The organism is Escherichia sp. MOD1-EC6475, from assembly GCF_003046645.1.
GTDB lineage: Bacteria > Pseudomonadota > Gammaproteobacteria > Enterobacterales > Enterobacteriaceae > Escherichia > Escherichia ruysiae.
The window spans coordinates 1-57359 of the sequence record NZ_PZKQ01000002.1 but is presented as its reverse complement, the minus strand read 5'-3'; the positions used below and the strand labels follow the sequence as shown (position 1 = coordinate 57359).

Below are 57359 nucleotides of genomic sequence, written 5' to 3'. Positions count from 1 at the left end.
CGCTTACTCCGGTAGTTCTCGTCATCATGCGTGGCGTTACCCACTTGTCAGCAGGTAAGAAATGAAGGACTGCGGCGGCGGTTTCTGTCATATCTTGCTGTTTTAGCATGTCTTTTCCCCTTCTGGTTAACATGACATACCAATAACTCTTGTCTAAAAAGCCAGCAAGATAAAAAGTCAGTATTCACGACCACCAGCGTGTTTACTGTACTGCACCAAGTTTACAGGTACAAAAAAACCGCTCAGCGGCGGGTTTAAGTTGTGTGGCGAAGTAACCACTCTTAACAGCATATTTGATTTTTTACGATTGTAAACGGTTGATTATTCATCTCCAATAAAAATAATTGTGTGGGTATGCCCTTAACAATGGATAAGAAACATGAATAAAATGACTGTACTATTACTTAGCGCAACTATCATTTCAGGTTGTACTTCTTCCGTACCATTGATAAAGAAAACTCAATCAGGAAAACCTGAGGGGGTTTATCAAAATATGACAAAAGATAAAGTCAAAGATGCCCTTGTGAATTACTGCAATAGTAGAGGGTTGATAATTTACAACGCGGATAACAGCAGTGTTATATGTGGTAAAGAACTGGAAGGCGGCTCTGCTGTTTTTGGACAAATGTTAATCGGCAATGCCTATTCAACAACCCCGGTATCAAAAGTCAGATTTACTATCGCTCAAGTTAATAACGATACAAAAGTGTGGGCCGATATGTGGATGGAAACTCAAATGGCAATGGGGCAAGTACAACAAATGGCTATAACAGACAACGCAAGCAAAAACACTATCCAACAACGTCTTGATGAATTAAAACCTTAAGTAAATTAATTAAATAAAATGGGGAGAATAAATCGACTCCCCACACATTAAACTGATTCAATTACCCCCTCAATAAGAGGTCTTCTAACGATCCATCTCTAGCTCAATTTCTAACATCATTAACATGCCATCAACTACACCTTCAGCCTTTTGCAATAAACGCCCAACCCAGCAATCAGAACGCCCATGTTTACGGGCAAGCGCCATAAACGTCATACCACCTACATAATAATCCACTAATAAATCGTGCAAATCGCTGTTGTTCTTTTTCAGGCGAGCCATGCACCCACAAATGATCATCGCGTCATCGTCACAACATTGCGGGCGGGATTTTACTTTTGAAGGGATTAGTCCTTTAAATCCTGCAGCAATAGACGACCAGGTGACATCCTCGTGATTATTTGCCACCCATGCCCCCCAACGTTCAAGAACCATTTGAATATCACGCATCAACTTTCTCCACAAAATCAGGCCAGCACGCCAATTGCCAGCGCACGATCGATAAAACGAAATATCAGCTCCAGCTGGGAGCCATACTTCTCTTCAAATGCCACGGTATCCGCATGCAGCTCGTCGTGATGCTTTCTGCACAAAGGCAACACAAAGAGGTCATGCGCTTTTGTACCCATTCCACCCTGACCGTGACCTATCAGGTGGTGGGGATCATCAGCAGGCTTACCACAACATGCACACGGCTGTGTCTTAACCCAGCGCGTGTACTTTTCATTAACCCAGCGGCGACGTTTTGGGCGTAACATAAAAGACTCCGGCGACTCCGGATCCACTTTCAGCGCCAGCACCTTTTTCACTTTATCCTGGATGATGCTGGTGGCAGGAACCGAAGGCACAAGGTCACTTTCCCGGGTAACAGACGGCACAACAGGCTTCGGTAATCTCAGTGCCTTACGGGCTGCACTTTCCGGTAAGGCATCCGCCAGATCATTACGAATCAGCCACCAGCACAGTTCCGGCATTGTCACAACGTGACTATCATCAAAACCGAGATCCCGACGCACAACAGACAACACCCAGCGGGCACAGTTATCCGTTGCCATTGATTCCAGCCGTTCCGTGAACTGATCGCGCAGCTGGTTATCGCAGTGCCAGCACAGACGGATTGCGCCCGGAGCGTGTCGCATTGTGGTCATGTTCTCGCTGTGCCAGTCGGAATGAGGCCACTGGCAGCCTTTTTCACGAAGTAACCAGCTTTCAAGACATTCCACGCCACCAGCACGACGGATCACTGCCTCATTGCGGAACACGGCCTGAACGGCAGGATCATCCGCCAGCGGTTGTGATGCCGCCGGAACGGCACCACTGGCGAAAGATGAATAACGTTCCGGCTCAGGCTCCAGCAGGACACGCCCCTGCATAAACAGGGGCATCAGCTCTGAACCTGGTCTGAACAATACGATCCCCATACGCGGGGCAATTTCAGGGGTCAGTAGTGCTCTCACGGTCACCTCAATGAACGGTATCGAGCAGCTTTAACAGCTCAGGGAATCGGGATTCGAAGAAATGCGGCTGCGTCTCGCGCGGATTTGCGGGGCTGGTGATGTTCTTACCGAACATGCAGCCTTTCGCCGTCAGCGACCAGAATTTTTTGATGTTGTTAATCGCGGTACGGCTGTATCGTTCACGTTGTTCAACGATCCCCAGCTTCGCCATCTGGTGATATGCCTGATTAGCTGTCAGGCGGATACCATACTGCTTCAGCAGTGCACTCAGTGACAGCGTGGGGCGGCTTGAGCCATCAGGCGCGTCAGCAGGAGCATCAATGGCATAGCGCGGTGCCAGATTCGGTAAGCCAACAGCCTCCTGGAGTTTCTGACAGGCACCAAGCACTGAAGAGTTAGACAGGTTTAATTCCCGGCGCATAAAGTCCAGCAGAATCACACCAGCCTGCATCTTGTCAGCAGCCTGTCCGGATAATTTTTCCGGTGCGCTGGTTACCATGTCGAAAGTACGGATCACCTTCAGATGGAATGACGGGCTGATCCACATTGCATAGGCATACACCAGTTCCTTGCAGACATACGTTCCCCGTTCATTTCCCCCATGAATCACACTCACCGGGTCAACACCCAAATTCTGGGTGTTGGTCAATTCATGAACAAGCTCAACAGTTTGTTGGCTGGAAAGAAACTTTCCTGGCTCCTTGGTTCTGGCATTTGCACCAGATGCTACTGCTGCGCGATGCAGATCGTTCAGGCTGTAACGCCCATAAGCATCACGACGAACTTCAATACCATCAATGACCATCAGATTATTCATACTTCGTTTCTCCTCTTAATCAGGCGGCTGCACCCGCCGTTTTCTCGTACTTACTGATAGTGATCTCGACCTTCCCTTCCGGGATAACTGGTCCCCACTCCACCAGCATTCTTTTCACCTGGCTGTCGTCTTCCCACACACCCGCGTGGGTCAGGGCGTCAAACAGCGCCTTGTTATAGTTGTCCAGATCGCGGATCCGGTTATCCGGAGGAAACAACACGATCTCCACTGAAGCAGGTGCCGACGTTGGTTTTGGCAGACGACGTAACTGCTCAACTATTGCTGCACACGCCGCGCTCTGGAATTTTCGCCCCGCCGCGCTTATCAGGCTCTTACCTGCAAACGCCCCTTTGTTGGGGTGTCGCCAGTACGTGTTCACGCTGGGCGGAAAAGGCAGTATTAGCTTCATACTTTCAGGCCCCTCTCATGTAACCAGTGGGCTGCACGCAGCCTGGCGTTTTCCTCACCAGCAAGCAGTGCGCGGATAATCCCGGCCGCCTCGCTGTCGTCGTCCTTCACCGCGGTATGAAGCGTGATGCCCCGGGCCACGCCACGCTTTATCGTGATGACGCCTTTTTTCTCCAGTGCGCGAAGATGCTCCACCGCTGCATTCACTGAACGGTATCCCAGCATGGTTGCCACCTCCTGATTGGTTGGCGGAAAGCCACGTTCTTTCTGGTAAGAAATCAGCATATCCAGCACCTGCTGCTGGCATTGAGTTAACGTCGTCATGCCGCCATCTCCCTGACAAGTTTTTCTGCCTGCTGGCGAACCTGCGCCAGAAAGGCCTCACCACATGCCTCAAGTTCATCGCGCCCGATGTAGCTGATTGCCGGTCCCTTCCAGGTCTTGTCGAAAACAGCAATAGCACCAGCGAAGAACGCTCCTGTCGGCACCTGCTTCTCGTCCTTCGGGATAAACCAGGCAGGCAGTTCAAAACCAATACGCCCGCGAATAAAAGCAATATGGTCTGCATCTTCCGGCCACCACACTTCGCTGGTGGCAGCTTTGATCAGGAAAACATAGCGCCCACCCTTATCACGCATGGCACTGGCATGTTTCATGATGTAACGCATGCCGGTGATGTATTGCCCCTCATGCTGACTGGCGCGGCTGTACGGGGGATTACCAAAGGCAGCCCCTTTAAGCTCCGCAAGACGTTCTGACCAGTCATGCGCCAGCGCGTTGTCTTCCGCCGTGTAATACGCAGCACATTTGGCGTTATCACCGTCAGTGAACAGATCCAGAACAAACGGGCCAAACAGGGTGTTAATTCCCCAGAAAATGTTGTCCGGCGTGCGCCACTGATCGCCCACTTCCTTCAGTTCATGGGCTGGTTTGTTCCGCAGTTCCACCAGCGCCTGGCAATATTTATTACTCATTAAGCCCCCACGTAATTCCCTGACAGATACCACTCTTCACCCGATGCAGCGCGCTTGCTGCTTTTCCGTAAGCACCGCTCACGACGCGTCAGAAAATTGTTTCGTTCTGGCTGGGAGTGGCTTTCACGGAATGCCGCCATCCACACGGTTGCAGCACGACGGTATAAGCCCCTTGACTCCAGTTCTTCAGCCTGGCGGGTCAGGCACAAAATCACCCGGGGATCGTTAGTGCCGACATAGAAATTGCGCACAGGTCTGGTTTCACGAACTGGTTGTGGTTCCGGCTCCTGCGCTCTCTCAGTCAGGCGCGGGAAATGTCTGCGTGTATCTCCTTCACAACGGTGAGCCACACGCCCACTCTGACGTAACTTGCTTGCTGACTGCAGAACGCGCTGCCGTGAGTAACCTGCAAAAGCATCCGCAATGTCTCCGGAAGTACACCCCGGATGGGCTTCAATGAATTTCTGAACTTCATTCAAAAGACTCATGATCACCCCCTGAATCCTGCCGGGATCTGGCTGTAGTCCACGTTGTCGTAACTGGCTTTGAAGTACGGATCCTCACGTCTGGCTGCAGATACCGCAGGAACTTCCCAGGATTCTTCGAAATGACGATCCGGACCAAAGAACGTGACAGCCTGTTTCACAAATTGTGTGCCACTGTTACCCATCGCAGATACCCAGCCCGCGTAGCGTTTCACACCTTCCAGCATGGTTTCGGGGTTTACCCCCTCATTCAAACGGGCTTTCCAGGCTTTGAAGGCTGCAGATTTTGAATTGCCACCAGCACGTTTGGGATATGCCAGCCATGCCTGCTCAAACTCCGGAGAGTATTCCGGTCGGTTTGAACGAACTCGCACAGACTCATCAGCAGATGCACCAAAAGCTATTGGTTCATTGACTGATTCTTTGACTGGTTCAAAAGAGTGACTGGTTCTGGGTGAATCTCCTGCACTACCCCCTGGTGCAACTCCTGCACTACCTGGTGAATTTGCTGCACCAGATAGTGAATTATTTGCACTACCCCCTAGTGAATCTCCTGCACTATCAAGATGAAGAAGATAGATATTACTTGAGTTACCTTTTTCACCTTTCCGGGTGACTTTTTTTACCAGCCCGGACTCACAGAGGGCCGCAATATGATTCATCACAGAACGTTTGCTAATCTCGCACTGATCAGCGATATGCTGATAGCTGGGCCAGCACTCGCCCTGATCGCTGGCATTATCAGCCAGCTTAATCAGAACCAGTTTTCGCAATGGATTTCCCACTCGAATTTTCATCGCTTTAACCATCAGCTCCATACTCATGCAGCACCTCCGAGATGCTTCATGTTTTTTCCGGAGCGAAAGGCTATAAGCGGCATACTGACGCGGTAACTACGGCCCAGCGGTTCACAAATCACCTTCTGACATTCACGGTCAACCAGGCTAACACGTAGAACATGCCCTGCAGGTGTGGTGTACCACTGACCCGGACGAGGACAACGGAAAGTCTGATTGGTAAACCGTTTGAAAATATTCCGGATCATTTGCGCCCCCTTACCTCTGAAGGGTTCAGCGACAAATTTATGAGGCAGGCCAGTGCCGAAGCATCATTAATATAGTCATACAAGCTAACAGCCAGCGGAGATTCGGCTTTTGCCAACATAGGATAAAGCTGCTGCAGCCAGACCTGATGAATTGATGAAATGTAGGAATAGAGAACGCTGGCGTTATGTGCAACGTCGCTCGGTACAGCGGGCTTTGAAAGCTGTTTCTCCATCTGGTTAAAGGCATTGATGTATGCCTCTTTGAACTGGGCAGCACGTTTACCCGTGAAACCCATAGCAAGAAACGCAAAGCCGTCGCGGGTTATTTGATAGCAAGGTAGTTTTCGGCCTGATGCGTCGATGTACTCACTGAGCTGGAAATTCAGCTCAGTAAATTCGGCAGAGCATTCAAGAGACGCAATTTTTTGAATGACATTTTTGTGTTGTTTGCCGAAATAACTAGCAACAGCCAGAGAAGAAGTAACAACTTTGTCTGCAATAATGCAAAGTTCAGGTTGTACTAAGGCAGGGATCGTAGCCATGATGGCAGCCTCCGTATGCAATGGATAACTTCCACCACCGGAAACGCCAATTTCGCTGGTGGTGAACTGAGCAGGGTTGGCGTAACCGGCGCATACGGAAACCGGCGCACCTTTCGGTGCCCCCACCCAGCCCACCATAATTTGGGTATAGCTGAGTTGTAGCAACAAAAAAGACGCTAACGCGCCAATTGTCGCCGTATGCAATTCCAGGACGCCAATCCCGGCACCCGCTTTATAAGGTGCCTGAACAGTGTAACGTCCCGGAATGGCAGAATCAATGTGCTGGTGGTCCTTCACACTCAACAAAATCACGCCTGAATTTCCACAAAGGACTAAAGCACTCATGCGGGTAGTCTTTGCGAAGATAGATAACGCGATGTGTTTCTGGCTCCCAACGAATAACATGGACATAAAGCCCTCTTCCGTCACGAAACCAGCGGTTAAGTTCCTGCACAACTCGCCCCCCACAGTCAGGTAAAGTTCTCTGTGGTTACTTACAGCCAGGTGATTTGGTAATCTGCATTCATGCCGTAACAACAGGTGTTCAGCGACACTGACCACCAGCTGTTGCGACAAACGGTTATTTGCCGTTAAACTGTTCATGCGTTAGTTTCTCCACAGACACAAAACGCCACGACGCCCGGAGCTGCACACTCGCGGGCGTCACTCTTTTCTGGAGCGCAGAAGATTTTGTAGACCAGTGCTGCATGCTCCTGGAGCTTCGAAATTGACAGATACAGTTCGTCGTTAATTGCTGTCTTCTCATGCGGTTCCACTACACCGTCTTCGATTGCCGAACGAATCTGCTTTGAGTAATTCCCGATCTGTTCGATGACTTCCAGCAGGCGCTGGTTTATATCGGCGTTCTCTACTTCCTCAATTTCAGGAAGCGATACGAACACCCCACCAGCAGACTGTGCGACAGCATCCGCAATGTAGTGAGTGCCAGCCGCGCGCTGTAAAACCATTGCCCATCCCAGCGGGAAAATCTGATCGCCATCTGCACGAAGGCGGTTGAATAAAGCGTTCTCTGTTACATCCAGCCAGTCAGCAGCTTCAGCGTAACCCCCAGGCAATGCCGCGATAGTTTTTCTGACAGCTTTCACGTACCACTCAGGTTGTTTTTCCACTTTCCAATGATGCTTACCCACGGCTTACCTCCTGTTCCTGTGGTTTAAACCCATTCTGGTTTTGGCTAGATTGAAAACGTGCCGGATAAAGAATCTGCATTTCGCTGATTTCACCCTTAAAAAAATTGGCCAGACGTTCTGCAAGATCGATAGATGGAATTTGTTCCAGTCTTTCAATACGACTCAGCGTCGCTGGATTGACCTGAACGCCCGCAGCAACATGCTGCAAAGTAAATCCGTGCGCCTTACGCACATTCCGTAATGGTGATTGCATATAACCTCCACATATTGCGTGATGAGCATATTATTTCACGCAAATATTTTGCGCAAGTTGATTTGCTTAACGCGCAATAAAGAAATGTAATAAACGCATGAACATAGGAAATCGAGTCAGACAACTTCGCCAGGCGAAGAACATGAAAATCGCCGATCTCGCTGAAGCAATAGGAGTGGATGCGGCGAATATCTCGCGCCTCGAAACAGGTAAGCAGAAACAATTCACTGAACAAGCCCTGAGTAATATTGCCAGGAGCTTAGGTGTTGATATTGCTGATCTCTTTACCTCAGACCTCAAAAGTAATACTGTATGTAAAAACAGTATTAGTGAGGATGTTGCGCAGGTGAAGGATGTATTCCGTATTGAAATGCTGGATGTCAGTGCCAGTGCGGGAAATGGCCTTATCCAGGGCGGTGATGTCATTGATGTGATTCATGCCATTGAATACAGAACTGATAATGCTGTATCGATGTTTGGTGGACGACCAGCAAATCACATTAAAGTTATCAACGTTCGTGGGGACAGTATGTGTCCAACCATTGAGCCAGGAGATCTCATCTTCGTTGATATCAGTATCAATCAGTTTGATGGGGATGGTATATATGTATTTGGTTTTGATGATAAAATTTACGTCAAACGACTGCAAATGATACCTGATAAACTGCTGGTAATTTCTGATAATCAGATTTACCGCGAATGGGGAATTACCAGCGAAAACGAACACCGGTTTATGGTCTTTGGAAAGGTCTTAATCAGTCAGTCACAAACCCTTAAGCGACACAATTAACCCCCTACCTCAACATCAATTAGCCACCAGAAGGTGGCTTTTCATTACCCACTAAATTGCATATCTCGCAATAAAAACACTTGCATAATGCGCAACTTCATTTTATCTTTCTTTCCAGACCTACAAACAAGGTACTAACAAAATTTGGTTGTAACACGGCGTATGGCACATGCGTCGTTAGCGGTCTGGGGACGTTAAAGGGGACAATCCACTCCTTGCTCGGGCAAACAAACCAGGTAGCCGGAATGTGCAAGTCAATGATGATGCTGATAAGACGCCTAACCAGCGTGGCGGTTCGGTTTGACACCTGGGAAGAGACCAGGGTGCAACGATGAGGGCATTTATGGAACCGCGACAAAGTGTGGTGCCGTAACTGGCTAAGTGCTCTCAGCGTTGTGGTAATCCGCGAAATGGCGCGGCGGTAAGTATGGCGGGGTTACTCTTTCCCCGTTGAGGACACCGGATTGTCAGGTTGACCATACGCCTGAGTGACAACCCCACCACAACAGCCACTGCTTTGGCGGTACCAGTTTGTACACTTGCTTCCGGCTGGTACCGCTCTTTTTACAAAACAGAGAAGAGCATCACCGGACGACGGGCTCATAACCCAATCCATCCGGGCGGCAGTCACCGCAGGTGTTCTTCTCTGTTTTGTGGAGAAACCAACCGACCTTGCAGGGTCGATATGATGAGGAGCAGCAAAATGGCTAGCGAACGCAGTACTGATGTGCAGGCATTTATCGGGGAGCTGGACGGCGGCGTATTTGAAACCAAAATCGGCGCAGTTCTCAGTGAAGTCGCTTCAGGTGTGATGAACACGAAAACCAAAGGTAAGGTCTCACTCAACCTGGAAATCGAACCATTTGATGAGAACCGTGTGAAAATCAAACACAAACTCTCATATGTTCGCCCGACTAACCGCGGGAAAATTTCCGAAGAAGACACCACCGAAACGCCGATGTATGTCAATCGCGGTGGTCGCCTGACTATTCTGCAGGAAGACCAGGGACAATTACTGACTCTTGCCGGTGAACCTGACGGAAAACTCCGCGCAGCAGGTCATTAATACGTTATTAATAAGCTGATTATTTATCTCATCACTGAATATCTTTATATAGTGAGGACTTATTATGTCTCAGAACTTAGACGCAACCGCAATTAATCAAATCCATGCCCTTATTTCTGCTCAGGGTGTTAATGAAATTATCAGTAAGATTGGTGCCGATGCTGTGGCATTGCCTGAGAATTTCCGCATTCATGATCTGGAAAAATTTAATTTAAATCGCTTCCGTTTCCGTGGTGCGCTTTCCACTGCCAGCATCGATGACTTTACCCGTTATTCTAAAGATCTTGCAGATGAAGGCACCCGCTGCTTTATCGATGCTGATAATATGCGTGCCGTCAGTGTGCTTAACCTGGGTACTATTGATGAACCAGGTCACGCAGATAACACCGCCACTCTCAAACTGAAAAAGACAGCACCGTTCTCTGCCCTGTTGTCTGTGAACGGCGAGCGTAACTCCCAGAAGTCACTGGCAGAATGGATTGAAGACTGGGCCGACTACCTTGTGGGCTTTGATGCTAATGGTGACGCCATTCAGGCAACCAAAGCGGCTGCGGCGATCCGTAAAATCACAATTGAAGCGAACCAGACCGCTGATTTTGAAGATAATGACTTCAGCGGCAAACGCTCCCTGATGGAGTCTGTCGAAGCGAAGACCAAAGACATTATGCCAGTGGCATTTGAATTTAAATGCGTTCCGTTTGAAGGTCTGAAAGAACGTCCGTTTAAATTACGCCTCAGCATTATCACTGGCGATCGTCCTGTACTGGTTCTGCGCATTATTCAGCTGGAAGCAGTGCAGGAAGAAATGGCTAACGAATTTCGTGATCTGCTTGTTGAAAAATTCAAAGACAGCAAAGTAGAAACCTTTATTGGTACTTTCACCGCCTGATTTCATTACCGCAATTGCCCCTGCGGGGGCGTTTGCGGAAGCGATAATTTTAACTATTGCCGCCCCTATAAAGAACCATTAAACGATAACGTGACGTAGCTATTGATAGTAAATGAAGCACTTGCAAAATAATTGCATTGCGTATATATACGCACATGTGTTGTATTACAGCGATAATGGTAAAGCAAATGATTAACTCTGAAGCAATTGAGCAACTAATGTGGTTATGGTCCTTATTTGACATTAAATTTTTATCTATTTTTGCCGCAGGATTCACTATATATTTTGGCGTACAAAAAATATCAAAAAAGGTGACAGTGTCGTATTCAAAAAATGTAAGTAAATATATGACATGCATATATCAACCATAATCCTGACTAATAAAAGAGATAATGCAATTGCTATATCTTCAATCAATATGGAGGTTGAAGGGAAAGGGATACTACAAGTTATTAAATTTGACTCCCCTCTTCTTCTAAAGAACTATGATTCTTTAAAAGTTGAACTACCAAAATTTAGCAGCCTTTATAATAATGATGGCGTAGTTAAGTTAGATATTTCTGATAAGTTTCATTTTTATATAATCACGACATCTGGAGATGAAATCAAATGTATTTCTGAAAATAAACATGTGGCACTAAATATGAAAAACAAAATAATTCCAGACATAATAAAATTTAATGACATTGTCTTAACAAACAGAATGTCTTATATTTTTTCTATGCAAATGACAACGGAGAGAAATACTGCATAATAGATGCTTCATTGTCCATAAATGGCGACAACCCATTTCATTTTCATGTTCTTAAAGAAGATGAATTAAGAGATTTTTCTAGCATCCTTATTGGTTACGGATATCACCAACGGTTTAAAAGTTATGCATTATTTAAAATAGACAACCATCTTGCTCCTTCTTTGGTTTTAAATAAATCAATGATAGAAAATAATATTATTGAAATGAATAAGTAACTCACCGGGTGCAGCCGGTTATGATGGAGAAATGATATGAATACCTTGTTTTTACTGATGGCTGAATTCAATACCCTAAACATTGAACTCTCAGCAGTTAGTCAAAAATACTTTGGTATGAGTCCAGCCACAGCAGAAGCAAAAGCAAACGCTTGTAAGTTGCCTGTACCTACATATCGCATCGGTACATCACAAAAAGCAAAACGCTGCATCAATATTCAGGATCTTGCGGAATACATAGACAAAAGACGAGAAGAAGGACGCATCGAGTGGGAACAGGTCAGAACAGGCAAACAAAAGAGCAAAGAACATAACTAAAGAAAAAAACCGCCTTAAGGCCAATGCCGTTCACTTAAGTGGAGCGGCACTGCGTTTCGTTTCATCGGATAACGGGTTTTTGATATTTTAACCGCCCTCGTCCTTGATGGTCTGGGGCGTTTTGTTATGCCACCCCCCGCAAATTCTCCAGTCGTTTCAGGATGTTCCCTGGGGATGCCACTTTTTTGTGTTTCTCTGCCGCTTTTGTTGCCTCACGCCGTATCAGGTTGTAAGCTAGTAACATACTATAAACCTCCTGTTACGGCGGCTCAACTTTACGACTTCTCAGTACTAGGGTATTGTTCAACAGGCTGCTTTTCAGGTTTCTGAACCCGATTTCCCATCGTGAATTGGTAAAGCTCCTCCACCTCTTCACATTATCCATTCCATGGAAGCTGGTGCTTACAGCGATTTTCCCAGACTCACGCCTACCAGTCCAGTGGCCCAGTTCCAATCACCAACATGACTTTCGATCATCGTTGCGACAATTTTACCAGGCTCTGTGTTAATGATTTCCTGTTGTCGTCAACGAATATAGCCACTGTGCGGCAAGCTGGTACATTATCGATTACGACCGGGCGGTATTCCTCCATGATCACGCAGGTTTCCGGTACCTCCAGTTCACCGGTCTGCTGGCAGCGACCGTGACCGTAATAGCCGAAAAGCTCACCAAGGCGTAAACCCTCCTAAGTTTCCTTGCTTTCAAGTATGGTTTTAACTGCTCTTAATACATACTGTCGCGCGTTCTGGTGATCTTTTTATGCATTGCTATAGTGACAAAAGCTGTCAGTAACCGTTTTCAAAACATCAGTCATTATCGTTTCTCTATTTAAAGACCGATTAAAAGATTTGCGCCAGTTCCTGTGCAGTGTTTTGATGATGGAATCCATCAGGTGATCGTCATCCTCGCTTTTAACTTTCAGTTCGTTCACCAGCGATTCAGAGATTTTTTCGTCAATCTCCAGCACATCGCAGAGCAGGTAATGTTTGAATACATCAGAATTGGCGAGGACGCGGTTATTACTGACGGCATCGAGGACTTGCGTAACGATGGTAATGTACCTGCGAGTCACGGTTATAGTTGTGCTCTGAGATTCACGGAGTAGAATTCGATTTTGTACGGGCGATCACCCTCCGGGCATACCTTACCGTACTTGAAAGCAAGATGAATATCGATAGCGCGATGAATGAACTCTTCAATACCCTGTTTGATCCACGGAACGCGCATGGCGACCTGAATTGCCATGCGCAGGAAGCCGCCTTCACCATGTACGCCAGACATTTGATCTGCCCCCAGGAGAGTGTAAAGCAGATCATCATAGATAAAGCATTGCTCCTGAATGCTGATTGATTACCCACCTTTGCTGGGCATTGGTATAAGGCCGGGTGGGTGTCGCGTTCAAATATGAAATACCAACAGTTTCCCTGTTGGCACTTCAAAATCTAGGCTTAACTATGCCATTCATACCATCAATAGCTACTTGCAGTAAAGAATTACTACTCTGTTAAAGTTTAGGTATAGGGCTTTTGTGAAAGTATTTGTAAAGTAAAAACTCGGCACTTGACCGAGTTTGAGTATTTTATGGTTTAGCGTTTTTATGCATCCGGCGCACGTCTGAAGGGCAGGGCATAGAGTGCTTCCATCGTGAGATAAGGAAAGATATTTTTTGTTACCTCAAGAATTTTATCAGGACCAGATATTGGAGCCAGCATTGGGCCTATTCTGCTATCGTTATTGTCGTGGACTGCAGAAAGCCATCCAATATTATCTGTGTCATGGATTGTAGGAAGGGTGATTTTTGTATGAGCACCCAACTCAAATATAGTCTTTAATTTGTTTGGAGCTGAAACGACACCTAAACCGAAGGCATTCAATGGATATTTACGAACATTAATTCCAAATTCATGTTCACTCACACGGCTTAGCATGTATCCTTTGTTCAATGATACCACTAACTGGTCCGCGTCTGGTGAAACCCTCTCTTTTATCATTTGAGCGTAGTTTGTAGGCAGACAGTCATCATCATCATATCTAAAAGTGAAAATTTGCTCGTTAGTTGTAATATTACTTATAACAGATTTAGCTGTAGTTGCTATGTCAGCATCATCGCCCATCTCAATCAAATGGATATTTTCTTTACCTGATACAAGTTGCTTTATTTGACCTTTATATGGTTCTGGCAAATCTTCATTAATAAGCAAAATGGCATGAACGTCCGAATCTGCTTTTATCAAAGACAAATAAGTAGGTAAGCAAAAATTTGAGAAAAGCTTTAATCTCTTCTCTAATCTTTCTTTTGTGAACACGACCTGTTTTGCATCAGGCAATGACTTATCCTTGGTAGCTCTGAAAGAGCCTAAAGTTTTATTTGTTACCAAACTAAGTCTAGTTATTCCTACAAGCTTCATTCAAATAACCCCTAACATAATTAGCTATTATTTGTCAACAACGTGCTGTCATGAATACCATTTTACCAATAATTATATCGAAAACTTGCCCCTTGTGAATTTTTCGCTTAAAGATTCCCCACTAAATTATAACTTCAGCGTAAACAACATAACTTGGATGCTTGATAAAGCGATGATCACCAGAATTCAAGACGCAAGACGGATCGCGGGGGACACCATACTTGATACTAGAAATATTAACAACCAAAACACAATAACAATCGTTAACGGGGTAATAAACAGGATCATTACAAATCACATGAAGATGATTGCATGGCACGGTTGAGGCAAGCACGGTTCCTTTCCTGTATGGCTGATATATCAGTCATGATAATTGCAAAGAAAATTCCTTAAGTTTCTGAGATTCTTCCATTTTACCAATTATACGATTAGCCTCATCCTCACTTTTTCCCTCACTGATCAGCATTTCTTTCAGGTCTATAGGCTTACGGGAATAGCCTAGATCGTACCACTCTGGACAAACGCTTTCTAAATGCGTCATGTTTGCGAGATCAAATCGGTTCATATGCCCATACAGAGAATAGATTTCATCTAAAATACGGATATCTGTACGGCTCAACATCAAAGACCTCGTCTGCATCCATTTCCCTCGGCTCTGAACGCAACAACACATCACTCTATCAAGTTGACCAGTAGTAACCAATGCCTTCAGCCTTACCACGAATCAAGTTCAGCGTATTCGACATGACTGGTCCAAATTTCATAGAGTAAAGGCTATCTTCGCCGATCATCCTGCCATGCTTCAAAATCGACTTGCGGTTAGACAGATAGAGCAGCTTCATCAATTTCAGATATGCCATGCGCCCACCTCGCTTAAGAAGTAGGTGTGCAGCCATTTGAGCTACTTTTTCTTCGCAAAACATATAAGAAACCTCAAAGATAGTGAACTTTGTAATTATTATCGATACTTCATGGGTTGCTTCATCACTAACATGAGCCTCTTATGGTGTGCCCACTTGAACCTAAGCAACCAGTTACCTTTTTTATCAAGTTTATAGCTGGCTTTAATCATGATCAATTGTAATGATGAGAAAATGATGTTTCTAAGAATAAAAGGTTCCCAATAGGCTCCCACAACGTGTATAACCAATTGTTTTTCAAAAACGATACATCCTATCGAGCATCGGGGCAATGGAGAAACGGTATGCGGGATAAGCGGTTTGTGATTCTGCTGACATGGCGTTTTTTTAAGCACCTGGTGAATTTGGGGCGCTACTATAGCATAACAAATATGCGATCAGGCAATGCGGCAGCTATGACGCCCTGTTCTCGGCGTTTAAGTGAGAACTATGGTAAAGTAAGGACATTCTTAACCCCACTTTGAGGTGCCCAATGGAAAAGACCACAACGCAGGAGTTATTAGCGCAGGCTGAAAAACTCTGTGCGCAGCGTAATGTGCGCCTGACCCCGCAGCGCCTTGAAGTGTTGCGCCTGATGAGTCTGCAGGAAGGAGCAATCAGCGCCTACGATCTGCTTGATTTACTGCGTGAAGCAGAGCCGCAGGCCAAGCCGCCAACGGTTTATCGCGCGCTCGATTTTCTGCTTGAACAAGGTTTTGTGCATAAAGTTGAGTCCACCAACAGCTATGTGCTCTGTCACCTGTTCGATCAACCAACGCATACTTCAGCGATGTTTATTTGCGATCGCTGCGGCGCAGTGAAAGAAGAATGTGCGGAAGGTGTGGAGGACATCATGCATACGCTGGCGGCAAAAATGGGTTTTGCCCTGCGGCATAATGTGATTGAAGCACATGGATTATGTTCAGCATGTGTAGAAGTAGAAGCGTGTCGTCACCCTGAACAGTGCCATCATGACCACTCTATTCAGGTGAAAAAGAAACCTCGTTAAGAGGGCGTACATCCTTGTACACGTCGGGCAGGAGGGATTAATTACCAGCGGTATTCATTGCGGGTTTCCCAGTCCACGACCTCTTTCTCTGCCTGATCTTTCTGGTAACCGTAACGTTCCTGGATTTTACCCACTAACTGATCACGTTTACCTTCAATGACCGTCATATCATCATCGGTCAGTTTGCCCCATTGCTCTTTCACTTTACCTTTGAACTGTTTCCAGTTACCGCCGACTTCGTCTTTATTCATATTCAAGTCCTCATCGTTAGGTGGTGAATGAGAGTACGCTCGCTTTTCTTCTGAACGTGGGATTAAGTGTAGTCAGGAATTTGGCTTAGGATTATTTATTCAGAATATTTAACCGTCACGCTCCGGCAAACCAGGTTCCGTTGCGCCAGTGACGACGCCAGATAGCCGCCAGAGAAAGCCCGCGCAGCGCCAGAAAGACGGTTAACGCCAGCCACAAACCATGATTACCCAACCACGGCAACGTGAGGAGCGTAAGAGCAAACCCTGCTGCTGCCACCGCCATACTGTTTCGCATTTCGGCGGCGCGCGTTGCACCTATAAACATGCCGTCCAGCAGATAACACCAGACACCGACCAGCGGTAAAATGACCTGCCAGATAAGATAGCCATCGGCTAGCTGCTGAATCTGGGTTAATGACGTCAGCAACGCAATGATGTGTTCCCCTGCCAGCAAATAACTCACAGAAAACAGCAACGCTACGATCCCCGACTGACGGCACGCTGCGCGCCAGACATCCAGTAACTGGCTCCCGTCGCGCGCACCGTACGCCTGACCTGAATGCGCTTCAACCGCGTAGGCAAAACCATCCAGCGCATAGGCGGTAAAGGTGAGTAGCGTCATCAGAACCGCGTTAACGGCGATTATGTCACTCCCCAGTCGCGCGCCAAGTACCGTTATTGCACCAAAACAGAGTTGCAACAGCAGTGAGCGCAGCATGATGTCGCGGTTAAGCGCCAGCAAGCGACGGAAGTTCCCCCGCCAGGCTGTTTTCAGCATTTCGCCGGAAATACCGCGTAGTTTGAGGATTTTACGCACCATTAGCAGGCCGATCAGCAACGTCGCATATTCTGCGATGACCGTTGCCAGCGCCGCGCCCTGCACGTTCATATGCAGCCCCATCACCAGCCAGACATCCAGCACAATGTTGAGGATATTACCCACCACTAACAGGACAACCGGCGCACGGGCATATTGCACGCCGAGCAACCAGCCAAGTAATACCAGGTTTGCCAGTGACGCCGGTGCGCTTAGCCAGCGAATTTCAAGAAAGCGCCGCGCCTGTTCCAGCACGGCTTCACTGCCACCAACAATATGCAGCGCCAGATCGATAATCGGTGTACGCAATAGCGCAATTAACGCCCCAGCCCCCAGCGCCAGCAGCAACGGTTGCACCAGCGCACGGGCTAATGCCTGAGGATTTTTGGCACCATACGCCTGCGCAGTAAGCCCGGTGGTGCTCATGCGCAAAAATAGCAACAGCATAAAGAGAAAGCTGGTCGCCGTTGCGCCAACCGCCACGCCGCCCAGATAAACCGGACTGTCAAGATGACCAATGACCGCCGTATCAACCAGCCCCAGCAACGGAACGGTGATATTGGAGAAAATCATAGGTAAGGCGAGATGCCAGAGAGCTTTATCAGATGAAGTGAGGAATGCCATGCAGACAAGCCTGATGAAGAGAGATGAAAAACAAACCGCGACGCCAGGCGGCATCGCGGTATCAGAGATCTGTTACAGCCAGTCGCCGTTGCGAATAACCCCAACCGCCAGCCCTTCAATGGTGAAGCTCTGCTGACGAAGGTCAACGACAATCGGTTTAAACTCGCTGTTTTCTGGCAATAATTCGACTTTATTGCCCTGTTTTTTCAGACGTTTAACGGTAACTTCGTCATCAATACGTGCGACAACGACCTGACCATTACGTACATCCTGAGTTTTATGCACTGCCAGCAAGTCGCCATCCATAATGCCGATATCTTTCATCGACATTCCGCTGACGCGCAGCAGGAAATCGGCATTCGGCTTGAACAAGGAAGGATCGACCTGATAATGACCTTCAATATGCTGCTGCGCCAGAAGCGGTTCACCGGCAGCCACACGACCTACTAATGGCAACCCTTCTTCCTCTTCCTGCAACAGACGAATCCCACGCGATGCGCCGGAAACAATTTCAATCACGCCTTTGCGTGCCAACGCCTTCAGATGTTCTTCAGCCGCGTTTGGGGAACGGAACCCCAAACGCTGCGCGATTTCCGCACGCGTCGGCGGCATACCTGTCTGGCTGATGTGATCACGGATGAGATCAAACACCTCTTGTTGCCTGGCCGTTAACGCTTTCATTCCGCCCCCTGGGTGTATATACAGTTATGCTGTGAGTATATACAGCAAAAGGCGATTTTGGAACCATAAACTACACAATAAACCAGAGATTTATCGAATTCTGGAAGGGTTATCCAAAATGTGACCATAACAGAATGACCCAGGTTGCCACAGCGACGATAATCGCGATCAGCACCGCTGCGGACCCCATATCTTTTGCCCGCCCGGAAAGCTCGTGGTATTCAGAGCCAATACGATCAACCACCGCTTCGATGGCGCTATTGAGAATTTCCACAATCATCACCAACATAACGGAGCTAATAAGCAGTACGCGGGTAATCGCGTCCACATCCAGCCAGCAAGCGATGACCACCGCCAACAATACCGCCACGCCTTCCTGACGGAATGCCGCTTCGTTGATCCATGCAGCGCGTAAACCTTTCCAGGAATAGCCAGCGGCTTTGATAATTCGAGTGAATCCAGTGGTATTATTGGCCATTGAAAGAACCTTTTTACATTATGAGCGTCAATATCAGTGTACCGTTGAATCCGATGATTCCGGTAGCGTAGCGCCGCGCGAAACATAAGCGGATACCACAGAATTTCCCATGACTTTCTGCTATCCTTCCCGCGCATTTGCATTATTAACCAGAGGCTTTACATCGTTTATGTCCGGCTGGCCACGAATTTACTACAAATTACTGAATTTACCATTAAGCATCCTGGTAAAAAGCAAGTCTATTCCGGCAGATCCTGCCCCGGAATTGGGGCTCGATACCTCTCGTCCAATTATGTACGTTTTACCGTACAACTCAAAAGCGGATTTGCTGACGTTGCGCGCCCAGTGTCTGGCGCATGACCTGCCTGATCCATTAGAGCCGCTGGAGGTAGACGGCACGCTACTGCCGCGCTATGTGTTTATTCATGGCGGGCCGCGTGTTTTCACCTATTACACGCCGAAAGAAGAGTCTATCAAGCTGTTCCACGACTATCTCGATCTGCACCGTAGCAACCCAAATCTGGATGTGCAGATGGTGCCGGTATCGGTGATGTTTGGTCGTGCGCCAGGACGTGAAAAAGGCGAAGTAAACCCGCCACTACGTATGCTCAACGGCGTACAGAAATTTTTCGCCGTACTGTGGCTTGGTCGCGATAGCTTTGTGCGTTTCTCGCCGTCAGTTTCGCTACGCCGCATGGCTGATGAACACGGCACAGATAAAACTATCGCCCAAAAACTGGCGCGTGTGGCGCGTATGCACTTTGCCCGTCAGCGTCTTGCTGCCGTGGGTCCACGCTTGCCTGCTCGTCAGGATTTGTTCAATAAGCTGCTCGCCTCACGTGCAATTGCCAAAGCGGTAGAAGATGAAGCACGCAGCAAAAAAATCTCCCATGAAAAAGCGCAGCAGAACGCGATTGCGCTGATGGAAGAGATTGCGGCGAATTTCTCTTACGAGATGATCCGCCTGACTGACCGTATTCTGGGCTTCACCTGGAACCGGCTCTATCAGGGCATCAACGTCCATAATGCCGAACGCGTTCGCCAGCTGGCTCATGACGGTCATGAGCTGGTGTATGTGCCATGCCACCGTAGCCACATGGACTACCTGCTGCTCTCCTACGTGTTGTATCACCAGGGGCTGGTGCCACCGCATATCGCCGCCGGGATCAACCTGAACTTCTGGCCTGCCGGGCCGATTTTCCGCCGTCTGGGTGCGTTCTTTATTCGCCGTACTTTTAAAGGCAATAAACTCTACTCTACCGTCTTCCGTGAATATCTCGGCGAACTGTTCAGCCGTGGTTATTCCGTTGAGTACTTTGTGGAAGGCGGTCGTTCGCGTACAGGGCGTTTGCTTGATCCGAAAACCGGCACGCTGTCGATGACCATTCAGGCGATGCTGCGTGGCGGTACACGTCCGATTACGTTGATTCCGATCTACATCGGTTATGAGCACGTCATGGAAGTGGGTACTTACGCCAAAGAGCTGCGCGGCGCGACGAAAGAGAAAGAGAGCCTGCCGCAGATGCTGCGCGGTTTAAGCAAGCTGCGTAATCTCGGTCAGGGGTATGTCAACTTCGGTGAACCAATGCCGTTGATGACCTATCTCAACCAGCACGTGCCGGACTGGCGTGAATCTATTGACCCTATCGAAGCTGTACGCCCGGCCTGGTTAACGCCGACGGTCAATAACATTGCTGCCGATCTGATGGTGCGCATTAACAACGCAGGCGCGGCTAACGCCATGAACCTGTGCTGTACTGCGCTGCTGGCGTCACGTCAGCGTTCACTCACTCGCGAGCAATTGACTGAGCAGCTTAATTGTTATCTCGATTTGATGCGCAACGTGCCTTACTCCACGGACTCTACCGTTCCTTCAGCCAGCGCCGGTGAGCTGATTGATCACGCGCTGCAAATGAACAAGTTTGAAGTCGAGAAAGACACCATCGGCGACATTATTATCCTGCCGCGCGAGCAAGCGGTGCTGATGACCTACTATCGCAACAACATTGCGCATATGTTGGTTCTGCCTTCGCTGATGGCAGCAATTGTCACCCAGCATCGGCACATCTCCCGCGAAGTGTTGATGGAGCACGTCAATGTGCTTTACCCAATGCTAAAAGCGGAGCTGTTCCTGCGCTGGGAGCGTGACGAGTTGCCGGGCGTTATTGATGCGCTGGCGAATGAAATGCAACGCCAGGGGCTGATTACGCTGCAAGATGATGAGTTGCATATCAATCCGGCGCACTCCCGCACGCTTCAGTTGCTTGCCGCAGGTGCGCGCGAAACGCTGCAACGTTATGCGATTACTTTCTGGCTGTTGAGCGCCAACCCGTCGATCAATCGCGGTACGCTGGAGAAAGAGAGCCGCACTGTGGCACAACGTCTTTCCGTGCTGCACGGCATCAACGCGCCGGAGTTCTTCGACAAAGCGGTGTTCAGTTCTCTGGTGCTGACGCTGCGTGATGAAGGGTATATCAGCGACAGCGGCGACGCCGAACCGGCAGAAACGATGAAGGTTTATCAGTTGCTGGCGGAGTTGATTACGTCCGATGTGCGCTTAACGATTGAGAGTGCGACGCAGGGCGAAGGGTAACTGGTGAGCGTTGCCGGATGTATCCGGCCTACCATGACCTGCAAATTCAATAAATTGCGATGTGTTATGTAGGCCTGATAAGCGCAGCGCATCAGGCAGCTTTTCCCAGAAAAAAAGCCGGATGGTCATGGTCATCCGGCTTTTTTACATCATCAGAAATGCCAGTAACTCATTGCCAGCCCTAAAAACAGTACCAGGCCAACATAGTTATTATTCATAAACGCTTTAAAACAGGCTTCACGCTCGCGATTGGCAATCAGTTTTTGTTGATAAACAAACAGCGCGCCCGCGACCAGAATTGACCAGTAATATCCCCAGCCTAATCCATTTAACTCACCAATAATCGCCATCAGTACCAGTACGCCAACCTGCAAAATGCCAATAATCAATTTATCGTATTGACTAAACAGAATCGCAGTGGATTTAATGCCAATCTTCACGTCGTCGTCACGGTCAACCATCGCATACTGCGTGTCGTAAGCCACCGCCCACAGAATATTGGCGAGGAACATTAACCAGCAGCTTAACGGCACCGATTCACTCACAGCGGCAAAAGCCATTGGAATCGACCAACCAAACGCCGCCCCCAGCACTACTTGCGGTAGATGGGTGTAACGCTTCATAAACGGGTAAACCCACGCCAGCACCAGCGCGGCAATCGACAACAGAATAGTCATCGTATTCAGCGTCAGCACCAGTAAGAACGAAATTAGCACCAGCACGACAAACAGCGCGCGCGCCTCTTTCTCCGTCACCGCGCCACTGGGAAGCGGTCGGTTTGCCGTGCGCTTAACATGACCATCAAACTTACGGTCAGCATAGTCATTCACTACACAACCGGCGGCACGCATCAGCCAGACGCCAGCGACAAACACCGCCAGGATCCAGAGTTGGGGAACACCGGGTGTCGCCACCCATAGCGCCCATAAAGTTGGCCAGAGCAGCAGTAACGCACCAATTGGCTTATCCGTACGCATTAAGCGGTGAAACGCCAGCAGCTTATTTTGCGTCAGACTCCACTCCATATTTTTTTCCTCTTAGTACAACGGTGATGCTGGTAAAAACAGTTCGGTCAGCAGCAGCGGCTTACCGCTTAATCGCAGGCGGGAACGTCGCCCCCACAGTCCGGCATCACGGCCTATCTCAATAAAGTCCCGGGTTAATGTCGATGATGTGAACAGATAGCGTCCTAACGGCGTTTTACCCAATTTTTGTAACGCCAGCTCAGGGCCGCTTAACGTTGACACAGGAACGACGGTACGCCCGGCGAGCCAGGGTTCTCCATCAGCGCATAACAAAATCTCACGTAACCAGTAACGGGATTCTTTCGGCAACAGCGGTAATTCTTCGGGGATTTCATTCTGCTCGACAAACCCTTCGCGGATCATCGTCACGCTCACCGTTTTTCCCTGCTGTTCAAAACGTTTGGTCATGGAATCTTCCAGCAACAACCAGTCGAGCAGTTGCGGTTCCAGCGCAGGGATCTCTGCAAAATAGCGCAGCGCACGCAGTTGCGTTAACGCGGGGTGTGACATGCCGAACTCTCCGTTACATAACGTAAAGGCATTGTATCGCAGAAAAGCGTTAACGGGAGATGTAAAGCATATTAAGTGATCTAATACGCAACAATAACGCAACAATCACAGGAAGGAGAGAAAAAAGGTGCGCCCGAAGACGCACCAGTTGTTGCAAAATCAGCACTGTGGGGCGTAATTACCCCTTGCCTTTTACACTGCTGATAAAGGTGGAACGGGCAGATGTCGAGCCCAGGCGTTCAGCTTCATCAAGCAGTTTTAACGCCTTATCAACATCACCTTTCGCGACAGCGTTTTTAATCGCGGTATTAAAATAACTTTCCGTGTCGTTGAGCATAGGTTCACTTTTCTTCGCCGGTGCCGGTGCCGGAGCAGGTACGGCTGCGGCTGGTGCCGCCGTGTTGCCTACCGTAACCGGAGCCGGAGCGGAAGAACCAAATAGAGGCCCCACCAACACGCTGGAGCTGGAGTTGGTTTTCACTTTCAGTTTCAGCAGACCATCAGTGGTATGACGGGCAACCGGGTCTGGAATATCCGGCACCGAGTTACCGACGCCTTTGGCATAGGCTTTTGCCGGATCGAGCAGTTGCGTCGTCTGCTGGAGATCTTTTTCAGTGGTAAAGACCAGTACATAAAGTTTCTGCTGCCCCAACGCCGGTGTCAGGCGCATAACGCCTTCCAGACGATCTGCACTCATCACACCAGGTTCCTGGTAGGTGAAATAACTGCTGGGAAAGAAGGCCGATGGTGTCATGTTCTGATCAAGAATCAGCACGTTCGGTGCAAATACGCTGGTTTGTTTGTTCACTTCACTGGTCAGAGTCAGGGTCAGCTCGCCAATGTTTGCCGGGACGCTGTATGCGGCGACTGGACCGCTGATGCCAGGGACGTTCAGTTGTTGCCCGCCAGTTGCCAATTGGGTGGTCTGGGTTTTAGATTGATCGACTGGCGTCCAGGTTAATTGTTGCAGCGCGGCAGATGGAATGGCTGGCGCATCGCTGGTGTTTTGCGGCACGTAGTTAACATCGGCAAGGCTGATTCCAGGCGCGCTTGCCAGCAACCCTGCTGATAAACAGAGGGCGATGAGACTTTTATTCATTTTCATTGTTTTCACCTCAAAATCTGGAGTTCAGCGGTAGCCAGGCAATAGCGCGCTTAACCCGATAATCAGAGGGGCTTACGCCCCTTATAGATAATGACAACCTATTTTTATGCCGGATGCGGCGTAAACGCCTTATCCGGCCTACATTCGGCAGCGGTTGTAGACCTGATAAGACGCGACTGCGTCGCATCAGGCATTGGTTGCCGGATGCGGTGCAAGCACCTTATCCGGCCTACACATTGCTATTACCACCAGATTTCCATCTGGGCACCGAAGGTCCACTCATCGCTATCACCGCGACCGAAGCTACCGCCTTCGAAATTCGCCGGAACAGCTTTGCCGTAGTTCGGGTTGGAAGAAGAGCTACCGTTGTAGTCATAACCCCATTTCTCATCCCACTTGGCGTAGGTTGCGAAGACACGAATAGCCGGGCGTGACCAGATGCTGTCGCCAGCCTGCCATTGTTGTGCGAGGGTGATTTTGTACTGATTGTTCTTGTCGCCAGTACGCTGGGATTCGACGTTGTCGTAGCCCACTTCCAGCAAGGTACTCATGATAGGCGTCCACTTGTACATTGGACGAATACCGACGGTCCACCATTTGGTGCCGTTGTCGTTATCCCAGTTGATATCCTGGTACATACCCACGTACATCATGTCCCAGTTGTCGCCCATGGAGATCGCACCGTGATCGAGGATACGCAGCAGGTGACCGTTATTGTTGATATTGTAGGCAAATTTTTCGTTATCAAACGCAACGCCAGAACCCTGCGACAGACCTTTACCCTGCGAGGTCATCGAGTCAGTAGCGTACTGAACAACAAACTTGTTGAAGCCTTTCAGGATGCTCTGGGTATGCTCGGCAGTGAACATCCAGCCATCTTTCGATGCGCCATCAACCAGACGATAGTTATCACGCAGGTTAGCGCGACCGTAGTCGACACCCAGCTCTAAGGTGCCACCAGGGTTAATTTCCATCTGCGCTAAACGCACGTCGAAGACGTCGTTCGCAGTCTCATTGGTATAGTCATAGATATTGTTGCTGGCGAAAGAAGAAGAACCGCCCGCTTCAGAAGAACGCGTTGCTGCCAGAGAAAGTTTACCGAAGCCAACGTCGATGTTTTCCAGACCGGCACCAGGACCAGAAATATCCCAGTAGTAGAAGTCGATCATATGAACGTCATGACGCTGATAGAAACGCTTACCGGCCCAAATGGTGGCACCAGGCAGCCATTCAATCAGGTTTTTCCCCTGCACGTTCGCTTCACGGAAGGCCGGATCGGTGGCTTCCCAGTCATTCTGTTGTGCTACGGAATAGGCCACGTTAGTGTCGAAATAGAAGCTCTTATCGCCCTCTTTCCACACTTCCTGACCCAATTTTAATTCAGCATAAGTTTCACATTCGTTGCCAAGACGGTATTTACTTTGAGCGCCAGTGGTCTGGAAACACTGTTGTTCACCGCCGCTCCCTGTCCAGCCGATCCCGGAACGAGCGTAACCGTGGAAATCCACAGCCATTGCCTGAGCAGACATTACGCCTGCTGCGACGGCAACCGCCAGAGGAAGTTTGCGCAGAGTAATCATCATTCTATCTCCTGAGTCATTGCTTTTCTTTTTTCACATCGCCTGTCACAGGCTTTGTGTCTTTTTTAAGGGTGCTTAAACGCCCGGCTCCTGATGCAGTCGACGACATGCAGTGCCATCCTCACGGAACAGATGGCAACGCTCTGGCGGCAGGCCGATAGCGAATGTGGCACCTTCTTCTACCAACACCACGTCAGACTGGCGGTACACCAGGTTTTGACGAATGGAAGGGATCTGGATATGAATTTGCGTTTCGTTGCCGAGCTGCTCGACCACCTGAACTTCACCCTCAAGGATGACGTCGGCGATATCGCTTGGCAGTAAATGTTCTGGGCGAATGCCCAGCGACATGTTGGCGCCGACCTGAACGTTATGGCTTTCAACCGGCAGCCAGACCTGCTGGAGGTTTGGCATCGGCAGCTCAACCTGGACTTGATCGATTGCAACGGCAGTTACTTTCACCGGCAAAAAGTTCATCTTCGGTGAACCGATAAAACCGGCGACAAAGCGGTCGGCCGGATAGTGATACAACTCAAGCGGCTTCCCGACCTGCGCCACGCGACCGGCGTCCAGCACCACGATTTTGTCGGCCAACGTCATCGCTTCGACCTGATCGTGGGTGACGTAAATCATCGTGCGCCCCAGGCGTTTATGCAGACGGGAAATTTCGATACGCATCTGTACACGCAGCGCGGCGTCAAGGTTAGAAAGCGGTTCATCGAGTAAAAACACGCTTGGCTCGGCCACCAGCGTACGACCAATCGCCACACGTTGACGCTGTCCGCCGGAGAGCGCCTTCGGTTTGCGATCCAGCAAATGCGCCAGTTGCAGCACTTCCGCCACCTGGTTAACACGCTGGTTGATGACCTCTTTCTTCGCGCCTGCCAGTTTCAGGCCAAAAGACATATTTTCTGCCACAGACAGATGGGGATAGAGCGCATAGGACTGGAACACCATGCCGACGCCGCGTTCTGCTGGCGGGGTGTCATTCATTCGTTTTTCATCGATGAACAGGTCGCCGCTGGTGATCGTCTCAAGACCGGCAATCATGCGCAGTAAAGTAGATTTACCGCAGCCAGATGGTCCGACAAACACCACGAACTCACCTTCGTGGATGTCGAGGTTGATATCTTTCGATACCACCACATCCCCCCAGGCCTTCGTTACATTTTGTAGCTGTACGCTCGCCATGCCCTTCTCCCTTCGTTACAACCTGTCATCGACAGCAACATTCATGATGCAGTGACTATGCGTCATCGGAAGATGGCTTAAATCCTCCACCCCCTGGCTTTTTTATGGGGGAGGAGGCGGGAGGATGAGAAGATGGGGTCTGCATACTAATCCGAGGGAAAGTAAGGAAATTCGTGATATTGCTTGCAAAAAACATGGCAATTTTGTGTGCGCCTTCCCGCAATACTGCTGTTTCTGCGATGTAGATCACATAAAACGAAGGTGGGGCGTAGGGGCAAGGAGGATGGAAAGAGGTTGCCGTATAAAGAAACTAGAGTCCGTTCAGGCGTTTTCACAAGCACTTCACCAACAAGGACCAGAGATTATGAAAATAAAAACAGGTGCACGCATCCTCGCATTATCTGTTTTGACGACGATGATGTTTTCCGCCTCGGCTCTCGCCAAAATCGAAGAAGGTAAACTGGTAATCTGGATCAACGGCGATAAAGGCTACAACGGCCTCGCAGAAGTGGGTAAGAAATTCGAGAAAGATACCGGAATTAAAGTCACCGTTGAGCACCCAGATAAGCTGGAAGAGAAATTCCCTCAGGTTGCGGCCACTGGCGATGGTCCGGACATTATTTTCTGGGCGCACGACCGCTTTGGTGGCTATGCCCAATCTGGCCTGTTGGCTGAAATCTCCCCAGACAAAGCGTTACAGGACAAGCTGTATCCGTTTACCTGGGATGCTGTACGTTATAACGGCAAACTGATTGCTTATCCGATAGCCGTTGAAGCGTTATCGCTGATTTATAACAAAGACCTGCTGCCGAACCCGCCAAAAACCTGGGAAGAAATCCCGGCGCTGGATAAAGAACTGAAAGCGAAAGGTAAGAGCGCGCTGATGTTCAACCTGCAAGAACCGTACTTCACCTGGCCGCTGATTGCTGCCGACGGTGGTTATGCGTTCAAGTATGAAAACGACAAATACAATGTGAAAGACGTTGGTGTGGATAATGCTGGCGCGAAAGCAGGTCTGACCTTCCTGGTTGATCTGGTTAAAAACAAACACATGAATGCGGATACTGATTACTCCATCGCAGAGGCGGCCTTTAACAAAGGTGAAACGGCGATGACCATCAACGGTCCGTGGGCATGGTCCAACATTGACACCAGCAAAGTGAACTACGGTGTGACGCTGCTGCCGACCTTCAAGGGACAACCTTCCAAACCGTTCGTTGGCGTTCTGAGTGCAGGCATTAACGCTGCCAGCCCGAACAAAGAACTGGCGAAAGAGTTCCTCGAAAACTACCTGCTGACTGACGAAGGGCTGGAAGCGGTAAATAAAGATAAACCGCTGGGCGCCGTGGCGCTGAAGTCTTACCAGGATCAGCTGGCGAAAGATCAACGCATTGCCGCCACTATGGATAACGCCAAGAACGGTGAAATCATGCCGAACATCCCGCAGATGTCCGCCTTCTGGTATGCCGTGCGTACCGCAGTGATCAACGCCGCCAGCGGTCGTCAGACTGTTGATGCCGCGCTGAAAGATGCACAGGGTCGTATCACCAAGTAATGCTGCTAAATGCCGGATGCGGCGTGAACGCCTTATCCGGCCTACGAAACCGAAACATATGTAGGCCTGATAAGACGCGTCAGCGTCGCATCAGGCGGTTGTTGTCGGAGCGGCGTAATGCTTCATCCGACCTGGAAAAACGAACTGTACGTAAGCCTGATAAGACGCGCCAGCGCCGCATCAGGCAGTTGTTGCCGGATGCGGTGTAATCATTTATCCGTCCAGGAATGAGGAAGAACCCCATGGATGTCATTAAAAAGAAACATTGGTGGCAAAGCGACGCACTGAAATGGTCAGTGTTAGGTCTGCTTGGCCTGCTGGTGGGTTACCTTGTTGTTTTAATGTACGCACAAGGGGAGTACCTGTTCGCCATTACCACGCTGATTTTAAGTTCTGCGGGACTGTATATTTTCGCCAACCGGAAAGCCTACGCCTGGCGCTATGTTTATCCGGGAATGGCAGGAATGGGGCTGTTCGTGCTCTTCCCTCTGGTGTGTACCATCGCCATTGCTTTTACCAACTACAGCAGCACTAACCAGCTAACTTTTGAACGCGCCCAGGAAGTTCTGTTAGATCGTTCCTGGCAAGCGGGCAAAACCTATAACTTCGGGCTTTATCCGGCAGGTGATGAGTGGCAACTGGCGCTCACCGATGGCGAAACCGGTAAGCATTATCTCTCCGACGCCTTTAAATTTGGCGGCGAGCAAAAGCTGCAACTGAAAGAAAGCGCCACACAGCCTGAAGGCGAGCGCGCAAATCTGCGCGTGATTACCCAAAATCGTCAGGCACTGAGCAACATTACCGCTATCCTCCCGGATGACAACAAAGTGATGATGAGCTCCCTGCGCCAGTTCTCTGGCACACAACCGCTCTACACACTGGGCGATGACGGTACGCTGACCAATAACCAGAGTGGCGTAAAATATCGTCCGAATGACCAGATCGGCTTTTACCAGTCCATCACCGCCGATGGCAACTGGGGCGACGACAAACTCAGCCCCGGTTACACCGTGACTACCGGCTGGAAAAACTTTACCCGCGTCTTCACCGACGAAGGCATTCAGAAACCGTTCCTCGCGATTTTCGTCTGGACCGTGATGTTCTCACTGATCACTGTCTTTTTAACGGTTGCAGTCGGCATGGTGCTGGCCTGTCTGGTGCAATGGGAAGCGTTGCGCGGCAAAGCTATCTACCGCGTACTGCTGATTCTGCCCTACGCGGTGCCATCGTTTATTTCCATTTTGATTTTCAAAGGATTGTTCAACCAGAGCTTTGGTGAAATCAACATGATGCTGAGCGCGCTGTTTGGCGTGAAGCCCGCCTGGTTCAGCGACCCGACTACCGCACGGACGATGCTGATTATCGTCAACACCTGGCTAGGTTATCCGTACATGATGATCCTCTGCATGGGCTTGCTGAAAGCGATTCCTGACGATCTGTATGAAGCCTCAGCGATGGATGGCGCAGGTCCATTCCAGAACTTCTTTAAAATCACGCTGCCGCTGCTGATCAAGCCGCTGACGCCGCTGATGATCGCCAGCTTCGCCTTTAACTTTAACAACTTCGTGCTGATCCAACTGTTGACCAACGGTGGCCCGGATCGCCTTGGCACCACCACGCCAGCCGGTTATACCGACCTGCTCGTTAACTACACCTACCGTATCGCCTTTGAAGGCGGCGGAGGTCAGGACTTCGGTCTGGCGGCAGCAATTGCCACGCTGATCTTCCTGCTGGTAGGCGCGCTGGCGATAGTGAACCTGAAAGCCACGCGAATGAAGTTTGATTAAGGGAGATAACAAAAATGGCAATGGTCCAACCGAAATCACAAAAAGCACGTTTGTTTATTACTCACCTGCTACTGCTACTTTTTATCGCGGCGATTATGTTCCCGCTGCTGATGGTCGTCGCAATCTCGCTGCGCCAGGGGAACTTCGCGACAGGCAGCCTGATCCCGGAACAAATCTCGTGGGATCACTGGAAACTGGCGTTAGGCTTTAGCGTTGAACAGGCCGATGGTCGCATTACGCCACCGCCATTCCCGGTACTGCTGTGGCTGTGGAACTCGGTAAAGGTCGCCGGGATTTCCGCGATTGGTATCGTGGCGCTCTCCACCACCTGCGCCTACGCCTTCGCCCGTATGCGCTTCCCTGGCAAAGCGACGCTGCTGAAAGGAATGCTGATTTTCCAGATGTTCCCGGCGGTACTCTCACTGGTGGCGTTGTATGCGTTGTTTGACCGTCTGGGTGAGTACATTCCGTTTATCGGTCTGAATACCCACGGCGGCGTTATCTTTGCTTACCTGGGCGGGATTGCGCTGCACGTCTGGACGATTAAAGGTTATTTCGAAACGATCGACGGCTCGCTGGAAGAAGCGGCGGCGCTGGACGGTGCGACACCGTGGCAGGCCTTCCGCCTCGTACTGCTGCCGCTGTCAGTACCGATTCTGGCGGTGGTGTTCATCCTGTCGTTTATCGCTGCCATTACTGAAGTTCCGGTCGCGTCGTTGTTACTGCGTGACGTGAACAGCTACACCCTGGCCGTGGGAATGCAGCAATACCTCAACCCGCAAAACTACCTGTGGGGCGATTTTGCCGCCGCTGCCGTAATGTCTGCATTACCGATCACCATCGTCTTCTTGCTGGCTCAACGCTGGCTGGTCAACGGCCTGACGGCAGGTGGTGTGAAAGGTTAAAGATGTTGTTCTGCCAATGTTATGCCGCTGCACCCTCAACTTACGTTATCCCAACTTGTGACTGTTATTCGGCGCTCCACGGAGCGCCTTTTTTTACTCCCGCTTCAGCCGTTTCGAATTACACAACCACAGGGTGATCACCAGTAGCAGGATCGCTGCCGAGTAGATCAACACATCCAGCGGCGATTTATGATCGACGATGATCAAGCGCACAATGGCGGTGATCCCGATATAGACAAAGTAACGCAAGGGAAAGTGAAAACCGGACTGGAAGTACTTCACAATCAGGGCGATAAATTCGAAATAGAGAAAGTAAACCACCAGCCCTTCCACCAGCTCATATTTGCTGGTTTGTTCTGGCGCGAACAGCACATCAGCCAGATGCACCGTTTCTTTGCCGAGGAAGACAACCAGAATCAGGCCGAGGCACAACAGGCCAAGATTGAGTACGGTCTGCAAAATGGTGGAGATAAACTCCACGCGCGGACGAGATAACGACGTCATAACAGCCCTCCAACTCAGTGGCGAGCTTCCTGTATAACGCAAAAATGTGACGGGGATCTATATTTTTTGTGTATGTTTTGTTCAACCTGGTGTTAGGACGCCCCCACCAACATCGGATGTGCCTACCCGTAGGCTGGATAAGCCGCGCCTGGCGGCGCATCCGGCAAGACAAACCGCACCATAGCCTGTACTGCAAAAATCACCCATTCAGGTGATTCCCAGCCACCAGCAATACGCGAAAAATCGACAATGTTCCTCTGGAACAAATGAAACGTAACCTGATAAAGGTGGTAAAAATGAAGCCTTATTTTGCTGCTTTGATGTTATCAGTCTCTGTTCTTCCTGCTTATGCTGGTCCGCTCGGTACTGCTGATAAAGCCGACCTACCGCAAAGCAATGTCTCCAGCCCAATGATGGCCCAGTCGCTCAGGCAACCAGACCTGCAACCGATATCGACGGACAGGAAGACAGAATGTTTTCGCCTTTACACACCAGATCGCAAACCGGGGGTGAACTGCGTTCCTGATGGCTCAACAGGTCATTAAGAATGAGGGTGCCAGAGATTGCGAAAACTGGCACCTTTCCCATGACTTAGCGGAAATTCACGCTTCGGTCGCTGGTCATATCATACAACTGGAACTTACGCCCAAGTTGCTGACCACCGTCACGCGTCAGCGGCGTCCAGCCAATTGCCGCACGGCTGCGTGTCGGGCCAGACGAGAAGAGATCCAACGGTACAGAGACATACACGCCTTTGGTGAAGTCCCCTTCGCCGTACTCCTCTTTCGAAACATTCGTGATCGTGGCATAGCCACCCACCACCACGCCGCTATCAAAGCGTTTGGCGATCTCCAGCGTGCCGCCTTTATCGCCTGCCAGATACTGCCCGACGCTGGCTTTCACTAACACATCCTGAGCGAAAGATGGCGTCCAGTATGCGGTCAGATGTCCGGTTTTCACGCTGTAGTCGGTGAATTTCATCATATCTTTTGCACTACGCCAGTCGCGCTGTTTAACGTAGTTGGCGTCCAGACCAAACGCCCAATTGCTATCCAGCGGACGATACAACACCTCTGCCCCCGCGCCGCCAAACATGGTTTCGAGATAACCACCGTAGACCTGACCATAGAAGCCGTTGCCCAGATGCTGGAAGTAGTTGGCTTGCAGGTTATTCACATAGACATCGTTCTGCACATACTCGCGCACATGGGTACGAACGCGCGGTAAGTGCGAGTCCTGCGGTGGATTGGTGTAGTTAAACTTGTCGTAATTGTTGGCAAGGTTAGCAAACAGGCTGCCGGTGGTGAGCAGATGGTCCGTCAGCCACAAATCCGCCGTTCCCATCACGCCCAGTTGGTACATGTAAAAGTTTTCCGGGCCACCGACTGACTGGTTCAGCACAGGATCGATATGGAAATCAAAGCGCGATTTGTCGATATACCAGCCCTGCTCGGTGGACTGCGGAACCACCGGCTCGACGCGTTTTTGCGCCAGCTTCGTTTCATGCCCAAGCGGCTCGCCGGCGAGATGGTTTTTCAGGCTGGCGACATCGGTTTCCGTCATCACCTGCGGCATGTTAAGGCGATTTTCCGTGATACGGATCGTTTTGATCCCATCCGGCAGATCGTTCATCACGATCCGATTAGCGCGAATGATCCCTTCGCGCGAATCACGATATTTCACCTGCTCGCCGGTAACATACAGCGTATCGCCTTTCGCCTGGATCTGCGGATCGGCCAGTCCGGCGTTATATTTCAACAGTGTTAGCTGATTCGCCACCACCGAATGCTGCAAAATGGCATCCTGTGGCTGCGGTTGATATTGCGGGCGGGCGTTATCGTTGTACGAAGGACGTAGATCGTTAAAGTTGGTGCGCAGCGTAACGCCAAACATAAAGGTGTTGCCACGTTCATAGCTAAGGTTAACGTCGGCCCAATCGGTAACGCGATAAATCGCCCCGACGTTAAACTTACTTTTTTGCTCCAGCTTCCCGGCAAAATCCTGCTGATAATTATTGCCTTCATACTCCAGTTTCAGGCGCAGCGGCTGCCAGGGGGTCTGGTATTCCACGCCGCCAAACAGTGAGGCTGGGCCGTGGAACATCTGGCTGCCGTCGATAGATCCCGCCTGTTTGTAGCTGTTATCGCGATAGCAATATTTATCACTGGCTGAACAGAGCGGATTTTTCACATTACCGCTGGTGCCCAGATATCCCCAGCCCAGGCCGAGTGTAAAATCGAACGGCCCCCAGGCTTTGCTGGCGACCAGATATTCCGCATCAAACAGCCCCGTACCGCCGATATCCCGCGCACCAACCGCCACTTGCGGCAGCCAGTAACTCTCTTCCCACAAACGCAGTTTGAGATCGAAGGCTTTATCTTTATACGTTTGATCGCCAGAGAACGCTTCGACGCTGCTGTACTGCCGGGTGCGCACGTCAGTGTAGCGCAGCGTTGTTTCCAGCCATGGGAAGAGTTGCACTGAAGCAGAGTAATAACGGTACTGATCGTTATCACGATAGTTCAAACTCAACTCCCCTTCCCGCGCCATACGGGCGGTAGGCGTTTGTAACAGACCGACGCCGCCGAAGTCCGATTGCGATGGGCCAATAGGCGCAGGATACGTTTCGCCGTAGCAGGCCGTGCTAATGCCCAGCGCCAGTAAGCTAAGCAGATGTCTTTTTTTCATTATTGTGGTATCCGCTGCGTCAGAGTCTGAAGAATGTCGGCGTTCAGGGCATCAGGCGTCTTACTCCAGGCGGAGTCCGCCAGGCCAACATAAATAATGCTGCCGGGCATCGGCTCTACGTGACGCTTGTTCCAGTAAGCCACCGGCGCTTTTTGCGTGCGTCCATCCGGATAAACGACCCACGCGTAGCTGCGATCTGCACCGCTAAGCAGGTTCTGACCGGAGAGATAGCTCGCCACGTCGCGACCTGGAGTGAATGGCTGCTTGCCAGGACGGCTGATAAGCCCGAACAACGTGACCGTGGACGGCGCGGAACCCACCCACAGCGTGTAATTACCCTGCAACGGCGGGTTGCCGCGTTCGGCAACGCGGACGATATCGGGATCAAGATTGATTTTTTGCCTGCCCGTCACTTTCAACGCCTGAATTTGCTGGCGTAAGGCGTTGATCGCGGCTGCATCGTCGGCGCTGGAATCTGCGGCCTGTTCTGCCAGCCGCGTCAACAACGCCTGCTGCTGCCGCAATGCTGCCGCCGTTGCCCGCTCTTCGCTAATCACCGCACCAGGCCACCAGCTGTTTGCCAGCCGTGGTTGGCCTACCAGATCGATTAAATGCTCTGCGCCCGTCAGCGTTTTGGCCTCACTGCTGCCATTGCTGAACACCTTGACGGTTCCCGCCGCGAAGACTGATGACGCCCCCGCACTCAAAAGCAACGCGACAATAGTTTGTTTAATCATTGTTTTGCCGCCTTGATGAGAGTGGTTTTCACCGGGAAGTAATCCGCGCCGAGATACTGTTCCGACTGGCGAATTTGCCCTTCGCTGTCGATCCAGTAGCGGTTATGCCATCGCGCCTGGTCGGTGGAGACTTCTTCGTCCAGCACGCGAACCGGGGTTTCATCGCTGCCGACTTTGACGGTATCGGTGCCAGCCCATTTGAAGACCGAGCGTGCGGTGGCGTAGCGCACCTGCTGGTACTCGGTCCAGCCCATCGTGCGCGTCCAGGTTGCGCCATCAACGATTTGTGCAGGTTTGATCAGCGGATCGGCAGCAAGGTTATTCACCTCAATCAGGTTGTCGCCGCCGAGCAGAGTCTTCACCAGACGGCCATGTTGGGTAACGAGAGTGGCCTGATCCTGAGTGACCCATTTTTGTTGTCCGTTTTCAGCGAAGGCCAGCACCACAAATAACTGCGGCCCGCCATTAAGCTGCATGTACTGGCTGGCGTAGGGCATATTTTGAATATCATCGTCAGTCAGCTGTACGCCTGGCGTGCCGAACAGACTGTCCCACAGTGAATTGCCCAGCTCTTTAGTCGTGGCTGAACACGCCTGTAATAACAGGCAGATAAGAATGAGTGCAGGTCGCTTCACGACTCTTCTCCAGAGGGGGCAGAATAACCACACCGGAGTGTGGTTATGGTAAATCCCTTCATACTTCAAGCCACAGATGCAATGACTCGAATTATTTTGGGGATACATACGTTATTACTGGGTACTGGTGGTCGTGGTTGTGGTGGTCCCGGTATTAGAACCATCGCCGCCACCGGTTGCCGCGAGCGCGACACCCACCGCCGAGCTTACGGTGCTGACGCTGGTCGCGGAGGAACTACCCGCCGAAACCGACGTTGCTGCCGACCCTGCCGCTTCGCCCACCTGTACAGGTGCAGCCCACGCAGAAGTCGCCGCAAGCGCAGATATGGCAAAAATGCCATACAGAACTTTTTTCATAACAATTTCCCTTCATTGAATGAATGGAGATTTACCCAAAAACATTTCGGGCGGAATCGAGTATACACAACTAAAGCATGTGGATTACGGCGTGGGGAATTAGTTATGGGGTTTTAGGATAATTGGAATGAATAGCAAATATAAGCTTCGACTTATATTTAAATAACACTAAAAATCATAAGCTTAAAATAAAAACAAAAGCAATTGATCTGCGTATTTTCCGAAATTAATCACGATTAAAAATATATTTTAGGATTAACCTCACGGTATGATTTCCGTTAAATCACAGACAAGGGGATTTATCTGATAAAAAAATGCCGACATAACGTCGGCATTGTTATTAAGGTTTTTAAATTAACCGCGCCACGCTTTATAGCGGTTAATCAGACCATTGGTCGAGCTATCGTGGCTGCTGATTTCTTTGTCATCTTTCAGCTCCGGCAGAATGCGGTTAGCCAGCTGTTTACCCAGCTCCACGCCCCACTGGTCAAAGGTGAAGATGTTCAGGATCACGCCCTGAGTAAAGATTTTGTGCTCATACAGCGCAATCAACGCCCCCAGGCTGAACGGGGTGATTTCGCGCAGCAGGATGGAGTTGGTCGGACGGTTACCTTCGAACACTTTAAACGGCACTACATAGTCGAGCGTCGCCGGATCTTTACCCTGATCGCGATATTCCTGCTCTACCACTTCGCGGGATTTACCAAACGCCAGCGCTTCGGTCTGGGCGAAGAAGTTAGACAGCAGTTTCTGGTGGTGATCAGAGAGCGGGTTATGGGTGATAGCTGGCGCGATGAAATCGCATGGCACCATTTTGGTTCCCTGGTGGATCAGCTGGTAGAACGCGTGCTGACCGTTAGTACCTGGCTCACCCCAGATAATCGGGCCAGTCTGGTAATCCACGACGTTACCGTTACGGTCAACGTATTTGCCGTTGGATTCCATATTGCCCTGCTGGAAGTACGCCGCAAAACGGTGCATATACTGGTCATACGGCAGAATCGCTTCAGTTTCCGCGCCAAAGAAATTGTTGTACCAGATGCCAATCAGCGCCAGCAATACAGGCAAGTTTTTCTCTGCTGGAGTAGTGGAGAAATGCTTGTCCATGGCATGTGCGCCGGAAAGCAGTTCAACGAAGTTATCAAAGCCGATGGAGAGAACAATCGACAGGCCAATCGCTGACCACAAAGAGTAACGACCGCCGACCCAGTCCCAGAACTCGAACATGTTGGCGGTATCAATACCAAACTCGCCAACGGCTTTCGCATTGGTGGAAAGCGCCGCAAAGTGTTTCGCAACGTGCTTCTCATCACCTGCCGCTTTCAGGAACCAGTCACGTGCGCTATGGGCATTGGTCATGGTTTCCTGAGTGGTGAAGGTTTTAGACGCCACCAGGAACAGCGTCGTTTCCGGGTTCACTTTTTTCAGCACTTCTGCGATGTGAGTTCCGTCAACGTTAGAAACAAAGTGCATGTTCAGGTGATTTTTGTACGGACGCAGTGCCTCAGTCACCATGTACGGGCCGAGGTCAGAACCGCCGATCCCGATGTTCACCACGTCGGTGATTGCTTTGCCGGTATAACCCTTCCACTCACCGGAAATAATCGCTTGCGAGAAGGTTTTCATCTTCTCCAGCACCGCGTTGACTTCCGGCATTACGTCTTTGCCATCAACCAGAATCGGCGTATTGCTACGGTTACGCAGTGCCACGTGCAGCACGGCACGGTTTTCGGTGCGGTTGATCTTCTCGCCAGAGAACATCGACTTAATCGCGCCCGCCAGATCGCACTCTTTCGCCAGATCCTGCAATTTCGCCAGCGTTTCTTCGGTGATGCGGTTTTTGGAGTAATCCACCAGCATCTGATCGTCGAAGGTTGCGGAGAACTTAGAAAAACGATCGCCATCTTTAGCAAAAAGATCGGCGATCGTAACGTCTTTCATTTCATCGAAGTGTTTCTGTAGTGCCTGCCAGGCAGCGGTCTGCGTTGGATTGATGTTTTTCATTAGCAATACTCTTCTGATATTGAGAATTGTGACTGTGGAAGATTGTAGCGCCAGTCACAGAAAAATGTGATGGTTTTAGTGCCGTTAGCTCAGCTAACTACTGAAGAGGATAAAAAGTATAGACGTTATAAGCACAATTTCTGACCACGCCCGCTGCATGAATAATCCGCATAATCCCAGCGTTGACACACTCCCCTACACCTTTTATTTATAAATACGGTCTGCGCCTGCACCGGTTTCTATTTTGCCTTTGTGCCAAGGTCGCTTCTTTCATTCCCTGACACGAGGTTGTTATGCCCGATATTGTTGTCTCCAAATTTGGTGGTACTAGCGTGGCTGATTTCGACGCCATGAACCGCAGCGCCGACATTGTGCTTTCTGATGTGAATGTTCGTTTGGTTGTGCTTTCTGCTTCTGCGGGGATTACCAATCTGTTGGTTGCACTGGCTGAAGGTCTGGAACCGGTTGAGCGTTTCGAAAAACTCGATGCTATTCGCAATATTCAGTTCGCCATTCTGGAGCGTCTGCGTTACCCGAACGTCATCCGTGAAGAGATTGAACGTTTGTTGGAGAACATTACTGTTCTGGCCGAAGCGGCGGCACTGGCAACATCTCCGGCACTGACGGATGAACTGGTCAGCCACGGCGAACTGATGTCTACTCTGCTGTTTGTTGAAATCCTGCGCGAACGCGATGTCCAGGCGCAGTGGTTTGATGTGCGTAAAGTGATGCGCACCAACGACCGTTTTGGTCGTGCGGAGCCAGATGTTGTTGCACTGGCGGAACTGGCTGCGTTGCATCTGACTCCACGGCTCAGTGAAGGTTTAGTCATCACCCAGGGCTTTATTGGTAGCGAAAGTAAAGGGCGTACAACAACACTTGGACGTGGCGGCAGCGATTATACGGCAGCCTTGTTGGCGGAAGCCTTACACGCATCTCGCGTTGATATCTGGACTGACGTCCCTGGCATCTACACTACCGATCCACGCGTGGTGCCGGCAGCAAAACGCATTGATAGAATCGCTTTTGAAGAGGCCGCTGAAATGGCGACCTTTGGCGCGAAAGTGCTGCATCCAGCGACGTTGCTGCCCGCAGTGCGCAGCGATATTCCGGTATTTGTCGGTTCCAACAAAGACCCACGTGCTGGCGGTACGTTGGTGTGTAATAAAACCGAAAATCCACCGCTGTTCCGTGCACTGGCTCTGCGCCGTAAACAAACGCTATTAACCCTGCACAGCCTGAATATGCTGCATTCCCGTGGCTTCCTCGCGGAAGTTTTCGGTATCCTCGCGCGGCATAATATTTCGGTGGATTTAATTACTACGTCCGAAGTGAGCGTGGCATTAACTCTTGATACTACTGGTTCAACTTCTACCGGCGATACATTGTTGACGCAATCACTGCTGATGGAGCTTTCAGCACTGTGCCGTGTAGAAGTGGAAGAAGGCCTGGCACTGGTGGCGCTGATTGGTAACGACCTGTCCAAAGCCTGCGGCGTCGGCAAAGAAGTATTTGGTGTGCTGGAACCGTTCAACATCCGCATGATTTGCTACGGCGCGTCCAGCAATAACCTGTGCTTCCTGGTGCCAGGTGCTGATGCAGAGCAGGTAGTGCAGAAATTGCATAGTAATTTGTTTGAGTAAAAACAGCGCGGCCCGGATGAAGTGCCCGGGGCCGTATTTATTTCCCCATTACCGTTTGATACAACAAACCATCCAGTTCCCTGACATCTCCCTCTCGACTATCCGGTAAAATCGGAGGAATTTCCCCACGTGCCAGTTCCACACGAATAAACGCATGTAGCAATGGACGGCGCGGACCATATTCCGCTTCTCCTGCGCGCTGTTTACGTTCCAGCAATTCGTCTATTTCTGCGCGTAACGGCGCATCAAGTTCGCTTCCCGCCAGTAACTCAGCAAAGCGCATTGGCGGCACACCTTTACCCGATTCGACCCAGCGCACAGCCAATAGCGGGCGCAGTACATAAAAGTATTTTTTCAGCCGAACTTCGTCGCCCTGCAAATAACCGCGAAAGTTTTTCCGCGCCATCGAATAATAATGCCAGCGCGCACGTAGCGGAGAAAACCACTTTGGCACCATTGCCTTTAGCGCCGTTATAGTTTCTTCGTCTTGCTGATAGACCACCGGTGAGTCCAGCCATTCAATCAGCGTCGGGTTCGCGCCTTTCAATAATCCCAGCGCCTTACGCCACTCCCAGCCTGAAACATCCAACTCGTCGTCGATGGGCAGTTCGATAACATCGCGCGGCGACTCCACCCGCAGATACCATTCCAGCGGATGAACATACAAAAAACGCACATCATAATCGCTGTCTGGCGAAGCAAATCCCCAGCCGCGACTCCCTGATTCGCAGGCGTACAGCACTTTCACACCATACCGCCGTTCAATTTCCTTTAACTGCTGCGATACCCGTTCACGCATCGCAGCACTGACTCCATTTAAGGACATTTTCCTCATCCTTTGATATTGACTAACCCGTGCAGAACCTGGTTAAGACCACCAAATACAGAGATGTAATCGATCCACTCAGCCACTCTCTCCAGCGTTTCCAGCTCTTTTAAGCGCAACGCCACCGAGTTGTTTTCCATGACTTTGGCGGTGTTCAGCAACGAACGCGTGGCGGCGGTTTCTTCACGCCGACGAATCACATTTGCCTGCGCGGATTTCTCCGCTTCAACCAGTTGCGCAAGAATATGTCAGTATCGCATCTCAGCCTTTAATAGCCCCTTTGCGCCGTGGCTGCAATACCGTGTTCATCACATCCGTTTGTATCTGGACTTGCTGCGTATTCATCCGTATCAGCGCCAAATCTGGTGTGCCAACGGGGTTAAATCCCCTGTATCATTCAGTATCAACGCGAAAGTTTTTTGCTAAAAGTGTGCCAAAAGTGAAATTTCGCACTTAATTAATTGAATGATAAAGATTTAATTAAATTAGATAACTTGCCGGATAATAATTTTCGTTAAATTTTTATCTGCATTTATCACTAATTATCGAGAGAGATAAATATTTAAGAGACGGCAAAATGAATATTATCAGTTCTGCTCGCAAATGAATTCCCGTACACTGAACCCTCTGGCTCACTGAGGGCACCATCATGGCACTCCCCCGTATTACACAAAAAGAAATGACCGAGCGTGAACAGCGCGAATTAAAGACGCTGCTGGATCGAGCGCGTATTGCGCATGGTCGCGTGTTGACCAATGCCGAAACCAATAGCATTAAAAAAGAGTACATTGATAAGCTGATGGTTGAGCGTGAGGCTGAAGCGAAAAAAGCCCGCCAGTTGAAGAAAAAGCAGGCTTATAAACCGGACCCCGAATCGTCATTCAGTTGGTCGGCAAATACCTCGACGCGCGGCAAACGCTGATTAGCGCCCTTTTTTCTTCCGCCCCGGCGAGGTGAAACGTTTACCATTTGACGCCGGGCGACTACCTTTTTCCGCCGTTTTTTCCATCTTCACCACCGGGCGCTTGATACCCGCCGTTTTCGGTTTGGTCTTCGCTTTGGGTTTTGCCTCGGAAGAGGAATTTTCAATGAGCTTAAAGAGGTCGATTAACTCATCATCAGTTAAATCGCGCCACTCCCCCAGCGGAATGCCGCTTAAGCTGACGTTCATAATCCGTGTACGTTCCAGCTTCTTCACTTCGTAGCCAAAGTGCTCGCACATGCGACGAATCTGTCGGTTCAGCCCCTGCACCAGGGTAATGCGAAAGACAAATGGCGCTTCTTTTTTGACTTTGCATTTTTTGGTCACCGTCCCGAGGATCGGCACACCTGCGCCCATGCCACGAATAAATTCATCGGTAATCGGTTTATCCACCGTCACCAGATACTCTTTCTCATGGTCATTACCCGCACGGAGGATCTTATTCACCAGATCGCCGTGATTGGTGAGGAAAATCAGCCCCTGGGAGTCTTTATCAAGGCGACCAATCGGGAAGACGCGTTTACTGTGGTTAACGAAATCGACAATGTTGTCACGCTCACCATCTTCGGTGGTACTGACAATCCCCACTGGCTTATTCAGGGCGATAAGCACTAAATCTTCGGCTTCCCGAGGCTCAATCAACTGACCGTTTACTTTCACAACGTCGCCGGGTTTCACCTGATCGCCAATGGTGGCACGCTTGCCATTAAGGAACACATTGCCTTGCTCGATATAGCGATCCGCTTCGCGGCGTGAGCAAATTCCGCTTTCGCTGATGTATTTATTTAAACGGACTGATGAGTCGGGCAGCATAAATTCTCCTGTAAAACGCGGAATATACCGTACCTCTTCCTCCCAAAAAACAGGATTTATGCGGGATGCGATAAGTTACGCGTCTGCATTAATAGCCGTTTAATAGAAAATCGATAGCATCACGCAGTACGATTCGCTGTTGACTAACGTTCTCCCAACTCTTTTAGCGGTATTCCTGTCATCATGTGTGCCATTACCATGTGATCCAGGCCTGCAATTGAAACCACCGGACAAACTTTTACCGGCGATCAAGCCTGACCGCCGGAGCAACAATGGTATGCTTTAATACATTGGCGGCAGGATGCTGGAGATTGATGAGATAAGGATAAACGTGCCGCCCACTCCCCAGGTTCTCATAAGCACAATATTGATCCATTAGAATGACCTTTGGTAATCGCTAAATGAACCGTTCTCATCCACCCACTGATTAACCGCGTCGACAGATTCTTTGTTTTCTCGCAACCAGGTTTCTCTCTGATTCTGATGGATTTTTTCCAGTAACGCTTCGGTTAATACCGCCGAGAGATTGAGTTTGAGTTTACGAGCTTCTTCCAGAATCTCTGGTGGCAGCGAGGCATTAACAGATTTTTTCACCTTCGATATTGTGCGCATAATTCCCTCCATCATGATGCGCATACTCTGTCTAAAAGTAGCGTAATTAGCGAGCATTTTTCCTCCAGTTCCCTTAGAAATTTGTCGAAAAATACATCTACTACGAATACCTGTCACGCCTGATCATTCAAACTTGCGAGGCGCTTTCCAGAAGCAATACGCGACATCGTGAGCCATGTCAGTAAGCAGTTAAAATCACAGTGGTAGCATGGCTCCCGTGATTTCTTACTAACCGGAGAAGTAATGGAACTGCTTTTATTGAGTAACTCGACGCTGCCGGGAAAAGCCTGGCTGGAACATGCGCTGCCGCTGATTGCTGAACAGTTGCAGGGGCGCCGTTCAGCGGTGTTTATTCCTTTCGCTGGCGTAACGCAAACCTGGGATGATTACACCGCCAAAACGGCTGCGGTTCTCGCTCCGCTGGGTGTTTCTGTCACCGGTATTCATAGCGTTGCCGATCCTGTTGCCGCAATTGAAAATGCGGAAATCGTGATTGTTGGCGGTGGCAACACTTTCCAGTTACTGAAGGAATGCCGTGTGCGCGGTCTGCTGGCACCAATTGTTGACGTGGTGAAACGCGGCGCGCTGTACATTGGCTGGAGTGCAGGAGCTAACCTTGCTTGCCCAACCATTCGTACCACCAACGATATGCCAATTGTCGATCCACAAGGTTTCGATGCGCTGAATCTGTTCCCGCTGCAAATCAACCCGCACTTCACCAACGCGCTGCCGGAAGGCCATAAAGGTGAAACGCGCGAGCAGCGTATTCGCGAACTGCTGGTGGTCGCGCCAGAGTTGACGATTATTGGTCTGCCGGAAGGTAACTGGATCACGGTGAGTAAAGGTCACGCTACGCTGGGCGGCCCGAATACCACCTATGTGTTTAAGGCTGGTGAAGAAGCGGTTCCGCTGGAAGCTGGGCACCGTTTTTAAGTGAATTGCCGGGGGGCAGCACCGCCCGGCATCCCATGCACAATATTAATACTCGTCCCGTCCCTCATCTTCATCTGGTTGTTCCAGCACACTGTAAGCCACCGAACAAAACAGCGAGTTCAGACGCTGCATATCTCCCAGCAAGCCTAAATGTAGCGAACTGGTTTCAATACTCTGCACGTTCTGCTGATGCAGGCGATCTACGTGAGCGTGGGAATAACGGCGATTAAGAATGCGAAAACGATGCTTGCTGCGGCGTAAACGACGGGCGCTGGTGACATCTCCAGAGAAGAAAACCGACATTGCCAGTTTTAAATTACTGAGCAATTGCTCATAGAGCGCATCCAGTTCCTTCAACCCATCAATCGAAAATGCCCGCCGCGCTGCCAGCGATTTGTCAGCAATTTCACTACCCATACGCTCTACAATATCGGAAGCCTGTTCCAGATTGAGCGCCATTTCAATGATTTCCGCCCAGCGTCGAGACTCTTCTTCTGCCAGCTCCTCTTTTGGCATCCGCGCAAGGTAAAGTTTAATCGCGGTATACAACACGTTGATATCATCCGCCAGCTTGCGCAGCTCTTTCTCTTCACGAGGCGCGCCGTGCATCACTTTATTCAGCCCTTCCATCATCTGTTCCATAGCGTCACCGATGCGCAATGTTTCGCGGGCCGCATTGGCCAGAGCAAGCGTTGGTGTATCCAGCGCGCTAACGTCCAGATGTTTCGGTTTCAGATGGGCATCCAGTTCCGGTTCATCGCGAATAATCGTTTTGCAAAACCGTGCCATCGGGTCAACAAATGGCAGCATGACCAGGCAGCGTACAAGGTTGTAGAAGACATGGAAATAGATCACCAGTTCCGCTTTTGGCAATGACAACTTCCCCATTGTCTCTGCCAGCAAATGAACAAACGGCAGGATAATCAGGCTACCCACCAGCTTAAACAGCAGGCTACCCAGCGCGACACGGCGGGCTGCGGCATTGGCGGCACTGTTGTTGAGCATCGCCAGCAGGCCGGAACCGAGGTTAGCACCAATCACCAGACACAGTGCCACGGGGAATGAGATAATGCCTGCGGCGGTCAGAGTCGCGGTCAGCAGTACAGCAGCAAGGCTGGAGTAGCTGATAATGGCGAACATCGCGCCAATCAGCGCATCCAGCAAAATATCGCCAGTCAGCGAGGCAAAGATCACCTGAACGCCGTTAGCCTGGGTGATCGGCGTTACTGCCTGCACAATCAACTCCAGTGCCAGCAAAATCAGCCCAAGACCGATACCGACACGCCCCAGTTGCCCGGCGCGCGACTGTTTGCGTCCGAGGAAAAAAATCACGCCGATAAAAATAAGTAACGGTGACAGCCAGGATAAATCGAAGGTAAGAATACGCGCCATTAGCGCCGTCCCGACATCTGCCCCCAGCACAATCACCAGAGCCGGTGCGAGGGCAACCAGATCCTGAGCGACAAACGAGGTCACCAGCATGGTGGTAGCATTACTGCTCTGTACCAGTGCGGTAACGCCTATTCCCGCGCAAAAGGCGAGCGGCTTCTTTTCGACGCTCCGGCTAAGAACAGTACGCAGCCTTGCGCCGAAGACGCGCATCACGCCTGTGCGAACAATATGTGTCCCCCAGACCAGCAGGGCGACGGCAGAAAGCAGGTGAAGCAGTGTTAACACGAGTTCAGGTTCTCCTTATCGTTATATGCTCCTGAAACAGATACCGAAGGGGGCGAGCTTCGCTTTTCCGGTCTGATATAAGACCAGTATAAGTGTTTCATATTAATAAAGAGACAGGGCACTCATTGAGCGCCCTGTTTGTTGTAAGGAAAAGTGACAGATTTGTGAATCAGTCCGCGTCATACCCCAGATTCGGCGCCAGCCAGCGTTCAACATCTGACACGCTCATTCCTTTACGGCGAGCATAGTCTTCCACCTGGTCGCGCTGAATTTGCGCCACGGCGTAATACTTGCTATCCGGGTGGCTGAAATACCAACCTGAAACCGACGCTCCTGGCCACATCGCGAAAGATTCCGTGAGTTTCATGCCGGTGTGTTTTTCCACTTCCAGCAGCTCCCAGATGGTGGCTTTTTCCGTATGTTCCGGGCAGGCCGGGTAGCCGGGCGCCGGGCGGATACCCTGATAGTTTTCGCGGATCAGCTCTTCATTGCTGAGGTTCTCGTTCGGCGCATAACCCCAGTAAACTTTACGTACCCGCTCATGGAGATACTCTGCAAAGGCTTCCGCCAGACGGTCGGCAAGGGCTTTCACCATGATTTTGTTGTAATCATCGTGCTGCGCTTCGAATGCATCAGCCAGCGCGTCTTCTTCCAGCCCGCCAGTCACGGCAAATGCGCCGATGTAATCCGCCTTGCCGGAGAGCTTCGGTGCCACGAAATCAGCAAGACAATAGTTGGCGAAGCCGGTTTTTTCCGTCTGTTGGCGTAGATGGTGGCTGACGTTGATCACATGGGTGCGCGTTTCGTCGCGGTAGATTTCAATGTCATCGCCCACACGGTTTGCCGGGAACAGACCAACCACACCGCGTGGATTCAGTGTTTTCTCGGCGCTTAATTTATCCAGCATGTCATTGGCGTCTTTAAACAGGCGTTTCGCCTCAACGCCTACCACTTCATCTTCCAGAATGCGCGGATACTTCCCGGCCAGCGACCAGGTCATAAAGAACGGCGTCCAGTCGATGTAATTACGCAGCGTTTCGATGCTGGCTTCGACTTCCTGCACGCCGAGACGGTGCGCCACCGGCGGCGTGTAAGCCTGCCAGTCAAAAGCGAAGTCGTTATCACGCGCCGATTCCAGCGTGACCGGCGGTGTACGCGGTTTCTTGCGCCCGTGCTGAATACGCACGGTTTCGTACTCTTTGCGGGTACGAGCGACAAAATCGTCACGCTGAGTGTCGGAAAGCAGCGCCGCCACAACGCCAACGGTGCGCGAGGCGTTTTGTACATACACCGTCGGGCCACTGTAGTTCTGCTCTATTTTCACCGCCGTGTGCGCTTTTGAGGTGGTCGCACCGCCAATCAATAGCGGAATGGTGAAGCCCTGACGCTCCATCTCTTTCGCCACGTTAACCATTTCGTCCAGCGACGGCGTGATCAGCCCCGAAAGGCCAATCAAATCGGCATTCACTTCTTTGGCGGTGCGGAGAATTTTTTCCGCAGGCACCATAACGCCGAGATCGACAATTTCGTAGTTATTACATTGCAGCACTACGCCAACGATATTTTTACCGATATCGTGCACATCGCCCTTCACGGTGGCGATCACCATCTTGCCGTTGGTTTTGCCCTGCTCTTTGCTGGCTTCGATAAACGGTTCGAGATATGCCACCGCCTGCTTCATAACGCGCGCCGATTTCACTACCTGCGGCAGGAACATTTTCCCTTCGCCAAACAGATCGCCGACCACGTTCATGCCGTCCATCAGCGGCCCTTCAATCACTTCAATCGGGCGCGTAGCCTGCAGGCGGGCTTCTTCGGTGTCCTGTTCGATAAACTCGGTAATGCCTTTAACCAGCGAGTACTCCAGGCGTTTTTTCACATCCCACGAGCGCCACTCTGCCTGCTGGGCGTTAGCGGTGTCGTCTGTTTTACTACCGCGATATTTCTCGGCAAGCTCCAGTAAACGCTCGGTGCCATCGTCGCGACGATTGAGGATCACATCTTCCACCGCATCGCGCAGTTCAGCGGGCAGGTCGTCGTAAATCGCCAGTTGCCCGGCGTTGACGATCCCCATATCCATGCCATTGCGAATAGCGTAGTAGAGGAACACCGCGTGAATGGCTTCGCGCACCGGATCGTTGCCACGGAACGAGAAAGAAACGTTAGATACGCCGCCGGAAATCAGCGCGTGCGGCAGTTCGCGTTTGATGTCTTCACACGCGCCAATAAAGTCCTGCGCGTAGTTGTTGTGCTCTTCAATACCAGTTGCGACCGCGAAGATGTTCGGGTCAAAAATGATATCTTCCGGCGGGAAACCAACCTCTTCGGTGAGGATTTTGTACGCCCGACGGCAAATCTCGATTTTCCGCGCGCGGGTATCGGCCTGGCCCTGTTCGTCAAAGGCCATAACCACCACTGCCGCACCGTAACGACGCAACAGTTTTGCGTGATGGATAAAGGCATCGACCCCCTCTTTCATCGAGATGGAGTTAACAATGCCTTTGCCCTGAATACACTTCAGCCCTTTTTCAATGACGTCCCATTTTGAAGAGTCGATCATAATCGGCACGCGGGCAATATCCGGTTCACCCGCAATCAGGCTGAGGAAACGCACCATCGCCGCTTCGGCGTCGAGCATTCCTTCATCCATATTGATATCGATAATCTGCGCGCCGTTTTCCACCTGCTGACGCGCCACATCCAGCGCCTCGCTGTATTTCTCTTCTTTGATCAGGCGTTTGAATTTGGCAGAACCGGTGACGTTAGTCCGCTCGCCGACGTTCACAAACAGGCTATCGTCGCCAATATTCAGCGGCTCCAGGCCGGATAAACGGCAGGCTATGGGGATCTCAGGCAATTTGCGCGGCGCTAATCCTTCCACTGCACGGCTCATAGCCGCAATATGTTGTGGCGTGGTGCCGCAGCAACCGCCGACGATATTCAGGAAGCCCGCTTCCGCCCATTCGCGAATCTGTTTTGCCATCGTGTCGGCGTCGAGATCGTATTCACCAAAGGCGTTAGGCAGCCCGGCATTCGGGTGAGCGGTGACGTAGCATTCTGCTATTCGCGACAGCTCCTGCACATACTGGCGCAGTTCATCGGGCCCCAGCGCACAGTTGAGGCCGAAAGTCAGGGCTTCGGCATGGCGCAGAGAGTTGTAAAACGCTTCGGTAGTTTGCCCGGAGAGCGTGCGGCCGGAGGCGTCGGTGATGGTGCCGGAGATCATAATCGGCAATTCCACGCCCAGGGCTTCAAACTCCGTTTTCACCGCAAAGACCGCCGCTTTAGCGTTGAGGGTGTCGAAGACGGTTTCAATCAGAATCAGGTCTACACCGCCTTCCACCAGTGCTTTAGTGGATTCGCGATAGGCTGCCACCAGCTGATCAAAGGTAATGTTACGGAATGCCGGGTCGTTTACGTCCGGAGAAATAGATGCCGTGCGGTTGGTTGGGCCGAGAACACCAGCAACGTAGCGCGGTTTCTCTGGCGTGCGGGCGCTCCATTCGTCGGCACAGGCACGCGCCAGTTTCGCCGCCGCAAAGTTGATTTCCGCTGACAGGGATTCCATCTGGTAATCCGCCATCGCAATGGTCGTGGAGTTGAAGGTGTTGGTTTCGATGATATCCGCGCCCGCTTCAAAGTAAGCGTTGTGGATAGCAGCAATCACGTCCGGTTTACTGAGCACCAGCAGGTCATTGTTGCCTTTGAGATCGCACGGCCAGTCGGCAAAGCGTTCACCACGAAAATCGGCTTCGTTCAGTCGATAACTCTGGATCATGGTGCCCATTCCGCCGTCCAGCACCAGAATACGTTCATTTAACTGCGCACGCAGTTGTTCCACTTTGCTGCTCACACTTGCTCCCGACACGCTCAACCCAGATTTAATAAAAATTCAACAAACCATACTGGCATAAACGCATCTGTGGTAAAAGCGACCACTACGCAACATGAGATTTGTTCAACATTAACTCATCGGATCAGTGCAGCAGCTATTGCATTAGTTAACAATAAAAATGAAAATGATTTCCACGATACAGAAAAAGGAGGCTGTCATGGTCGCACCCATTCCCGCAAAACGCGGCAGAAAACCCGCCGTTGCCACCGCACCTGCGACCGGACAGGTTCAGTCTTTAACGCGTGGCCTGAAATTACTGGAGTGGATTGCCGAATCCAATGGCAGCGTAGCGTTAACCGAACTGGCGCAACAAGCCGGATTACCCAACTCTACCACCCACCGACTGCTAACCACGATGCAACAGCAGGGCTTCGTCCGTCAGGTTGGCGAACTGGGTCACTGGGCGATCGGCGCACATGCCTTTATGGTCGGTAGCAGCTTTCTCCAGAGCCGTAATTTGTTAGCCATTGTCCATCCTATTCTGCGCAACCTGATGGAAGAGTCTGGCGAAACGGTCAATATGGCGGTGCTGGATCAAAGCGATCACGAAGCGATTATTATCGACCAGGTACAGTGTACGCATCTGATGCGTATGTCCGCTCCTATCGGCGGTAAATTACCGATGCACGCTTCCGGTGCCGGTAAAGCCTTTTTAGCCCAACTGAGCGAAGAACAGGTGACGAAACTGCTGCATCGTAAAGGTTTACATGCCTATACCCACGCAACGCTGGTTTCTCCTGTGCATTTAAAAGAAGACCTCGCACAAACGCGCAAACGAGGTTATTCATTTGACGATGAGGAACATGCGCTGGGACTTCGTTGTCTCGCGGCGTGTATTTTCGATGAGCATCGCGAACCGTTTGCCGCAATTTCGATTTCCGGGCCGATTTCACGTATTACCGATGACCGCGTAACCGAGTTTGGCGCAATGGTGATTAAAGCGGCGAAGGAAGTCACGCTGGCGTATGGTGGAATGCGGTAACTTTTCGCCTCCGATTTATACAAACCGCACGCTAAACCGCTGCCTGCGCCGATACGCATAGACATCTTCCACATGCCCTTCACGGATACGGTTTTGTAGCGCGCGCCAGTAGTCGGCGCGGAACAGGTCAGCGTGCATTTCTTCAAACAGCGGGCCAATGCGCGGGTCGGCGCATAGCCAGTGACGGAACTCTTCCGGGAAAACATCGCCGGGCGAGACGCTGTACCAGGGTTCGCTGGCGAGCTCGTCTTCCGGGTAGCGCGGTGGCGGTATGTCGCGGAAATTCACTTCCGTCATGTAGCAAATTTCATCGTAATCATAAAACACCACGCGCCCGTGACGAGTGACGCCAAAGTTTTTAAACAGCATATCGCCGGGGAAGATATTGGCGGCGGCGAGCTGGCGAATGGCGTTGCCATACTCTTCAATAGCGTCGCGCAGTTGCTGGCCCTCAACCTGTTCCAGCCAGATATTGAGCGGCACCATTCGCCGTTCGATATAGAGATGGCGAAGTACAATCTGTTCGCCGAGATCGGTAATTTTTTCCGGCGCTTCCTGGAGCAGTAATTCCATTAATGCCGGGGAAATATGCCGCTTCTCCAGTACAAAGTTTTCAAACTCCTGGGTATCTGCCATTCGCCCTACACGATCGTGCTCCTTAACCAGTTGATAGCAAGCGCGAACATGAGCGGCAGACATCTCTTTCTGCGGCGCGAACTTATCTTTGATCACTTTGAATACCCGATCAAAGCCCGGCAGCGTGAACACCAGCATCACCATTCCACGAATGCCCGGCGCTTCAATAAACTGTTCATTACAGCCCTGTAGATAAACGAGATATTCGCGGTAACTTTCGGTTTTAGCGTGTTTCTGGCAGCCGATAGCCATATACAGTTCTGCGGTGGTTTTGCCCGGCAGAATTTCCCGTAACCACTCGACCAGCGCAGCTGGCAGCGGCGCGTAAACCATAAAATAGGATCGCGCAAAGCCAAAGACGATGCTCGCTTCGGAGGTCGTCGTCAGGCAGGTATCAATAAATAACTCGCCATTGTCCGTCTGATGGATCGGCAGCAAAAAGGGCAACGTGCCGGAAGGCGTGATCAGTTTGCCCACCAGCCAGGCGGCTTTATTGCGGTAAAACAATTCGTTCGCCACCTGTAAATGACTTTCGGCGAGGTTGTCTGTCCCCAGCGTTTCCGTCAGATGGCGAACGATGTAATGAATGTCACGGCTTTTATTCTGCCAGCGCAGACGCAACGGCAGGTCGCTGATAACGCGCATCAGTAGAGATTCCCAGCCGTGATCGGGGTGAAAGTCTTTCGCCAGCGGGCGCGGAATGGTACGAAAACGGCGCTCTGGCTGGGAGCTAAAGATAAAAAGCCGCTCGGGAGTAAGCGAGCGGTGGTCAAATAACCGGCAGTATACGGAGTTGAAAAAACTCTCCGCAATCTCGAAGCGCGGGTAATCCGGCAACAGCCGGGTGTAATGTTCTTTGACGTGTAGTAAAAATGCGGCATCCGTGCTTTGACCGTTGGTAATGCAGCGCAGTTGCTCCACTACCAGCCCCACGTGATGATCATAAAGATGGATACGGTCTTTCATCGCCTGCTGGACAGCGTGCCAGTCGGCTTGTTCGAAACGCTGCTGCGCCCCGGAAGTCACTTCGAGAAATCGACCATACTGAGCGTCGAAACCTTGCAAAATGGTTTGTGCAATCAGTAATTCCAGGCCACGCGGCATCGCCTCTCCTTAATTCGCCCCTCGCCTTACGGAAAGGGGCGTTGGTTATTAGAACTGCGATTCTTCGGTGGAGCCGGTCAGCGCGGTAACTGACGACGTGCCGCCCTGAATAATGGTCGTCACTTTATCGAAGTAACCCGTACCCACTTCCTGCTGATGAGAAACGAAGGTATAGCCATCTTTCGCAGCAGCAAATTCTGGCTGTTGCACTTTCTCAACATAATGCTTCATACCCTCGCCCTGTGCATAGGCGTTTGCCAGGTCGAACATGTTAAACCACATGCTGTGGATCCCCGCCAGGGTGATGAACTGGAATTTGTAGCCCATATCCGACAGCTGCTGCTGGAAGCTGGCAATAGTTTTGTCGTCGAGGTTTTTCTGCCAGTTGAACGATGGCGAGCAGTTATAAGCCAGCAGTTTGCCCGGGTATTTCGCGTGGATAGCTTCCGCAAAGCGACGTGCCAGTTCCAGATCCGGTGTAGAAGTTTCACACCAGACCAGGTCGGCATACGGCGCATACGCCAGGCCACGGCTGATCGCTTGTTCAATGCCTGCGTGAGTACGGAAGAAGCCTTCGCTGGTACGCTCGCCGGTAATAAATTCGCTGTCATACGGATCGCAATCAGAGGTGATCAGGTCTGCTGCATCGGCATCGGTACGTGCAACCAGCAGAGTTGGAACGCCCGTCACGTCGGCTGCCAAACGCGCTGCGACCAGTTTCTGGATCGCTTCCTGAGTTGGCACCAGCACTTTGCCGCCCATGTGACCACATTTCTTCACGGACGCGAGCTGATCTTCGAAGTGAACTGCCGCTGCACCGGCTTCAATCATCGCTTTCATCAGTTCAAAGGCATTCAAAACACCGCCAAAACCGGCTTCCGCATCGGCGACGATCGGCAGGAAGTAATCGACATAACGCGGATCGCCCGGTTCAATACCAGCAGACCACTGGATCTGATCGGCACGACGGAAGGTGTTGTTGATCCGTTCCACCACGGCTGGCACCGAGTTTGCCGGGTAGAGAGACTGATCCGGATACATGCTGGCCGCGAGGTTAGCGTCTGCCGCGACCTGCCAGCCAGACAAGTAAACCGCTTCAATACCCGCTTTCGCCTGTTGCAGTGCCTGACCGCCAGTCAGTGCACCGAGGCTGTTGATGTAGCCTTTTTTCGATTCACCATGCAGCAGGCGCCACATTTTCGCCGCGCCCAGCTGCGCCAGCGTACATTCCGGATTGACCGAACCGCGTAATTTCACCACATCTTCCGCGCTGTACGGGCGAGTAATGCCTTCCCAACGCGGTTGAGTCCACTCTTTCTGTAATTCTTCAATTTGTTGTGTACGGGTTTTCATGTGCAGATGCTCCATAGTTATGTGGTGGTTTACGCTAACAGGCGGTAGCCTGGCAGGGTCAGGAAATCAATTAGTTCATCGGATGTGGTGATCTGTTCCATCAGGCGTGCGGCGTCGTCAAAACGCCCCTGGGAGAAACGTTCTTCGCCCAGTTCGCTGGCAATGACTTTCATCTCTTCGCCCAGCATCTGACGGAACAAGGCTTTGGTCACCGGTTTGCCATTACTCAACGTTTTTTGATGATGGATCCACTGCCAGATGGAGGTACGGGAAATTTCAGCCGTCGCCGCATCTTCCATCAGGCCATAAATCGGCACACAACCGTTGCCAGAGATCCACGCTTCGATGTACTGCACAGCCACGCGAATGTTGGCACGCATACCTTCTTCGGTGCGTTCACCGTCACAAGGTGCCAGCAGCTGATCGGCAGTAATCGGCGCGTCTTGTTCGCGCATCACCTCAAGCTGATTTTTACGGGAACCGAGGATGTCGTTGAAAACCGCCATTGCCGTGTCAGCAAGGCCAGGATGGGCGATCCATGTGCCATCGTGACCGTTATTGGCTTCCAGCGATTTATCCGCTTTCACTTTGTTGAGCACCTGGTTATTGCGCTCTTCATCTTTGCTCGGAATAAACGCCGCCATGCCGCCCATCGCAAATGCGCCGCGTTTATGGCAGGTTTTGATTAACAGGCGTGAGTAGGCATTAAGGAACGGTTTGTCCATTGTCACAGCCTGGCGGTCTGGCAGGACACGGTCGGGATAATTTTTCAACGTTTTGATATAGCTGAAGATATAATCCCAGCGACCGCAGTTCAGACCAACAATATGGTCGCGCAACGCGTGAAGGATTTCGTCCATCTGGAACACGGCAGGCAGCGTTTCGATCAGCAACGTCGCCTTGATAGTGCCGCGCGGCAGATTAAAGCGATCTTCTGCATAGCTGAAAACTTCGCTCCACCATGCTGCTTCCTGCCAGGACTGGATTTTCGGCAGATAGAAATAAGGGCCGCTACCTTTTGCCAATAGAGCCTGGTAGTTGTGGAAAAAGTAGAGTGCAAAATCAAACAGGCTGCCTGGGATGGCTTCACCGCGCCAGGTGACATGTTTTTCCGGCAAGTGCAGACCGCGTACCCGACAAATCAAAACCGCCGGATTGGGTTTGAGTTGATAAATTTTGCCGGCTTCGTTGGTGTAACTGATGGTGCCGTTAACCGCATCGCGCAGATTAATTTGCCCGTCGATCACTTTGTTCCAGTCCGGAGCCAGTGAATCCTCAAAGTCAGCCATAAAGACTTTCACATTGGCGTTGAGCGCGTTGATCACCATCTTGCGCTCAACCGGCCCGGTAATCTCTACCCGGCGATCTTCTAAGTCCGCAGGAATCCCGCGAATTTTCCAATTACCATCACGAATGGAAGCTGTTTCCGAAATAAAATCAGGCAACGTTCCGTTATCAATATCCTGCTGTTGCTGAATGCGCGCTGCCAGAAGTTTATTGCGTTGTGGCGTAAAATGCGTCACCAGTTCAGTCAGAAATTCTACCGCTTCGGCAGTAAGAATTTGCTTCTCCTGCTCGCCATACGGCCTTGTGAAAGCCAGTTCATCGGTTGTTGTTGCCTGTTCAGTCATCGTGCAGCTCCTCGTCATGGATCCGAAAACTTCCCCACTGTGAACGAAGGATCGTTGTGCGCTTTTCGTTCAGCACAACTAAGACTACTCATTTAAAATGCAAAATCAAAAACAATTTCCATTTTTAATTTAAATTGAATTTAACTTACTGATAACAATAAGAATAAATTTTATTCACCTATTGAGGTGTGTTTCGGAAATAAAAAAGGCACCCGAAGGTGCTTGATTCAAGGTGCTGAAACGCTTAACGATCCTTTGCTGCAGAAGATTAATCCAGTGTTGGATTCATATGGCGTAGATCGTATGGCGTGATCTGGTAGACGTAATAGTTGAGCCAGTTAGTAAACAGCAAATTGCCGTGGCTGCGCCAGCTCGCTCGCGGTTTGTTTTGCGGGTCGTTATGCGGGAAATAGTTATACGGTACATCCGGGTTTAGCCCGGCTTCAACATCACGGAAATATTCCTGCGCCAGCGTTTGCGCATCGTATTCCGGATGCCCCGTTACAAAGGCAATACGCTTATCTTTGCTGGCAAACAGATATGCGTCCCCTTCTTCTGTCTCTGCCAGAATTTCCAGATCTGTGTAATCACGAATCAACGCTGCCGGAAAGTCAGCATAGCGCGAATGCGGTGCCAGGAATGAATCATCAAAGCCACGCGTCAGAAGCGCATGAGGATGGAGAATGTGATGCTCGTAAACGCCAGAGAGTTTGTCCGTGCGGGTTTGCTTAGGAATGCCGTAAAGAATATTGAGTGCGGCCTGAACCGCCCAACAGACAAACAGCGTTGAGGTGACGTGATCTTTCGACCACTCCAGCACCTGTTTGATCTGCGGCCAGTAAGCGACGTCATTAAACTCCACCAGACCCAGTGGCGCGCCAGTTACAATCAGACCATCGAAGTTCTGCTCCTGAATGTCTTCAAAGTTGCAGTAAAAGTTGTTCAGATGCTCTGCGGGCGTGTTGCGCGATTCGCGGGAATCGATGCGCAACAGCTGAATATCGACCTGTAAGGGTGAGTTTGAAAGCAGGCGCAGAAACTGATTTTCAGTTTCGATCTTCTTCGGCATCAGGTTAAGGATCAGAACCTTAAGCGGACGAATTTCCTGACCAGACGCGCGAGAAGTTGTCATCACAAAGACGTTTTCTTCACGCAAGAAATTGACGGCGGGCAGCTCGTCCGGCACACGAATCGGCATAACCTGATTACCTCTTTATATACGCTTATACGTTTAGACATCCAGATAGCTGAAGATAACCAGAAAATTTGCCAATGTCGAGCCTGCATGTTGAAGGTGAGAAAGTTTCAAGGAAAAGATTGCGTTAGGATATAAGCACCAATAAAAGGAGAGAAAATGGTTATTAGTATTCGCCGCTCACGGCATGAGGAAGGGGAAGAGTTGGTTGCGATTTGGTGTCGTTCTGTCGATGCCACCCATGATTTTTTATCAGCAGAGTATCGGGCTGAACTGGAAGAGCTGGTACGTTCGTTTCTGCCGGAAGCGCCATTGTGGGTCGCGGTTAATGAGCGGGATCGGCCGGTTGGGTTTATGTTTCTAAGCGGGCAGCATATGGATGCGCTGTTTATCGATCCTTATGTGCGTGGCGCTGGCGTGGGTCGAATGCTGGTGGAGCATGCGCTCTCAATGGCACCGGAACTGACAACCAACGTTAATGAGCAAAATACGCAGGCGGTTGGGTTCTATAAGAAGATGGGGTTTAAGGTTACAGGACGCTCTGAGGTGGACGATTTGGGGAAACCGTATCCGTTGCTGAATCTGGCGTATGTGGGGGAATAATGCGCTGTTGCCCCCTACCGTAACCCTGCGTAGGACGGATAAGATGCCCAAGCGTCGCATCCGGCATTCTTTCTGCAGCAACGCAAAAAGGCCATCCTTCCGGATGGCCTTCTGCTTTATCTGATGCCTGGCAGTTCCCT

At 50.6% G+C, this 57359-nt stretch carries 58 protein-coding genes and 3 pseudogenes (1 of these 61 running past the window's edge); 17 read left to right on the top strand and 44 right to left on the bottom strand.

Features of this window, described 5'->3' with window-relative positions; all coding sequences use genetic code 11:
- Window positions 1-109 carry the 5' portion of a hypothetical protein gene (locus tag A7589_RS23130; protein WP_063268626.1) on the bottom strand. 95 nt of this gene lie to the left of the window's left edge, so only the first 109 of its 204 coding nucleotides appear in the window; its start codon is at window positions 107-109; its stop codon lies off the left edge, out of view.
- A 270-nt stretch (window positions 110-379) separates the two neighbouring features.
- Here A7589_RS23130 and A7589_RS00395 point away from each other — a divergent pair, with 270 nt between their 5' ends.
- Complete coding sequence (locus A7589_RS00395; protein ID WP_089591643.1) at window positions 380-826, top strand: hypothetical protein; 447 nt, start codon at window positions 380-382, stop codon at window positions 824-826.
- An 84-nt stretch (window positions 827-910) separates the two neighbouring features.
- Here A7589_RS00395 and A7589_RS00390 read toward each other — a convergent pair whose 3' ends face one another.
- From A7589_RS00390 to A7589_RS00335, 12 genes are read right to left on the bottom strand one after another with little or no spacing between them, the layout of a single operon-like run.
- Window positions 911-1276, bottom strand: a complete 366-nt coding sequence (locus A7589_RS00390) for an antiterminator Q family protein (protein WP_001204819.1) — start codon at window positions 1274-1276, stop codon at window positions 911-913.
- A 17-nt stretch (window positions 1277-1293) separates the two neighbouring features.
- Window positions 1294-2283, bottom strand: coding sequence for a DUF968 domain-containing protein (locus tag A7589_RS00385; protein ID WP_024201531.1), 990 nt, complete (start codon window positions 2281-2283; stop codon window positions 1294-1296).
- A gap of 7 nt (window positions 2284-2290) precedes the next feature.
- Window positions 2291-3100: a KilA-N domain-containing protein gene (locus tag A7589_RS00380; protein ID WP_001061444.1), complete on the bottom strand. Its 810-nt coding sequence runs from the start codon at window positions 3098-3100 to the stop codon at window positions 2291-2293.
- A 19-nt stretch (window positions 3101-3119) separates the two neighbouring features.
- Window positions 3120-3509, bottom strand: a complete 390-nt coding sequence (locus A7589_RS00375; RefSeq protein ID WP_000767113.1) for a RusA family crossover junction endodeoxyribonuclease — start codon at window positions 3507-3509, stop codon at window positions 3120-3122.
- Window positions 3506-3832 (bottom strand): LexA family protein, encoded by a 327-nt coding sequence (locus A7589_RS00370; protein ID WP_000210148.1) that lies wholly within the window; start codon window positions 3830-3832, stop codon window positions 3506-3508. Before A7589_RS00370 ends, A7589_RS00375 begins: the two co-directional genes overlap by 4 nt.
- The gene (locus tag A7589_RS00365; RefSeq protein ID WP_000066917.1) at window positions 3829-4482 is read right to left on the bottom strand and encodes a phage N-6-adenine-methyltransferase; all 654 of its coding nucleotides are present in this window, start codon (window positions 4480-4482) and stop codon (window positions 3829-3831) included. The genes A7589_RS00370 and A7589_RS00365 overlap by 4 nt, the downstream gene beginning before the upstream one ends.
- Window positions 4482-4976 (bottom strand): PerC family transcriptional regulator, encoded by a 495-nt coding sequence (locus tag A7589_RS00360; protein WP_072252179.1) that lies wholly within the window; start codon window positions 4974-4976, stop codon window positions 4482-4484. The genes A7589_RS00365 and A7589_RS00360 overlap by 1 nt, the downstream gene beginning before the upstream one ends.
- The gene (locus A7589_RS00355) at window positions 4973-5791 is read right to left on the bottom strand and encodes a helix-turn-helix domain-containing protein (RefSeq protein ID WP_049027780.1); all 819 of its coding nucleotides are present in this window, start codon (window positions 5789-5791) and stop codon (window positions 4973-4975) included. The genes A7589_RS00360 and A7589_RS00355 overlap by 4 nt, the downstream gene beginning before the upstream one ends.
- Window positions 5788-6012 (bottom strand): hypothetical protein, encoded by a 225-nt coding sequence (locus tag A7589_RS00350; RefSeq protein ID WP_000620698.1) that lies wholly within the window; start codon window positions 6010-6012, stop codon window positions 5788-5790. Before A7589_RS00350 ends, A7589_RS00355 begins: the two co-directional genes overlap by 4 nt.
- Window positions 6009-7157 carry a Rha family phage regulatory protein gene (locus A7589_RS00345; protein ID WP_049027782.1) on the bottom strand — a complete coding sequence of 383 codons (1149 nt, stop codon included), beginning with the start codon at window positions 7155-7157 and terminating at the stop codon, window positions 6009-6011. Before A7589_RS00345 ends, A7589_RS00350 begins: the two co-directional genes overlap by 4 nt.
- Window positions 7154-7705, bottom strand: coding sequence for a protein YmfL (gene ymfL, locus A7589_RS00340; RefSeq protein WP_063268627.1), 552 nt, complete (start codon window positions 7703-7705; stop codon window positions 7154-7156). Before ymfL ends, A7589_RS00345 begins: the two co-directional genes overlap by 4 nt.
- Complete coding sequence (locus A7589_RS00335) at window positions 7698-7958, bottom strand: helix-turn-helix domain-containing protein (protein ID WP_001191669.1); 261 nt, start codon at window positions 7956-7958, stop codon at window positions 7698-7700. Before A7589_RS00335 ends, ymfL begins: the two co-directional genes overlap by 8 nt.
- 97 nt (window positions 7959-8055) lie before the next feature.
- Here A7589_RS00335 and A7589_RS00325 point away from each other — a divergent pair, with 97 nt between their 5' ends.
- The 5 genes from A7589_RS00325 (at window position 8056) to A7589_RS00295 (ending at window position 11990) form a co-directional block, all read left to right on the top strand.
- Window positions 8056-8748, top strand: coding sequence for an XRE family transcriptional regulator (locus A7589_RS00325; protein WP_001345148.1), 693 nt, complete (start codon window positions 8056-8058; stop codon window positions 8746-8748).
- Window positions 8749-9451: 703 nt separating this feature from the next.
- Complete coding sequence (locus tag A7589_RS00310) at window positions 9452-9814, top strand: YfdP family phage-associated protein (protein ID WP_000135680.1); 363 nt, start codon at window positions 9452-9454, stop codon at window positions 9812-9814.
- A gap of 64 nt (window positions 9815-9878) precedes the next feature.
- Window positions 9879-10703: a YfdQ family protein gene (locus A7589_RS00305; RefSeq protein ID WP_000081280.1), complete on the top strand. Its 825-nt coding sequence runs from the start codon at window positions 9879-9881 to the stop codon at window positions 10701-10703.
- A gap of 352 nt (window positions 10704-11055) precedes the next feature.
- Window positions 11056-11457 (top strand): hypothetical protein, encoded by a 402-nt coding sequence (locus A7589_RS23120; RefSeq protein ID WP_235613302.1) that lies wholly within the window; start codon window positions 11056-11058, stop codon window positions 11455-11457.
- Window positions 11458-11708: 251 nt separating this feature from the next.
- On the top strand, window positions 11709-11990 hold the full coding sequence (locus A7589_RS00295) for a pyocin activator PrtN family protein (protein ID WP_108188678.1): 282 nt from the start codon (window positions 11709-11711) through the stop codon (window positions 11988-11990).
- A gap of 14 nt (window positions 11991-12004) precedes the next feature.
- Here the strand turns inward: A7589_RS00295 and A7589_RS00290 are convergent.
- The 5 genes and pseudogenes from A7589_RS00290 to A7589_RS23110 form a co-directional block, all read right to left on the bottom strand.
- Window positions 12005-12361, bottom strand: a pseudogene (locus A7589_RS00290) (IS4 family transposase); the annotation flags it as partial.
- A 469-nt stretch (window positions 12362-12830) separates the two neighbouring features.
- Window positions 12831-13296, bottom strand: a pseudogene (locus A7589_RS00280) (phage portal protein); the annotation flags it as partial.
- 290 nt (window positions 13297-13586) lie between these two features.
- Window positions 13587-14399 carry a glycosyltransferase gene (locus A7589_RS00275; RefSeq protein ID WP_108188677.1) on the bottom strand — a complete coding sequence of 271 codons (813 nt, stop codon included), beginning with the start codon at window positions 14397-14399 and terminating at the stop codon, window positions 13587-13589.
- Between the two features lie 364 nt (window positions 14400-14763).
- On the bottom strand, window positions 14764-15021 hold the full coding sequence (locus A7589_RS23115) for a Panacea domain-containing protein (RefSeq protein ID WP_235613301.1): 258 nt from the start codon (window positions 15019-15021) through the stop codon (window positions 14764-14766).
- A gap of 58 nt (window positions 15022-15079) precedes the next feature.
- Complete coding sequence (locus A7589_RS23110) at window positions 15080-15322, bottom strand: type II toxin-antitoxin system antitoxin SocA domain-containing protein (protein WP_235613300.1); 243 nt, start codon at window positions 15320-15322, stop codon at window positions 15080-15082.
- A 469-nt stretch (window positions 15323-15791) separates the two neighbouring features.
- On the opposite strand from A7589_RS23110, the gene zur reads away from it, so the two are divergent.
- The gene (gene zur, locus A7589_RS00260) at window positions 15792-16307 is read left to right on the top strand and encodes a zinc uptake transcriptional repressor Zur (protein WP_000416266.1); all 516 of its coding nucleotides are present in this window, start codon (window positions 15792-15794) and stop codon (window positions 16305-16307) included.
- 41 nt (window positions 16308-16348) lie between these two features.
- Here zur and A7589_RS00255 read toward each other — a convergent pair whose 3' ends face one another.
- From A7589_RS00255 to dgkA, 4 genes are all read right to left on the bottom strand, one after another.
- Window positions 16349-16558 (bottom strand): CsbD family protein, encoded by a 210-nt coding sequence (locus A7589_RS00255; protein ID WP_001030603.1) that lies wholly within the window; start codon window positions 16556-16558, stop codon window positions 16349-16351.
- Window positions 16559-16673: 115 nt separating this feature from the next.
- Entirely contained in the window at window positions 16674-17999 is a 1326-nt protein-coding gene (gene dinF / locus A7589_RS00250; RefSeq protein ID WP_000874977.1) for an MATE family efflux transporter DinF, read from the bottom strand.
- Window positions 18000-18071: 72 nt separating this feature from the next.
- Entirely contained in the window at window positions 18072-18680 is a 609-nt protein-coding gene (gene lexA, locus A7589_RS00245) for a transcriptional repressor LexA (protein WP_000646078.1), read from the bottom strand.
- A gap of 109 nt (window positions 18681-18789) precedes the next feature.
- The gene (gene dgkA / locus A7589_RS00240) at window positions 18790-19158 is read right to left on the bottom strand and encodes a diacylglycerol kinase (RefSeq protein WP_000002906.1); all 369 of its coding nucleotides are present in this window, start codon (window positions 19156-19158) and stop codon (window positions 18790-18792) included.
- Window positions 19159-19327: 169 nt separating this feature from the next.
- Between dgkA and plsB the strand changes: the two genes are divergently transcribed.
- Window positions 19328-21751 carry a glycerol-3-phosphate 1-O-acyltransferase PlsB gene (gene plsB / locus A7589_RS00235; protein WP_016159874.1) on the top strand — a complete coding sequence of 808 codons (2424 nt, stop codon included), beginning with the start codon at window positions 19328-19330 and terminating at the stop codon, window positions 21749-21751.
- Between the two features lie 152 nt (window positions 21752-21903).
- Here the strand turns inward: plsB and ubiA are convergent, their stop codons facing one another.
- The 5 genes from ubiA to malK all read right to left on the bottom strand — a co-directional run bounded on the left by ubiA (window position 21904) and on the right by malK (window position 27162).
- Entirely contained in the window at window positions 21904-22776 is an 873-nt protein-coding gene (ubiA, locus tag A7589_RS00230) for a 4-hydroxybenzoate octaprenyltransferase (protein WP_108188676.1), read from the bottom strand.
- Between the two features lie 12 nt (window positions 22777-22788).
- Window positions 22789-23286, bottom strand: a complete 498-nt coding sequence (ubiC, locus tag A7589_RS00225; RefSeq protein ID WP_000019214.1) for a chorismate lyase — start codon at window positions 23284-23286, stop codon at window positions 22789-22791.
- A gap of 178 nt (window positions 23287-23464) precedes the next feature.
- Window positions 23465-24391: a maltose operon protein MalM gene (gene malM, locus A7589_RS00215; protein WP_010355979.1), complete on the bottom strand. Its 927-nt coding sequence runs from the start codon at window positions 24389-24391 to the stop codon at window positions 23465-23467.
- A gap of 242 nt (window positions 24392-24633) precedes the next feature.
- The gene (gene lamB, locus A7589_RS00210) at window positions 24634-25974 is read right to left on the bottom strand and encodes a maltoporin LamB (protein ID WP_000973648.1); all 1341 of its coding nucleotides are present in this window, start codon (window positions 25972-25974) and stop codon (window positions 24634-24636) included.
- Window positions 25975-26046: 72 nt separating this feature from the next.
- Complete coding sequence (gene malK, locus A7589_RS00205; protein WP_000179159.1) at window positions 26047-27162, bottom strand: maltose/maltodextrin ABC transporter ATP-binding protein MalK; 1116 nt, start codon at window positions 27160-27162, stop codon at window positions 26047-26049.
- Window positions 27163-27526: 364 nt separating this feature from the next.
- On the opposite strand from malK, the gene malE reads away from it, so the two are divergent.
- From malE to malG, 3 genes are all read left to right on the top strand, one after another.
- Window positions 27527-28717: a maltose/maltodextrin ABC transporter substrate-binding protein MalE gene (gene malE / locus A7589_RS00200; RefSeq protein ID WP_000695404.1), complete on the top strand. Its 1191-nt coding sequence runs from the start codon at window positions 27527-27529 to the stop codon at window positions 28715-28717.
- Between the two features lie 242 nt (window positions 28718-28959).
- Window positions 28960-30504 (top strand): maltose ABC transporter permease MalF, encoded by a 1545-nt coding sequence (gene malF, locus A7589_RS00195; protein ID WP_010352841.1) that lies wholly within the window; start codon window positions 28960-28962, stop codon window positions 30502-30504.
- A 14-nt stretch (window positions 30505-30518) separates the two neighbouring features.
- Entirely contained in the window at window positions 30519-31409 is an 891-nt protein-coding gene (gene malG, locus A7589_RS00190) for a maltose ABC transporter permease MalG (RefSeq protein WP_001252052.1), read from the top strand.
- A 93-nt stretch (window positions 31410-31502) separates the two neighbouring features.
- On the opposite strand, the gene psiE is transcribed toward malG, so the two are convergent.
- Window positions 31503-31913, bottom strand: coding sequence for a phosphate-starvation-inducible protein PsiE (gene psiE / locus A7589_RS00185; protein WP_000202902.1), 411 nt, complete (start codon window positions 31911-31913; stop codon window positions 31503-31505).
- Between the two features lie 122 nt (window positions 31914-32035).
- The gene (locus A7589_RS22890) at window positions 32036-32179 is read right to left on the bottom strand and encodes a hypothetical protein (protein WP_000487762.1); all 144 of its coding nucleotides are present in this window, start codon (window positions 32177-32179) and stop codon (window positions 32036-32038) included.
- Between A7589_RS22890 and A7589_RS00180 the strand changes: the two genes are divergently transcribed.
- Window positions 32180-32458: a periplasmic protein gene (locus A7589_RS00180; protein ID WP_001295279.1), complete on the top strand. Its 279-nt coding sequence runs from the start codon at window positions 32180-32182 to the stop codon at window positions 32456-32458. It abuts the gene before it with no gap.
- A 46-nt stretch (window positions 32459-32504) separates the two neighbouring features.
- On the opposite strand, the gene A7589_RS00175 is transcribed toward A7589_RS00180, so the two are convergent.
- The 5 genes from A7589_RS00175 to pgi form a co-directional block, all read right to left on the bottom strand.
- Window positions 32505-34601 carry a YjbH domain-containing protein gene (locus A7589_RS00175; RefSeq protein WP_000745763.1) on the bottom strand — a complete coding sequence of 699 codons (2097 nt, stop codon included), beginning with the start codon at window positions 34599-34601 and terminating at the stop codon, window positions 32505-32507.
- On the bottom strand, window positions 34601-35338 hold the full coding sequence (locus A7589_RS00170) for a capsule biosynthesis GfcC family protein (protein ID WP_000595549.1): 738 nt from the start codon (window positions 35336-35338) through the stop codon (window positions 34601-34603). The genes A7589_RS00175 and A7589_RS00170 overlap by 1 nt, the downstream gene beginning before the upstream one ends.
- Window positions 35335-35973: a YjbF family lipoprotein gene (locus A7589_RS00165; protein ID WP_000828337.1), complete on the bottom strand. Its 639-nt coding sequence runs from the start codon at window positions 35971-35973 to the stop codon at window positions 35335-35337. Before A7589_RS00165 ends, A7589_RS00170 begins: the two co-directional genes overlap by 4 nt.
- A gap of 114 nt (window positions 35974-36087) precedes the next feature.
- Window positions 36088-36330: an exopolysaccharide production protein YjbE gene (gene yjbE / locus A7589_RS00160; RefSeq protein WP_000757333.1), complete on the bottom strand. Its 243-nt coding sequence runs from the start codon at window positions 36328-36330 to the stop codon at window positions 36088-36090.
- A gap of 354 nt (window positions 36331-36684) precedes the next feature.
- Window positions 36685-38334: a glucose-6-phosphate isomerase gene (pgi, locus tag A7589_RS00155; RefSeq protein ID WP_000789996.1), complete on the bottom strand. Its 1650-nt coding sequence runs from the start codon at window positions 38332-38334 to the stop codon at window positions 36685-36687.
- A 293-nt stretch (window positions 38335-38627) separates the two neighbouring features.
- Here pgi and lysC point away from each other — a divergent pair, with 293 nt between their 5' ends.
- A complete protein-coding gene (lysC, locus tag A7589_RS00150; RefSeq protein WP_108188674.1) occupies window positions 38628-39977 on the top strand; it encodes a lysine-sensitive aspartokinase 3 in 1350 nt (449 codons plus the stop codon).
- 37 nt (window positions 39978-40014) lie between these two features.
- On the opposite strand, the gene A7589_RS00145 is transcribed toward lysC, so the two are convergent.
- Together A7589_RS00145 and A7589_RS00140 are read right to left on the bottom strand one after the other, a co-directional pair.
- On the bottom strand, window positions 40015-40803 hold the full coding sequence (locus tag A7589_RS00145; RefSeq protein WP_000055812.1) for a nucleotidyltransferase domain-containing protein: 789 nt from the start codon (window positions 40801-40803) through the stop codon (window positions 40015-40017).
- Between the two features lie 5 nt (window positions 40804-40808).
- A pseudogene (locus tag A7589_RS00140) lies at window positions 40809-41051 on the bottom strand (slipin family protein); the annotation flags it as partial.
- Window positions 41052-41452: 401 nt separating this feature from the next.
- Between A7589_RS00140 and A7589_RS00135 the strand changes: the two are divergent.
- Entirely contained in the window at window positions 41453-41725 is a 273-nt protein-coding gene (locus A7589_RS00135) for a YjbD family protein (RefSeq protein WP_001207631.1), read from the top strand.
- Here A7589_RS00135 and rluF read toward each other — a convergent pair whose 3' ends face one another.
- Window positions 41726-42598, bottom strand: a complete 873-nt coding sequence (gene rluF, locus A7589_RS00130) for a 23S rRNA pseudouridine(2604) synthase RluF (RefSeq protein ID WP_000936366.1) — start codon at window positions 42596-42598, stop codon at window positions 41726-41728.
- A 375-nt stretch (window positions 42599-42973) separates the two neighbouring features.
- Window positions 42974-43267 (bottom strand): type II toxin-antitoxin system CcdA family antitoxin, encoded by a 294-nt coding sequence (locus A7589_RS00120; protein ID WP_000880798.1) that lies wholly within the window; start codon window positions 43265-43267, stop codon window positions 42974-42976.
- Window positions 43268-43453: 186 nt separating this feature from the next.
- On the opposite strand from A7589_RS00120, the gene pepE reads away from it, so the two are divergent.
- Window positions 43454-44143, top strand: coding sequence for a dipeptidase PepE (gene pepE / locus A7589_RS00115; protein WP_000421753.1), 690 nt, complete (start codon window positions 43454-43456; stop codon window positions 44141-44143).
- A 45-nt stretch (window positions 44144-44188) separates the two neighbouring features.
- Here pepE and A7589_RS00110 read toward each other — a convergent pair whose 3' ends face one another.
- Together A7589_RS00110 and metH are read right to left on the bottom strand one after the other, a co-directional pair.
- A complete protein-coding gene (locus tag A7589_RS00110) occupies window positions 44189-45820 on the bottom strand; it encodes a Na/Pi cotransporter family protein (RefSeq protein WP_000956827.1) in 1632 nt (543 codons plus the stop codon).
- A gap of 169 nt (window positions 45821-45989) precedes the next feature.
- Window positions 45990-49673: a methionine synthase gene (metH, locus tag A7589_RS00105; protein ID WP_108188673.1), complete on the bottom strand. Its 3684-nt coding sequence runs from the start codon at window positions 49671-49673 to the stop codon at window positions 45990-45992.
- 199 nt (window positions 49674-49872) lie between these two features.
- Between metH and iclR the strand changes: the two genes are divergently transcribed.
- The gene (gene iclR / locus A7589_RS00100) at window positions 49873-50697 is read left to right on the top strand and encodes a glyoxylate bypass operon transcriptional repressor IclR (protein ID WP_000226403.1); all 825 of its coding nucleotides are present in this window, start codon (window positions 49873-49875) and stop codon (window positions 50695-50697) included.
- Window positions 50698-50712: 15 nt separating this feature from the next.
- Here iclR and aceK read toward each other — a convergent pair whose 3' ends face one another.
- The 4 genes from aceK to metA all read right to left on the bottom strand — a co-directional run bounded on the left by aceK (window position 50713) and on the right by metA (window position 56619).
- Complete coding sequence (gene aceK / locus A7589_RS00095) at window positions 50713-52437, bottom strand: bifunctional isocitrate dehydrogenase kinase/phosphatase (protein WP_001137203.1); 1725 nt, start codon at window positions 52435-52437, stop codon at window positions 50713-50715.
- A 48-nt stretch (window positions 52438-52485) separates the two neighbouring features.
- A complete protein-coding gene (gene aceA, locus A7589_RS00090; RefSeq protein WP_000857853.1) occupies window positions 52486-53790 on the bottom strand; it encodes an isocitrate lyase in 1305 nt (434 codons plus the stop codon).
- Between the two features lie 29 nt (window positions 53791-53819).
- Window positions 53820-55421 carry a malate synthase A gene (aceB, locus tag A7589_RS00085; RefSeq protein WP_108188672.1) on the bottom strand — a complete coding sequence of 534 codons (1602 nt, stop codon included), beginning with the start codon at window positions 55419-55421 and terminating at the stop codon, window positions 53820-53822.
- A gap of 268 nt (window positions 55422-55689) precedes the next feature.
- Window positions 55690-56619: a homoserine O-acetyltransferase MetA gene (gene metA, locus A7589_RS00080; RefSeq protein ID WP_001122790.1), complete on the bottom strand. Its 930-nt coding sequence runs from the start codon at window positions 56617-56619 to the stop codon at window positions 55690-55692.
- Between the two features lie 156 nt (window positions 56620-56775).
- Here metA and A7589_RS00075 point away from each other — a divergent pair, with 156 nt between their 5' ends.
- Window positions 56776-57219, top strand: a complete 444-nt coding sequence (locus A7589_RS00075; RefSeq protein WP_000236981.1) for an acetyltransferase — start codon at window positions 56776-56778, stop codon at window positions 57217-57219.
- The last annotated feature ends 140 nt before the right edge of the window (window positions 57220-57359 follow it).

Bases quoted from the DNA above. Each gene is read 5' to 3' on its own strand.
- A7589_RS00395 (WP_089591643.1), top strand. From the start codon at position 380: ATGAATAAAATGACTGTACTATTACTTAGCGCAACTATCATTTCAGGT.
- A7589_RS00390 (WP_001204819.1), bottom strand. From the start codon at position 1,276: ATGCGTGATATTCAAATGGTTCTTGAACGTTGGGGGGCATGGGTGGCA.
- A7589_RS00380 (WP_001061444.1), bottom strand. From the start codon at position 3,100: ATGAATAATCTGATGGTCATTGATGGTATTGAAGTTCGTCGTGATGCT.
- A7589_RS00375 (WP_000767113.1), bottom strand. From the start codon at position 3,509: ATGAAGCTAATACTGCCTTTTCCGCCCAGCGTGAACACGTACTGGCGA.
- A7589_RS00370 (WP_000210148.1), bottom strand. From the start codon at position 3,832: ATGACGACGTTAACTCAATGCCAGCAGCAGGTGCTGGATATGCTGATT.
- A7589_RS00365 (WP_000066917.1), bottom strand. From the start codon at position 4,482: ATGAGTAATAAATATTGCCAGGCGCTGGTGGAACTGCGGAACAAACCA.
- A7589_RS00355 (WP_049027780.1), bottom strand. From the start codon at position 5,791: ATGAGTATGGAGCTGATGGTTAAAGCGATGAAAATTCGAGTGGGAAAT.
- A7589_RS00350 (WP_000620698.1), bottom strand. From the start codon at position 6,012: ATGATCCGGAATATTTTCAAACGGTTTACCAATCAGACTTTCCGTTGT.
- A7589_RS00345 (WP_049027782.1), bottom strand. From the start codon at position 7,157: ATGAACAGTTTAACGGCAAATAACCGTTTGTCGCAACAGCTGGTGGTC.
- A7589_RS00335 (WP_001191669.1), bottom strand. From the start codon at position 7,958: ATGCAATCACCATTACGGAATGTGCGTAAGGCGCACGGATTTACTTTG.
- A7589_RS00325 (WP_001345148.1), top strand. From the start codon at position 8,056: ATGAACATAGGAAATCGAGTCAGACAACTTCGCCAGGCGAAGAACATG.
- A7589_RS00310 (WP_000135680.1), top strand. From the start codon at position 9,452: ATGGCTAGCGAACGCAGTACTGATGTGCAGGCATTTATCGGGGAGCTG.
- A7589_RS00305 (WP_000081280.1), top strand. From the start codon at position 9,879: ATGTCTCAGAACTTAGACGCAACCGCAATTAATCAAATCCATGCCCTT.
- A7589_RS23120 (WP_235613302.1), top strand. From the start codon at position 11,056: ATGCATATATCAACCATAATCCTGACTAATAAAAGAGATAATGCAATT.
- A7589_RS00295 (WP_108188678.1), top strand. From the start codon at position 11,709: ATGAATACCTTGTTTTTACTGATGGCTGAATTCAATACCCTAAACATT.
- A7589_RS00275 (WP_108188677.1), bottom strand. From the start codon at position 14,399: ATGAAGCTTGTAGGAATAACTAGACTTAGTTTGGTAACAAATAAAACT.
- A7589_RS23115 (WP_235613301.1), bottom strand. From the start codon at position 15,021: ATGTTGAGCCGTACAGATATCCGTATTTTAGATGAAATCTATTCTCTG.
- A7589_RS23110 (WP_235613300.1), bottom strand. From the start codon at position 15,322: ATGTTTTGCGAAGAAAAAGTAGCTCAAATGGCTGCACACCTACTTCTT.
- zur (WP_000416266.1), top strand. From the start codon at position 15,792: ATGGAAAAGACCACAACGCAGGAGTTATTAGCGCAGGCTGAAAAACTC.
- A7589_RS00255 (WP_001030603.1), bottom strand. From the start codon at position 16,558: ATGAATAAAGACGAAGTCGGCGGTAACTGGAAACAGTTCAAAGGTAAA.
- dinF (WP_000874977.1), bottom strand. From the start codon at position 17,999: ATGGCATTCCTCACTTCATCTGATAAAGCTCTCTGGCATCTCGCCTTA.
- lexA (WP_000646078.1), bottom strand. From the start codon at position 18,680: ATGAAAGCGTTAACGGCCAGGCAACAAGAGGTGTTTGATCTCATCCGT.
- dgkA (WP_000002906.1), bottom strand. From the start codon at position 19,158: ATGGCCAATAATACCACTGGATTCACTCGAATTATCAAAGCCGCTGGC.
- plsB (WP_016159874.1), top strand. From the start codon at position 19,328: ATGTCCGGCTGGCCACGAATTTACTACAAATTACTGAATTTACCATTA.
- ubiA (WP_108188676.1), bottom strand. From the start codon at position 22,776: ATGGAGTGGAGTCTGACGCAAAATAAGCTGCTGGCGTTTCACCGCTTA.
- ubiC (WP_000019214.1), bottom strand. From the start codon at position 23,286: ATGTCACACCCCGCGTTAACGCAACTGCGTGCGCTGCGCTATTTTGCA.
- malM (WP_010355979.1), bottom strand. From the start codon at position 24,391: ATGAAAATGAATAAAAGTCTCATCGCCCTCTGTTTATCAGCAGGGTTG.
- lamB (WP_000973648.1), bottom strand. From the start codon at position 25,974: ATGATGATTACTCTGCGCAAACTTCCTCTGGCGGTTGCCGTCGCAGCA.
- malK (WP_000179159.1), bottom strand. From the start codon at position 27,162: ATGGCGAGCGTACAGCTACAAAATGTAACGAAGGCCTGGGGGGATGTG.
- malE (WP_000695404.1), top strand. From the start codon at position 27,527: ATGAAAATAAAAACAGGTGCACGCATCCTCGCATTATCTGTTTTGACG.
- malF (WP_010352841.1), top strand. From the start codon at position 28,960: ATGGATGTCATTAAAAAGAAACATTGGTGGCAAAGCGACGCACTGAAA.
- malG (WP_001252052.1), top strand. From the start codon at position 30,519: ATGGCAATGGTCCAACCGAAATCACAAAAAGCACGTTTGTTTATTACT.
- psiE (WP_000202902.1), bottom strand. From the start codon at position 31,913: ATGACGTCGTTATCTCGTCCGCGCGTGGAGTTTATCTCCACCATTTTG.
- A7589_RS00180 (WP_001295279.1), top strand. From the start codon at position 32,180: ATGAAACGTAACCTGATAAAGGTGGTAAAAATGAAGCCTTATTTTGCT.
- A7589_RS00175 (WP_000745763.1), bottom strand. From the start codon at position 34,601: ATGAAAAAAAGACATCTGCTTAGCTTACTGGCGCTGGGCATTAGCACG.
- A7589_RS00170 (WP_000595549.1), bottom strand. From the start codon at position 35,338: ATGATTAAACAAACTATTGTCGCGTTGCTTTTGAGTGCGGGGGCGTCA.
- yjbE (WP_000757333.1), bottom strand. From the start codon at position 36,330: ATGAAAAAAGTTCTGTATGGCATTTTTGCCATATCTGCGCTTGCGGCG.
- pgi (WP_000789996.1), bottom strand. From the start codon at position 38,334: ATGAAAAACATCAATCCAACGCAGACCGCTGCCTGGCAGGCACTACAG.
- lysC (WP_108188674.1), top strand. From the start codon at position 38,628: ATGCCCGATATTGTTGTCTCCAAATTTGGTGGTACTAGCGTGGCTGAT.
- A7589_RS00145 (WP_000055812.1), bottom strand. From the start codon at position 40,803: ATGTCCTTAAATGGAGTCAGTGCTGCGATGCGTGAACGGGTATCGCAG.
- A7589_RS00135 (WP_001207631.1), top strand. From the start codon at position 41,453: ATGGCACTCCCCCGTATTACACAAAAAGAAATGACCGAGCGTGAACAG.
- rluF (WP_000936366.1), bottom strand. From the start codon at position 42,598: ATGCTGCCCGACTCATCAGTCCGTTTAAATAAATACATCAGCGAAAGC.
- A7589_RS00120 (WP_000880798.1), bottom strand. From the start codon at position 43,267: ATGCTCGCTAATTACGCTACTTTTAGACAGAGTATGCGCATCATGATG.
- pepE (WP_000421753.1), top strand. From the start codon at position 43,454: ATGGAACTGCTTTTATTGAGTAACTCGACGCTGCCGGGAAAAGCCTGG.
- iclR (WP_000226403.1), top strand. From the start codon at position 49,873: ATGGTCGCACCCATTCCCGCAAAACGCGGCAGAAAACCCGCCGTTGCC.
- aceK (WP_001137203.1), bottom strand. From the start codon at position 52,437: ATGCCGCGTGGCCTGGAATTACTGATTGCACAAACCATTTTGCAAGGT.
- aceA (WP_000857853.1), bottom strand. From the start codon at position 53,790: ATGAAAACCCGTACACAACAAATTGAAGAATTACAGAAAGAGTGGACT.
- aceB (WP_108188672.1), bottom strand. From the start codon at position 55,421: ATGACTGAACAGGCAACAACAACCGATGAACTGGCTTTCACAAGGCCG.
- metA (WP_001122790.1), bottom strand. From the start codon at position 56,619: ATGCCGATTCGTGTGCCGGACGAGCTGCCCGCCGTCAATTTCTTGCGT.
- A7589_RS00075 (WP_000236981.1), top strand. From the start codon at position 56,776: ATGGTTATTAGTATTCGCCGCTCACGGCATGAGGAAGGGGAAGAGTTG.